Annotated in this window: 60 protein-coding genes, 1 tRNA gene, 1 pseudogene and 1 riboswitch (2 of these 63 running past the window's edge); of the genes and pseudogenes, 19 read left to right on the forward strand and 43 right to left on the reverse strand. The window is 59.4% G+C overall.

Annotated elements, in window-relative coordinates:
- A protein-coding gene (locus OA90_RS19390; protein WP_199823777.1) for a VWA domain-containing protein crosses the window boundary here: on the reverse strand, positions 1-96 show its beginning. 651 nt of this gene lie to the left of the window's left edge; 96 of the gene's 747 nt are visible here — the first part of the coding sequence; its start codon is at positions 94-96; the stop codon falls past the left edge of the window.
- A gap of 92 nt (positions 97-188) precedes the next feature.
- Positions 189-839 (reverse strand): DUF2306 domain-containing protein, encoded by a 651-nt coding sequence (locus OA90_RS19395; RefSeq protein WP_208986202.1) that lies wholly within the window; start codon positions 837-839, stop codon positions 189-191.
- 80 nt (positions 840-919) lie between these two features.
- Between OA90_RS19395 and OA90_RS19400 the strand changes: the two genes are divergently transcribed.
- On the forward strand, positions 920-1,534 hold the full coding sequence (locus OA90_RS19400; protein ID WP_156510569.1) for a TetR/AcrR family transcriptional regulator: 615 nt from the start codon (positions 920-922) through the stop codon (positions 1,532-1,534).
- A gap of 172 nt (positions 1,535-1,706) precedes the next feature.
- Here OA90_RS19400 and OA90_RS19405 read toward each other — a convergent pair whose 3' ends face one another.
- Positions 1,707-2,141 carry a DUF1489 family protein gene (locus OA90_RS19405; RefSeq protein WP_068415980.1) on the reverse strand — a complete coding sequence of 145 codons (435 nt, stop codon included), beginning with the start codon at positions 2,139-2,141 and terminating at the stop codon, positions 1,707-1,709.
- A 121-nt stretch (positions 2,142-2,262) separates the two neighbouring features.
- Here OA90_RS19405 and OA90_RS19410 point away from each other — a divergent pair, with 121 nt between their 5' ends.
- The 3 genes from OA90_RS19410 (at position 2,263) to OA90_RS28100 (ending at position 5,048) form a co-directional block, all read left to right on the forward strand.
- Positions 2,263-3,147, forward strand: a complete 885-nt coding sequence (locus OA90_RS19410; protein ID WP_068415982.1) for an NAD-dependent epimerase/dehydratase family protein — start codon at positions 2,263-2,265, stop codon at positions 3,145-3,147.
- Between the two features lie 109 nt (positions 3,148-3,256).
- Positions 3,257-3,805 (forward strand): hypothetical protein, encoded by a 549-nt coding sequence (locus OA90_RS19415; protein WP_068415985.1) that lies wholly within the window; start codon positions 3,257-3,259, stop codon positions 3,803-3,805.
- Positions 3,806-4,292: 487 nt separating this feature from the next.
- Positions 4,293-5,048: a DUF599 domain-containing protein gene (locus OA90_RS28100; protein WP_082837151.1), complete on the forward strand. Its 756-nt coding sequence runs from the start codon at positions 4,293-4,295 to the stop codon at positions 5,046-5,048.
- On the opposite strand, the gene OA90_RS19425 is transcribed toward OA90_RS28100, so the two are convergent.
- Both OA90_RS19425 and OA90_RS19430 read right to left on the reverse strand, forming a co-directional pair.
- Positions 4,934-6,181 (reverse strand): adenylate/guanylate cyclase domain-containing protein, encoded by a 1,248-nt coding sequence (locus OA90_RS19425; protein ID WP_068415991.1) that lies wholly within the window; start codon positions 6,179-6,181, stop codon positions 4,934-4,936. The genes OA90_RS28100 and OA90_RS19425 overlap by 115 nt on opposite strands.
- Before the next feature lie 266 nt (positions 6,182-6,447).
- Positions 6,448-7,245 (reverse strand): YdcF family protein, encoded by a 798-nt coding sequence (locus OA90_RS19430; protein ID WP_068415993.1) that lies wholly within the window; start codon positions 7,243-7,245, stop codon positions 6,448-6,450.
- 425 nt (positions 7,246-7,670) lie between these two features.
- Between OA90_RS19430 and OA90_RS19435 the strand changes: the two genes are divergently transcribed.
- Entirely contained in the window at positions 7,671-8,072 is a 402-nt protein-coding gene (locus tag OA90_RS19435; RefSeq protein ID WP_068415998.1) for a Clp protease ClpP, read from the forward strand.
- Between the two features lie 161 nt (positions 8,073-8,233).
- Here OA90_RS19435 and OA90_RS19440 read toward each other — a convergent pair whose 3' ends face one another.
- The 13 genes from OA90_RS19440 to OA90_RS19505 all read right to left on the reverse strand — a co-directional run bounded on the left by OA90_RS19440 (position 8,234) and on the right by OA90_RS19505 (position 17,336).
- Positions 8,234-8,848, reverse strand: coding sequence for an ATP-dependent Clp protease proteolytic subunit (locus tag OA90_RS19440; protein ID WP_068416000.1), 615 nt, complete (start codon positions 8,846-8,848; stop codon positions 8,234-8,236).
- Between the two features lie 231 nt (positions 8,849-9,079).
- The gene (locus OA90_RS19450) at positions 9,080-9,949 is read right to left on the reverse strand and encodes an adenylate/guanylate cyclase domain-containing protein (protein ID WP_068416009.1); all 870 of its coding nucleotides are present in this window, start codon (positions 9,947-9,949) and stop codon (positions 9,080-9,082) included.
- A gap of 287 nt (positions 9,950-10,236) precedes the next feature.
- A complete protein-coding gene (locus OA90_RS19455; RefSeq protein ID WP_068416012.1) occupies positions 10,237-10,641 on the reverse strand; it encodes an ACT domain-containing protein in 405 nt (134 codons plus the stop codon).
- A complete protein-coding gene (locus OA90_RS19460) occupies positions 10,642-11,658 on the reverse strand; it encodes an agmatinase (protein WP_068416020.1) in 1,017 nt (338 codons plus the stop codon).
- A gap of 81 nt (positions 11,659-11,739) precedes the next feature.
- A complete protein-coding gene (locus OA90_RS19465; RefSeq protein ID WP_082837152.1) occupies positions 11,740-12,429 on the reverse strand; it encodes an SDR family NAD(P)-dependent oxidoreductase in 690 nt (229 codons plus the stop codon).
- 64 nt (positions 12,430-12,493) lie between these two features.
- Positions 12,494-12,883, reverse strand: coding sequence for a cupin domain-containing protein (locus OA90_RS19470; protein WP_068416023.1), 390 nt, complete (start codon positions 12,881-12,883; stop codon positions 12,494-12,496).
- Between the two features lie 21 nt (positions 12,884-12,904).
- Positions 12,905-14,077, reverse strand: coding sequence for an isovaleryl-CoA dehydrogenase (locus OA90_RS19475; protein WP_068416026.1), 1,173 nt, complete (start codon positions 14,075-14,077; stop codon positions 12,905-12,907).
- 26 nt (positions 14,078-14,103) lie between these two features.
- Positions 14,104-14,550 carry a GNAT family N-acetyltransferase gene (locus OA90_RS19480; RefSeq protein WP_068416029.1) on the reverse strand — a complete coding sequence of 149 codons (447 nt, stop codon included), beginning with the start codon at positions 14,548-14,550 and terminating at the stop codon, positions 14,104-14,106.
- 3 nt (positions 14,551-14,553) lie between these two features.
- Positions 14,554-14,997: a PaaI family thioesterase gene (locus OA90_RS19485; protein WP_068416031.1), complete on the reverse strand. Its 444-nt coding sequence runs from the start codon at positions 14,995-14,997 to the stop codon at positions 14,554-14,556.
- Positions 14,997-15,398: a MerR family DNA-binding transcriptional regulator gene (locus OA90_RS19490; protein WP_068416034.1), complete on the reverse strand. Its 402-nt coding sequence runs from the start codon at positions 15,396-15,398 to the stop codon at positions 14,997-14,999. The genes OA90_RS19485 and OA90_RS19490 overlap by 1 nt, the downstream gene beginning before the upstream one ends.
- Positions 15,399-15,491: 93 nt before the next feature.
- Complete coding sequence (locus OA90_RS19495) at positions 15,492-16,199, reverse strand: GH25 family lysozyme (protein WP_068416037.1); 708 nt, start codon at positions 16,197-16,199, stop codon at positions 15,492-15,494.
- Positions 16,200-16,259: 60 nt separating this feature from the next.
- Positions 16,260-16,685, reverse strand: coding sequence for a VOC family protein (locus OA90_RS19500; protein WP_068416039.1), 426 nt, complete (start codon positions 16,683-16,685; stop codon positions 16,260-16,262).
- 225 nt (positions 16,686-16,910) lie between these two features.
- Complete coding sequence (locus OA90_RS19505) at positions 16,911-17,336, reverse strand: organic hydroperoxide resistance protein (protein ID WP_068416042.1); 426 nt, start codon at positions 17,334-17,336, stop codon at positions 16,911-16,913.
- A 174-nt stretch (positions 17,337-17,510) separates the two neighbouring features.
- Between OA90_RS19505 and OA90_RS29590 the strand changes: the two genes are divergently transcribed.
- Complete coding sequence (locus OA90_RS29590; protein ID WP_082837153.1) at positions 17,511-18,227, forward strand: MarR family transcriptional regulator; 717 nt, start codon at positions 17,511-17,513, stop codon at positions 18,225-18,227.
- 27 nt (positions 18,228-18,254) lie between these two features.
- On the opposite strand, the gene OA90_RS19515 is transcribed toward OA90_RS29590, so the two are convergent.
- Positions 18,255-18,854 (reverse strand): TetR/AcrR family transcriptional regulator, encoded by a 600-nt coding sequence (locus OA90_RS19515; protein WP_199823778.1) that lies wholly within the window; start codon positions 18,852-18,854, stop codon positions 18,255-18,257.
- A gap of 49 nt (positions 18,855-18,903) precedes the next feature.
- Here OA90_RS19515 and OA90_RS19520 point away from each other — a divergent pair, with 49 nt between their 5' ends.
- A complete protein-coding gene (locus OA90_RS19520; protein WP_068416045.1) occupies positions 18,904-19,344 on the forward strand; it encodes a DUF1330 domain-containing protein in 441 nt (146 codons plus the stop codon).
- Positions 19,345-19,350: 6 nt separating this feature from the next.
- Here OA90_RS19520 and mgtE (OA90_RS19525) read toward each other — a convergent pair whose 3' ends face one another.
- From mgtE (OA90_RS19525) to OA90_RS19545, 5 genes are all read right to left on the reverse strand, one after another.
- Complete coding sequence (mgtE, locus tag OA90_RS19525) at positions 19,351-20,766, reverse strand: magnesium transporter (RefSeq protein ID WP_068416048.1); 1,416 nt, start codon at positions 20,764-20,766, stop codon at positions 19,351-19,353.
- Positions 20,767-20,956: 190 nt separating this feature from the next.
- On the reverse strand, positions 20,957-21,289 hold the full coding sequence (locus OA90_RS19530) for a hypothetical protein (RefSeq protein ID WP_068416050.1): 333 nt from the start codon (positions 21,287-21,289) through the stop codon (positions 20,957-20,959).
- A 55-nt stretch (positions 21,290-21,344) separates the two neighbouring features.
- A complete protein-coding gene (locus OA90_RS19535) occupies positions 21,345-21,926 on the reverse strand; it encodes a hypothetical protein (RefSeq protein WP_156510570.1) in 582 nt (193 codons plus the stop codon).
- Between the two features lie 197 nt (positions 21,927-22,123).
- Positions 22,124-22,210 (reverse strand) — tRNA-Leu (locus OA90_RS19540).
- A 121-nt stretch (positions 22,211-22,331) separates the two neighbouring features.
- The gene (locus tag OA90_RS19545) at positions 22,332-22,598 is read right to left on the reverse strand and encodes a FliM/FliN family flagellar motor switch protein (protein WP_068416052.1); all 267 of its coding nucleotides are present in this window, start codon (positions 22,596-22,598) and stop codon (positions 22,332-22,334) included.
- Positions 22,599-22,693: 95 nt separating this feature from the next.
- On the opposite strand from OA90_RS19545, the gene lipB reads away from it, so the two are divergent.
- Positions 22,694-23,410: a lipoyl(octanoyl) transferase LipB gene (gene lipB / locus OA90_RS19550; RefSeq protein WP_068416055.1), complete on the forward strand. Its 717-nt coding sequence runs from the start codon at positions 22,694-22,696 to the stop codon at positions 23,408-23,410.
- On the opposite strand, the gene OA90_RS19555 is transcribed toward lipB, so the two are convergent.
- The 7 genes from OA90_RS19555 to OA90_RS19585 all read right to left on the reverse strand — a co-directional run bounded on the left by OA90_RS19555 (position 23,395) and on the right by OA90_RS19585 (position 31,055).
- Complete coding sequence (locus tag OA90_RS19555) at positions 23,395-24,288, reverse strand: NAD(P)-dependent oxidoreductase (protein WP_068416057.1); 894 nt, start codon at positions 24,286-24,288, stop codon at positions 23,395-23,397. The two genes, lipB and OA90_RS19555, sit on opposite strands and share 16 nt — an antisense overlap.
- Positions 24,289-25,164 carry a glycosyltransferase gene (locus tag OA90_RS19560; protein ID WP_068416060.1) on the reverse strand — a complete coding sequence of 292 codons (876 nt, stop codon included), beginning with the start codon at positions 25,162-25,164 and terminating at the stop codon, positions 24,289-24,291. It abuts the gene before it with no gap.
- The gene (locus tag OA90_RS19565) at positions 25,164-26,384 is read right to left on the reverse strand and encodes an NAD-dependent epimerase/dehydratase family protein (protein ID WP_068416063.1); all 1,221 of its coding nucleotides are present in this window, start codon (positions 26,382-26,384) and stop codon (positions 25,164-25,166) included. The genes OA90_RS19560 and OA90_RS19565 overlap by 1 nt, the downstream gene beginning before the upstream one ends.
- 224 nt (positions 26,385-26,608) lie before the next feature.
- On the reverse strand, positions 26,609-26,896 hold the full coding sequence (locus OA90_RS19570) for an acylphosphatase (protein ID WP_068416065.1): 288 nt from the start codon (positions 26,894-26,896) through the stop codon (positions 26,609-26,611).
- Positions 26,897-26,988: 92 nt separating this feature from the next.
- Positions 26,989-27,903, reverse strand: coding sequence for a DMT family transporter (locus OA90_RS19575; protein WP_068416068.1), 915 nt, complete (start codon positions 27,901-27,903; stop codon positions 26,989-26,991).
- Positions 27,904-27,983: 80 nt separating this feature from the next.
- Positions 27,984-28,169: riboswitch (FMN riboswitch) on the reverse strand.
- An 86-nt stretch (positions 28,170-28,255) separates the two neighbouring features.
- Positions 28,256-28,909 carry an HAD family hydrolase gene (locus OA90_RS19580; protein WP_068416072.1) on the reverse strand — a complete coding sequence of 218 codons (654 nt, stop codon included), beginning with the start codon at positions 28,907-28,909 and terminating at the stop codon, positions 28,256-28,258.
- 133 nt (positions 28,910-29,042) lie between these two features.
- Positions 29,043-31,055, reverse strand: coding sequence for an acetyl/propionyl/methylcrotonyl-CoA carboxylase subunit alpha (locus tag OA90_RS19585; RefSeq protein WP_068416074.1), 2,013 nt, complete (start codon positions 31,053-31,055; stop codon positions 29,043-29,045).
- A gap of 224 nt (positions 31,056-31,279) precedes the next feature.
- Between OA90_RS19585 and OA90_RS19590 the strand changes: the two genes are divergently transcribed.
- From OA90_RS19590 to OA90_RS19600, 3 genes are all read left to right on the forward strand, one after another.
- Positions 31,280-31,756 (forward strand): hypothetical protein, encoded by a 477-nt coding sequence (locus tag OA90_RS19590; protein WP_068416076.1) that lies wholly within the window; start codon positions 31,280-31,282, stop codon positions 31,754-31,756.
- 125 nt (positions 31,757-31,881) lie between these two features.
- Positions 31,882-32,334, forward strand: coding sequence for a hypothetical protein (locus OA90_RS19595; RefSeq protein ID WP_068416079.1), 453 nt, complete (start codon positions 31,882-31,884; stop codon positions 32,332-32,334).
- A gap of 219 nt (positions 32,335-32,553) precedes the next feature.
- Positions 32,554-32,868, forward strand: coding sequence for a hypothetical protein (locus tag OA90_RS19600; RefSeq protein WP_068416265.1), 315 nt, complete (start codon positions 32,554-32,556; stop codon positions 32,866-32,868).
- A 21-nt stretch (positions 32,869-32,889) separates the two neighbouring features.
- Here OA90_RS19600 and OA90_RS19605 read toward each other — a convergent pair whose 3' ends face one another.
- Positions 32,890-34,422 (reverse strand): acyl-CoA carboxylase subunit beta, encoded by a 1,533-nt coding sequence (locus OA90_RS19605; protein ID WP_068416083.1) that lies wholly within the window; start codon positions 34,420-34,422, stop codon positions 32,890-32,892.
- 684 nt (positions 34,423-35,106) lie between these two features.
- On the opposite strand from OA90_RS19605, the gene OA90_RS19610 reads away from it, so the two are divergent.
- From OA90_RS19610 to mgtE (OA90_RS19630), 5 genes are all read left to right on the forward strand, one after another.
- Positions 35,107-36,531, forward strand: coding sequence for a circularly permuted type 2 ATP-grasp protein (locus OA90_RS19610; protein ID WP_068416086.1), 1,425 nt, complete (start codon positions 35,107-35,109; stop codon positions 36,529-36,531).
- Positions 36,532-36,538: 7 nt separating this feature from the next.
- The gene (locus tag OA90_RS19615) at positions 36,539-37,489 is read left to right on the forward strand and encodes an alpha-E domain-containing protein (RefSeq protein WP_068416089.1); all 951 of its coding nucleotides are present in this window, start codon (positions 36,539-36,541) and stop codon (positions 37,487-37,489) included.
- A 30-nt stretch (positions 37,490-37,519) separates the two neighbouring features.
- Entirely contained in the window at positions 37,520-38,338 is an 819-nt protein-coding gene (locus OA90_RS19620) for a transglutaminase family protein (RefSeq protein WP_068416092.1), read from the forward strand.
- A 170-nt stretch (positions 38,339-38,508) separates the two neighbouring features.
- The gene (locus tag OA90_RS19625; RefSeq protein ID WP_068416094.1) at positions 38,509-39,240 is read left to right on the forward strand and encodes a proteasome-type protease; all 732 of its coding nucleotides are present in this window, start codon (positions 38,509-38,511) and stop codon (positions 39,238-39,240) included.
- 91 nt (positions 39,241-39,331) lie between these two features.
- Complete coding sequence (gene mgtE / locus OA90_RS19630) at positions 39,332-40,756, forward strand: magnesium transporter (RefSeq protein ID WP_068416096.1); 1,425 nt, start codon at positions 39,332-39,334, stop codon at positions 40,754-40,756.
- A gap of 81 nt (positions 40,757-40,837) precedes the next feature.
- Here mgtE (OA90_RS19630) and OA90_RS19635 read toward each other — a convergent pair whose 3' ends face one another.
- Positions 40,838-41,611 (reverse strand): ATP12 family protein, encoded by a 774-nt coding sequence (locus OA90_RS19635; protein ID WP_068416101.1) that lies wholly within the window; start codon positions 41,609-41,611, stop codon positions 40,838-40,840.
- Positions 41,611-42,291 (reverse strand): HAD-IA family hydrolase, encoded by a 681-nt coding sequence (locus OA90_RS19640; RefSeq protein WP_068416104.1) that lies wholly within the window; start codon positions 42,289-42,291, stop codon positions 41,611-41,613. The genes OA90_RS19635 and OA90_RS19640 overlap by 1 nt, the downstream gene beginning before the upstream one ends.
- 388 nt (positions 42,292-42,679) lie before the next feature.
- On the opposite strand from OA90_RS19640, the gene OA90_RS19645 reads away from it, so the two are divergent.
- Together OA90_RS19645 and OA90_RS29060 are read left to right on the forward strand one after the other, a co-directional pair.
- Positions 42,680-44,011 (forward strand): DUF2778 domain-containing protein, encoded by a 1,332-nt coding sequence (locus OA90_RS19645; RefSeq protein ID WP_082837156.1) that lies wholly within the window; start codon positions 42,680-42,682, stop codon positions 44,009-44,011.
- A 77-nt stretch (positions 44,012-44,088) separates the two neighbouring features.
- Positions 44,089-44,259 carry a hypothetical protein gene (locus OA90_RS29060; protein WP_199823779.1) on the forward strand — a complete coding sequence of 57 codons (171 nt, stop codon included), beginning with the start codon at positions 44,089-44,091 and terminating at the stop codon, positions 44,257-44,259.
- Positions 44,260-44,400: 141 nt separating this feature from the next.
- On the opposite strand, the gene OA90_RS19650 is transcribed toward OA90_RS29060, so the two are convergent.
- The 6 genes from OA90_RS19650 to OA90_RS19675 form a co-directional block, all read right to left on the reverse strand.
- Positions 44,401-45,420 carry an RluA family pseudouridine synthase gene (locus OA90_RS19650; RefSeq protein ID WP_068416106.1) on the reverse strand — a complete coding sequence of 340 codons (1,020 nt, stop codon included), beginning with the start codon at positions 45,418-45,420 and terminating at the stop codon, positions 44,401-44,403.
- A gap of 130 nt (positions 45,421-45,550) precedes the next feature.
- Entirely contained in the window at positions 45,551-45,934 is a 384-nt protein-coding gene (crcB, locus tag OA90_RS19655) for a fluoride efflux transporter CrcB (protein ID WP_068416269.1), read from the reverse strand.
- Between the two features lie 78 nt (positions 45,935-46,012).
- On the reverse strand, positions 46,013-46,801 hold the full coding sequence (locus OA90_RS19660) for a sterol desaturase family protein (protein WP_068416109.1): 789 nt from the start codon (positions 46,799-46,801) through the stop codon (positions 46,013-46,015).
- Between the two features lie 59 nt (positions 46,802-46,860).
- Entirely contained in the window at positions 46,861-47,640 is a 780-nt protein-coding gene (locus tag OA90_RS19665; RefSeq protein ID WP_068416112.1) for a sterol desaturase family protein, read from the reverse strand.
- Positions 47,640-48,419, reverse strand: a complete 780-nt coding sequence (locus OA90_RS19670) for a sterol desaturase family protein (RefSeq protein ID WP_068416115.1) — start codon at positions 48,417-48,419, stop codon at positions 47,640-47,642. The genes OA90_RS19665 and OA90_RS19670 overlap by 1 nt, the downstream gene beginning before the upstream one ends.
- 110 nt (positions 48,420-48,529) lie before the next feature.
- Positions 48,530-51,025, reverse strand: coding sequence for a patatin-like protein (locus OA90_RS19675; RefSeq protein WP_208986205.1), 2,496 nt, complete (start codon positions 51,023-51,025; stop codon positions 48,530-48,532).
- 360 nt (positions 51,026-51,385) lie between these two features.
- On the opposite strand from OA90_RS19675, the pseudogene OA90_RS19680 reads away from it, so the two are divergent.
- A pseudogene (locus OA90_RS19680) lies at positions 51,386-52,228 on the forward strand (adenylate/guanylate cyclase domain-containing protein); the annotation flags it as partial.
- Between the two features lie 30 nt (positions 52,229-52,258).
- Here the strand turns inward: OA90_RS19680 and OA90_RS19685 are convergent.
- From OA90_RS19685 to OA90_RS19695, 3 genes are all read right to left on the reverse strand, one after another.
- A complete protein-coding gene (locus OA90_RS19685; RefSeq protein ID WP_068416121.1) occupies positions 52,259-53,563 on the reverse strand; it encodes a replication-associated recombination protein A in 1,305 nt (434 codons plus the stop codon).
- A 9-nt stretch (positions 53,564-53,572) separates the two neighbouring features.
- Positions 53,573-55,063, reverse strand: a complete 1,491-nt coding sequence (locus OA90_RS19690; protein WP_244274675.1) for a DegQ family serine endoprotease — start codon at positions 55,061-55,063, stop codon at positions 53,573-53,575.
- Positions 55,064-55,330: 267 nt separating this feature from the next.
- Positions 55,331-55,915, reverse strand: partial view of a methyl-accepting chemotaxis protein gene (locus OA90_RS19695; RefSeq protein ID WP_208986206.1) — the end only. Its footprint extends 1,419 nt past the window's final position; only the last 585 of its 2,004 coding nucleotides appear in the window; the start codon falls outside the window, past its right edge; the stop codon is at positions 55,331-55,333.

Genomic DNA, 55,915 nt, shown 5'->3' on the forward strand with positions numbered 1-55,915 from the left:
AAAAGCGGCAACATCCGAATCGGCAGATGGTTTGTCCGGCCGCTGATCCTGACGAACAAACGGAACCTTTGTACTTTTGCCGGTTGGTGCCACCACGGCCATAATCCTCCTGCTTTCTTCTCCCTTTCAAATTGGGACCGGCAATCGTGTTTGGCAAGCGCGCTTGCGGCTGGACAAGGCCTGTCCCGTCAATTGGCGATGGCAACCCCGGCGCCAAATCGGCCCCTGCCTGGCCGGAAAAACCGCAGATAGACTTCGGCGGCAAGCGCATTGGGAACCCAGCAGGCCCAGGCAATCAGGGAATACGCCGTTTCGAAGTCTGCATCGTATGCCATGGCTATTCCCAAATAAACGCGCAACGTCACCGCCGCGAAGGTCAGCGCGGCCGATCGCAGCATCCAGGCCTTGTGACGCACGAAGTCGCGGCGTATGGCAAGCACGAGGCCTGTCGCCGTCGTCGCCACCCACACGACCGCCAGCAAACCGAAACCGGTGCCGGCAAAACTCCCTGCCGTTGTGTGAAAGGCCAGTTGAAGACCGGCAACGCCGGACACGAAAATGGCGGCGACATAGACCCGCCCGAGCCAACGGTGAACCGCGGGCCGCCGCAGTCTGAACCCCGTCCAGAACTGAAATGGCATGACTGCAAGCGCGAGGGGCGCAACGCCGATGTGGGCGTAGAGCGCCAGGGCGTTGCCATCGAGATGATGTGCCATGTGTTCCATGGCCTGCATCACCCCCTGGGGCACGAACCGATACGAAACGGCTGCGACCGCCACCGACAGCACCGCCATGGTGACATATCCACCCCTGCTGCAAACCCTGAAAAACCGTTCCACTGCACACCTCCAATCAAACTTGACACTGTCAAGATAAGTCACGACTTGACAGTGTCAAGTCAATGCCTGATGAAGTTTTCATGAAAACACCCGCAACGCCCCCACGCCGCCCCCGGGACGGCACTCTCAGAACAGCTCTGGTGGATGCAGGCGTGGCCCTGTTGCGCACACGCGGTCCCGATGGTCTGTCCTTGCGGGAATGCGCGGCGCAGGCAGGCGTGTCTCACGCGGCACCCGCCTATCATTTCAAAAATCTTGCCGGTCTCTCCACCGCCATCGCCGCGCGCGGCTACAGTCTTTTCTGCACGGCCATGACGGCTCGACTGGCACGTGCCGCGAATTCACCCACGGCACGGCTGAACGCGATCTGCCACGGGTATCTCGATTTTGCGAGCGCCCATCCGGAATTGTTTCTGTTTATCTTTTCCGGCCAGCAGCTCGACAAGGAAAACGACGATTTCGCGCAGCACTCCTCGAATGCCTACGGCATCTTGCGCGAGGCCTGCGCTCCGTTCGTGCAGCCCGGCGCGGAACCTGAAGAGGTCGAGATCCTTGTCTGGTCCGTCGTGCACGGCTACGCACACCTCACCATGATCCACAAGGCCGACAATCCCAAATTTCGCGAGAACTGGCCAAAACTGGACCTTCTGCTCGAACACCTCGACAGAGCCTTGGAAACGGCTGTCAAAACCTGATGGCGGAAACTGCAGGACTTAAAAAGCCGCGAACAGGCCAACCCGTCAGGCCTGAACCGGTGCGGCAAGGACTGCTGATCGGAAAACGCCATCCAATAAGGAACCTGCCACCACGACATGTCGCGTTAAACTGATTCCAGGAACCCATGGATCCGCTTAATCGCGATACTCGCTAAAGAAGACAGAGGTCTGTCAGGTCGCGGCGCATGTCGTCGGGCATGGACTGCGCACTGTTGCCGATCCGGAGATCGGAGGGTGCATCTGTCGCTTTCAGATACCGCCAGCCCTGGAATGGCCTTCTGGGCTGATATTGCGTCAGCACCAGCCGCGGCTCCATCACGAGGTCGCACCGCTTGACGCCCGCCTGATCGGTAAACGGCCTGATATCGACAAGATGCTGGCGTGCCTGAATTTTGCCCTTGATCACCCAGTAAAGTGATCCGCCGTCCAGGAGTTCATCCCTTCGCGTCGGCACCATGCGCGTCGTGTGGGTCGTCTCCTCGGCAAGGCCCGCCATGCGGGCCTCCTCCATCCGGAAATCGATCCAGGCTTGCAGCGTCTCGACGCTGTCCGCGCCCACACAGAGTTTCACCAGATGCAAGGTCATATCCCTGACGTAACAGGCCTGCGGGCAAGGTCAAGCAGCCGCCTTGCCGCAGCGGTGGATTTTGCACAGGTGCAAACAGGTTGATCTTGCACCCTACTGCCGAAAAGAGTTCTCTTTGACTATGGATGTTTTTGTAACGGGCGGTACCGGCCAGATCGGTGCGGCCGTGGTGAAACGACTGACCGGCGAAGGCGTCAGGGTCATCGGCCTGGCTCGTTCCGACAATGCCTCGGAAAAGCTGAGAGCATCGGGTGCCAGCGCTTATCCGGGTGACCTGCGCAGCCCTGAAAGCTGGGTCGGCAGGGCAGCCTCCTGCGATGCGGTCATTCATACCGGCGCGACCTTCACGGAAGATATGGGCCGGGTCGATCGTCAATCCATGCTGGCTCTCAAACAGGCTGCCAAACACCGCAAACAGCCTCTGAAGATACTCTACACGGGCGGCATCTGGCTCTTCCCGGCCGTAACAGGCGGCCGGCTGATCACCGAGAAAACACCCTTCTCTCCCCTCCCCGCTTTCCGCTTCATGACGGAGACCATTCGAACTCTCTCCAACGGAACCGACCTGAATCTGGCAGTCATCCATCCGGCACTCGTCTGCAGCCGCACGGCCGGCCCGATCGCGGAAATGACCACTGCGCTCGACGAAAACCATCCGTATGAGACGCGCGCAACACCGGACACCCTGTGGCCTCTGGTGGAAGCGGACGACCTCGCCGCGCTTTACGCGCTGGCACTCCGGCAACCGCGTTTCAGGATGTCGCTCATCGCCAGTGGCATTCAGGGTATTTCGGTCGCACATCTCGCGTCGCACATTTCCGCAAGGCATGGACAGCAACTGGACATCGCCACACTACCGGTGCCGGAAAACGCCAGACCGGATACGGATTGGCAGGCAGGTTACGCATTGTCCCAGTCCGTCGACATCCAGCACGCACGCCGCGCCACCGGCTGGCAACCGGACCATTCCACGATAGAAGATCTGGTCGTGGCGCTCTCCAGATAGGATTGCATCGCGAACCACCCGGCTTACCCCGGACTATCGGACCACGGATCAAAGCTTTTTAAAGTTTTAACCAGCACAATGACGATCATGCCAATTCTGGGACCACTCGATGCCTCGACTCTTTGCCGCATTTCTGGCTGTTGTGCTTCTTGCCGCACCTCTTCAGGCCGGGAACGATCATCCGGTGGGCGAATTCCGCGTGATCAATTCCAGCGGCTTTGTTGAAAAGGACGGTGTCCGCGAGGAACTTCAAACGGATCGAACCGTCGCGATAGCCCGCATTTCCCGCGATACCGATGACAGTATCATTGTGGAAATCAACGGATCGACAATCCGTCTTCACACGCTGAAGGACGGATTGGCCGCCCTTGACTGGAATGCCCGGGGAACGGCCATGTTGCACAAGGCCGATATTCAGGCGCTCATGAACGACCGGGCTCCCGCTGATATCCCCGCCTGGGGCTCCGAGCTTGACTGGCCGGGTCTGGGACCGGTTCAAATGGTCCTGCTGCCCTTCGGCCTCTCCGCCTACACAGGTTTTCTAGTAAGCTACCCCGGTGACAAGACGGTGGTCAGGGAAATGGTATTCCAGCAGGTTTTCGGTCCGGTGGACCGGCCGCGGGTTTCGGCCAATTCCCACACCGGTGATTTTGAGTAGGTTTTTTCCGGTTCCGGCCAGTATGAACACGCTGAAAACGAAAAAGGCGCAGCCTGCCGCTGCGCCCTTGTTCTGAAAACTCTCCGCTCACCTTATCCGGCGGCGGCGATGGCTTGTTGAGCACTCTCCACATCGTTGAACAGGAGAACCATCGTCAATGCGACACCAACAGCAGCGACAGTCCAAAGAGTGACGCTCCAACAGGATTTCTGCACGTTTTCGTCCATTAAAGCCCTACATTTTTTGTCTTGGGCGCCAAGCCCCCTGTGGCCGTAAATGTGGCGCCTTTGAGGCGTCGAGGTAAACGATCCTTTACCATTTCGCAAGTGCAAAAAAAGTGCATCAGCAATGACATTTTTGCGGGTCTCGAATTCCTCATACTATTCATGTGTTTATTGTATCAAACTGTCTTTTGGAGACGCCGGCGTAACTCTGCTATGAGTTCACAACCGGTTTCGCTTCCATCTGAACGACTGAAAGGCTCGCGATGCATCCCCTCACACAATTGGACCTTGCTGCGGTGGCATGGTTCCTCTTCGCATGGCTCGGGTTCAACTTCCTGATCGACATCAGTCCGTTGCGCAGCAAAACCCTGTCTTGCACAATGGACCAGTACCGGATCGACTGGATGAAGGCCATGTGCACGCGCGAGGTGCGCATCATGGACACATCGATCATGGCTGGGCTTCAACAGGGAACAGCGTTTTTCGCCTCGACCGCACTTCTGGCGATTGGCGGTGGATTTGCGCTCCTCGACGCGACCGAACGCATCCTTCAGGTGGCCGGAGATCTTTCAATTCCGGTTGCCGACAGCAGGGCTCTTTGGGAAATCAAGGTTCTGGGCCTGATGACGATATTCGCCTACGGCTTTTTCAAGTTCGGCTGGGCCTACCGGCTCTTCAACTATTCGAGCATCGTCATGGGCGCCGTGCCGGAACGCGGCAGGGCGAGCGAAGAAACAATCCACGCCATGGCAAAACAGGCGGGCGAGCTCAACGTTCTGGCCGGCCGCCACTTCAACCGCGGCCAGCGCTCCCTTTTCTTCGCGATTGCATTTCTGGGCTGGTTCGCCGGTCCCTATGTCTTTGCCGGCGCGACCCTAGCGGTGCTGGTTGTGCTGCTCCGCCGTCAGTTCGCCTCACGGGCCCGCAGCGCGGTGCTGTCCGGACAATACCCGGTCTTTACCCCCGCCGATAAGTCGGGAGAATACACCGCGACAGGTTCGTCGAACCCCTTCACCTGATAACGGCCAAAAAGACCCGAGCGGCAGCCCATGATCTCTGCCAAAGCGTCCGAAACCAGAACCTGTCGTTCCAGGTCCTTGGCAAGTTCCGCGATGCGCGCCGCCAGATTGACCGCCGGCCCGACCACGGTAAAGTCGAGACGCGTCTCGCTGCCCACGTTGCCGTAGAAAACGTCTCCGGCATGCAGCGCGATACCGACGCTCATGTCCGGTGTCGCCGAACAACTGTTGGAATTGTTGATCTCCTCGATCCTCTCCAGGGTCTCCTGGGCTGCGAGCAACGCCTGAACCGCGGCCTCCCTGGCTTCCTCCGCCGTCTCGAACGGGAAAATCGCCATCACTTCGTCGCCGATGAACTTCAGAACCTCGCCGCCATGAGCTTCCACGGCGGCGGTCATCGCGCCGAAATACTTGTTCAGGAAAACAATGATCTTGTCCGCCGGCAGCGTGTTGGACAAACGCGTGAAGCCACGGATATCGGCAAAGCTGACCACAGCCTTGATCCATTCGCCGTCTCCCCGGCGCGTGGTGCCGTCAAGAACCTTCAGCCCGGCGCGGCGCCCGACATAGGTATCAAGAACGGTTTCCGCCGTCCTGCGGAGTGTCTTCAGCTCGCACACAAGCGCCAGTGGCCGGATGAGCGAGTCCAGCACACTCAGATGAGACGCCGTAAAACCGCCAGATGCCTTGGTCGCGAAAGAAACGACTTTGACCGACCCGTCGGAGAAAGGCAGCGGCAGCGCGATGTAATCCGTGTAGCCTTTGTCCCGAAGCTCGCCGGTCACCGGATATTGTTCCGTCGTCGCGCGATCCCTTGCGATTTCAACGCGAACGCCCTTCAGCGTCTCGTGCACGCGCTTGATCGGGCTGACCGCATACCCCTCTTCCTCGTTCTGGTCCGCTTTGTAGAGCAGCAATTCCTTTGTTCCGTCGCTGGTCCACACGGACCCCTCGGCGCGCACATTTGGATGCACCACCCAGATAGCCGTATTCACCCGGTCCACCGGCACCTTACCTGTGCGCAGGCGCTCTCCGAGTTCGCTGACGATCTCCAGCGTGTCGTTCAGGTGAGACGCATCACTGTAAAGCCACTGAACGATGTCCGCCGCCACAATCGGCGCTTCTAGCACCATCCGCCCGTGTCCTTTCAACTACCTTGGCCGCACGGAGAAAATCACTCCGGTCTGACCACATATCGTTTCCGCATTCAGCGAACGCAGCTGGTTCCAACACATTAAAACCGAAAATCTCTCTGCCCGTGACGGCACTCCTCCCGGCCGAAAACCGGTCCTTGTCACGCTGCCTGAATGTTCTCCGGCCATTATATGGTGCGTCTCAGGTCGCAGTAAAAGGGTCTGGCAGTGAATTGCGCGCCTTGAGGCAAAGCCACTTTCCAGATTCAGGGACCGGGAAAGATTGCCGTGCTCCGCCCGCTTATCCAATAGACGGCAAGCCCTATCCATTCCCGGAACGCGATGTCGAAGCGGCGAAGTCCCTTCGATGCACCGGAAAAACCGAGCATCAGATCCTCTTTTCCCCGCGTGCGGTAGTCGACAGGATATGCGGTGACACCGGTCCAGCCGGCCTTCTCGAATACTCCCATAGACCGTGGCATGTGAAAGGCGGAAGTCACAAGAAGCCATCTCTGTCCGGGCCTGGGGTCGACAAGTTCTCTGGTGAGAACCGCATTTTCCCATGTGTTGCGCGCGGCATCTTCCAATACCACTCTGTCGGCTGAAATGCCGAAGTCCTCAAACAGGCGGGCAGCCCCTTCCGCTTCAGTCGCCTGGGAGGCAACAATGACACCTTGTCCACCCGTGTGAATGATCCTTGCGGCGGGCAACTGGCTTGCAAGGCGTGCGGCAATCGTGATGCGTTCCCCGGACGTGGTAAGCGCCGTGTCTCCCCTACCTCCGGTCACGATGGTATCGACAGCGCCACCCAACACAATGATACCGTCATAGTCGGTCAACTCCGCAGGCTTGGGAAAGCGTTCCTCCAAAGGCAGAATCAGCCAGTTCGCAGCCGGAGAAAACCCTCCAGCCAACAAGCCCAAGATACCCGCCCAGGCAAACAGGTAACCGGTCTTTCGCCATCTGGTCCCTGCGCTGACGATCAATCCCGCCAGAACCAGCGCAATCAGAAAATTGGAGGGCTGAATAAAAAAATAGCCGATTTTGGCCACGTAAAAGAACATTACTGGGGCTCCACCGCCGGAAGTCTCGCAAGTCCGAGAGGATCGCGGCAAACCGGCTTTTTTGAGACCCGGGCCCGAGAATGCCCTGCATGAGCGGCAACCCACTGAAAAAGATCACGACAACAGAAACAGCCGGTTCCGTTTTTCCGGTACCCGCCCGGGCCAGAGCAGAACAGGAAGATCAGAAATTCGCGGGTAAGCTCACCGTAATAATTCTGTTATCCCGCCGAAACATTTTACCGGTATCTCGCATCTCGCGTCACTCAGGAACAGCGCACCACAGTTGGAGCATAATCACGATCTAACTTCCTGAAAAACCAACGACTTCATTGCAAACGCAACAATAGTGACGAGCGTCACAGGACCAGTGTCGGAATTACGGCAGTTACAAAGCATCGTTTCGTAGGCAGTCAAGGAAAAGCCAGATGACACTCTATATGAAACTCGGTGGGCGCAGAGCATTCATGCAGGCTATGCCGCGCTTGCAGGCCCGTCTGGAACAGGACTCTTGTTTCGATAGCTCAAAATTCCGACATGAGTTCGAGCAATCGGACGACCTGAGCGAGTTCCTGATTTTCCTGTTCGGCGGCGCACCGTACTACGAGGGAAAACCCGTCACCAAATTGCTGTCGCCGGTCTGCCCCTCCGTGGAAACCTATCAACGCTTTGTCGATCACCTTGTGGCGGCATTTTTCGATGGGCGCGCGTCGGATGAGGAAGCCGATCTGCGCAATCTGATGGAACGCCTGCGACCCCAGGTGCTCAACCCGAAACCCGTGGCTCCCGTCCTGGTCTATTCGGCCAAACGGGAAACCTTGAGCGCCTAGGGCAACGCGCGCCGGCAACGCTTGCGGTCAAACGGAGGCTTTGCATGGCACAAACGAAAAACGCCGGAGGATGATCCTCCGGCGTTTGGTTTTTTGCGGGCATTCCGGTTTCTTCAGGTGAACCAGAAATGCCCCGGCGCTGTGTGAGTTACGCTTGATTGTCAGCCCAGTTCGTCGACGGTGGTGACGACCTTGCCGACCAGACCGTATTCGATCCCTTCGGACGGGCTCATCCAGTAGTCACGATCGGTATCTTTTTCGATCCGTTCGATGGGCTGCCCTGTCGCATCGGAGAAGATCTGGTTCAGACGATCGCGCATCTTGATGATTTCCCTGGCCTGGATTTCGATATCCGTGGCCATGCCTCCGGCACCACCGGACGGCTGGTGCAACAGGAAGCGGGTGTTCGGCGTGCAGAAACGCTTGTCCTTCGGCACAGAGACATAGATCAGCGCACCGGCGCTGGCGACCCAGCCCATACCAAGGATCCGGACTTCCGGTGCGACGAACTTGATGGTGTCATGGATCATGTCACCGGATTCGACATGACCGCCAGGAGACGAGACGATGACTGTGATCGGGTCATTGGAAACCTGCGCCAGCGCAAGAAGGCGGGCACAGACGTCGCGGGCCATTTCCTGGCTCACCTGGCCGGTAATCAGCACTGTCCGCGCTTCGAACAGATGCTTGTCGACCTGAATCGACGGCTGGCTCTTGGCTTTGTCCTCTTCGTCATCGTCGAGGCGTGCAGGCACCGTGGTCGAATAGTTTTTCATGCGCAGGATTAAGCTCCCTTGGCTGCTGTGCCGGTAAAACCGGCGCTTTCTGAGACATCCCGCGTTCCTTTGAACCCGGATTGCCCGTTCATTTTCTGCTTCGCGGGGGCGATTCCACCGCCACGGCATTTATCCATGTGTATGCCAAGTGACGGGCGCTCGCAAATCATGAGACCGTCAATAGCGCGAAAAGAGTTAGCAGATCGGCAACGCACGGAAAGAACCCTTGTCTCAATCGCCATTCTGGAGATCGTCACCCAGCTTCTTTTCCCGCCGCCCCATTAGAAAATGCCAGACCAGAGTCAGCGCGAAAGGCAGCGATGGCCATACGAACCACAAGCTGGAAAGACCCGATGTCAGCAGATTGAGAATGAAAAAGAATCCGATGATGAAAACGCAGCTCCTCACCCGCTTTGGCTGCGCTTTGAGCCACCGGCGAGCCTGTTCAAAACCGTTCGCCACGGCTTGCGTGTCTCGGTTCAGATACGGATTCGATTTCGCGTCGTCGTCTTGGCCGCTCCGAAACTTGCCGCCGTCGTCCCTTGACGGGTCCCTGTCGGGTTCCGCCGGCGCATTGCGCCCGCCCAACCGAACGGAATAGGTATCCACAGGCTCGCTCACGTTCCTGACGTGCTGCGGTCCTAGAGGATCGAATCCCACTGCCATTTTCGTCTTGACCTGATCGTGCACGGACTTGGACAGCATGATGCCGCCGCGCGGCGAAAGCTCTTGCAGCCGGGCCGCGACATTGACGCCGTCGCCATAGATGTCCTCACCTTCCACCATGATATCGCCGAGATTGATACCGATGCGGAATTCCATCCGGTTTATGTCAGGCAGGTCCGCGTTTCGATGAGTCAATTCGTTCTGGATCTCGATCGCGCATTGAACGGCTTCCATCACCGAACCGAATTCGATGATTACCGCATCGCCCCAGGTGTTGACGATGCGCCCGTTGTGACGGTCGGTCAGAGATGACATCACGTCTCGGTAAGTCTTCAGCCGGTCCAGCGTGCCGTCTTCGTCCCGCTCCATGAGCGTTGAATACTGCGCAACGTCCGCGCACATGATAGCCGCAAGACGCCGCTTGACCCGTTGCATACTCTTATCCCTGATTGCTCAAGCTTAGGAATGGGAAGGCAAAGCCCAAATTGCAAGGAAAAAACCTTGGAACTCAGAAGTTACGGCGACGGAAACGGCAAGAAAGTGACCACCTTGCGCTGAAGACGGGCAAGACGTCGACGGGGAAAGCCGTTTGCCGGCCGCCGTGACAATCCCGGAAACGCGGTTCCGCGCCACCTGGATCAAGTTTCTCCCGAGGCCATGAGAACACTGATTGGAAAACCGGGCACGACAGATCCGGAATGTTGCTCGAAGGTGTCCGGTGCTCAGGTGCTATCCGCCAGATGGCGCAGGACGGTCAAAGCGTCGTCAGCATGTTCTTCCGGCACAAAGACGTGATCGTGGAAATAGGCAGCAACGACATTGGCCGGGATGCCCTTGTCGGCAAGCACAGTGGCCACGGCGGCGGTCAAGCCGACGGCCTCAAGCGAGGAATGCACCGTCAGCGTGATCCTGCGGAACCACTCCGCTTCCGCGAACCCAAGCTCCCTTGCACGTTCAGCCGGAAGCAGCGCGGTCAGGCCCTCCGTTTCGGCGAACAGTCCGATCGGCTCGAAACCCGCCAGTTCGGCCATGGATTTCGAAGCGAAGGTACAGAACACATAGGGGACCGGATCCAGCATCGGCCGCATCTGAGCAATCAAGGCGTTCAAATCTGTTTCTCCGGACATTCACCCAGCCGCCTTTTCCGATCGCGCGCCAGTGCCTGCTTCCGGGCTTGCGCCGGATGCGGTTGCCGCAAGCGCCATGTTGCACAAGATCTCGAACATGATCGACACTCCGAGAAACGCCGTGCCGCCACTGGTGTCGAAAGGCGGCGAAACCTCGACCATGTCGGCACCGGCGATCCTGATACCCTCCAGCAGCCGCGCAACCTTGAGGGCTTCAAAGGAATTCGGCCCGCCGACCTCCGGCGTCCCGGTTCCCGGGGCAAAGGCCGGATCGACAAAGTCGATGTCATAGGAGACATAGGTGTCCGCCTCACCGACGATCTCTCTGGCTTCCATCATGACATCCTCCGCCCCCCTGGCGTGAAATTCCTCGATCGGGATCACGCGGATGCCGACGCTGTCGGCGAAGTCCCGGTCCTCGCTGTCGTAGGCGGTGCCTCGAATGCCGATCTGAACCACCCGCGTCGGATCCAGAAGACCTTCCTCCACTGCCCTGCGGAACGGCGTGCCGTGAGTATAGAGCATGCCGCCGAAATAGCTCTTGTAGAGATCCGTGTGACTGTCGAAATGGATCATGGCGAGCGGCCGTTTCCTGGCCAGGGATCTCAGGATCGGCAGCGAGCACAGATGATCCCCCCCGGCCGTCAAGGGCAGAATGCCCGCAGCGATCACGCGGTCGTAGAAATCGGTAATGCGTGTCAGACTGTCCTCGATGCTGGCCGGATTGGGACCGACATCACCAAGATCCGCGCAATTGACCAGTTCGAACGGGCGCACTCCGGTTGCCCCGTTCCCGGCCCGGATCATGGTCGACATGTCGCGCAACTGGCGCGGTCCGTGCCGGGGCCCCGGACGATTGGTTGTGCCGCCGTCCCACGGCGTTCCGATCAGGCCGATGCGGACATCCTTCAGGCGCGGATGATCCAGATCCACATGCGGCAGGCGCATGAAGGTCGACACGCCGGCAAAACGCGGCAGGTCAAACCCCGAAACGGGGTGGAAAAATCTGTCGGTCAAGGGATTCTCCTCGGCGTGGACTGGACTTTGGTACGGATACCCATTCAAACCGCGCGCAGCAAAGATTTCAATCGCCTCGCGTCACCAGGCAATGATGTTTCCATGCTGATCGAAAAAGCCACCGGATTGCTGCGGTTCAAGACCGCGGACGATCTCGAGCAGTTCTTCCGCTGCCTGCTCCGGTTCCCGAACCTCCAGCCCGGCCTTGGCGAAGCCTTCCGTCAAAGACGTTCGCACCGTCCCCGGATGCAGAGCCACGCAGATCGCCTCCGGTCTGCTCCGGACCAATTCAACCGCCGCGGTGCGCACAAGCTGGTTGAGGCCCGCCTTCGATGCCCTGTAGGCGTACCAGCCACCCAGCCGGTTGTCGCCGATCGACCCGACCCGTGCGGACAGCGTCGCAAACACGCTGCGCCCGTTTCGCGGAAGCAGCGGCAGGAAATGTTTCATCAACAATGCCGGTCCGATGGCATTGACGGCGTAGGATCGCGCCAGCGCCGCAGGATCGAGTTCACGCAGGCTCTTTTCCGGCCGTGCGCCGTCCAGCATCAGTGCGCCGGTGGCATCGAAGACCAGCCTGATATCCCCGCCGGCCCCGCGCGCCCGTTCCGCGCAGTTCCTGATGCTGTCTTCGTCGAGGAGATCCAACCCGGGCTCGGACGACCGGCTGAGGCCGATGATGCTGTCAAAGTCACCCGAGCGCTCCAGAACACCGCGCAGCGCGGACCCGATCCCGCCGCTGGCTCCCATGACTATGGCAATTGTCGTCATCGCTTTCCCCTGGCTTTGTCACGCATCTCTACGCACGACCGCTGCCGGAGGATCTAACCGGGTGTCAGATCGTCGGCTGCCAGGGCCCCTCGACCGACTCACCCTCTGCGTCCGCCGACCAGGGCGGTATCGAGATGCAGACGAACATCAGCGGCCCGGAGCCGTCAGCGCTGCTGCGGTACTGGAAAGCGGTGCCAGCCGGAATGTCGATGGACACCCCGCTTTCAAGCTCCACCACGCTTTCTTCCGCGCCGTCGCTGCGCCAGATCTGCCCCTTGCCTTCAAGCACGTGCCAGAACTCGTGGACGGTCCTGTGCCGGGTGGCCCGGTTGATCTGGCCGCAGGGAACCGTGGAATGGATCATATTGCCTGTCGGGCCATCCATGATGAAACGAATCTGCGCACCTGCCGGCGAGTGCGCGTCGGGATGTTCCGGCAGTCCGGTCTGTTTCATGCGATCCTCGCCTGCTTCAGCTTACGCCGTCTTGTTGAAGATCTCGCGACCGATCAGCATGCGGCGGATTTCAGAGGTGCCTGCGCCGATCTCGTATAGCTTGGCGTCGCGCAAAAGGCGGCCGGTCGGATATTCGTTGATGTAGCCGTTGCCACCGAGAAGCTGAATTGCATCAAGGGCGATCTTCGTCGCGTTTTCCGCCGCATAGAGTATCGCGCCCGCCGCATCCTCGCGGGTGGTCTCGCCCCGGTCACAGGCTTTGGCGACCGCGTAGACATAGGACTTGGTGGCGTTCATGCTGACATACATGTCCGCGACCTTGCCCTGCACCAGTTGAAAGGTACCGATCGCCTGGCCGAACTGTTCGCGCTCATGGACATACGGAATGACAACATCCATTGCCGCCTGCATGATGCCCACGGCCCCGGCCGCCAGAACGGCCCGCTCATAGTCAAGACCCGACATCAGCACATTGACGCCCTTGCCGAGCGCACCCAGCACGTTTTCCTCCGGCACCTCGCAGTCCTGAAACACCAGCTCGCCGGTTTCCGACCCGCGCATGCCGAGTTTGTCGAGCTTCTGGGCCACCGAGAAACCGGAAAAGCCCCTTTCCACCAGAAAAGCGGTAATGCCCTTCGCACCGGCGTCCGGATCGGTCTTGGCGTAGATGATCATCGTGTCGGCCGACGGGCCGTTGGTGATCCACATCTTGGACCCGTTGAGGATGTAGCGATCACCCTTTTTCTCCGCCCGCAGTTTCATGGAGACGACGTCGGAACCGGCGCCCGTCTCGGACATGGCCAGCGCGCCGAGATGTTCGCCCGTTACCAGCTTTTCCAGATAGCGCGTCTTCTGATCGTCATTTCCCCAGCGGCGGAGCTGGTTGACGCAAAGGTTGGAATGCGCGCCGTAGCTAAGGCCGATGGAAGCGGAAGCCCTGCTGACTTCCTCCATGGCAATGCAGTGTTCCAGATACCCCAGGCCGGAGCCGCCCCAGTCCTCCTCCACCGTGATGCCATGCAGGCCGAGGGCGCCCATCTCCGGCCAGAGCTCACGCGGGAACCAGTCCTCGCGGTCAATCTTTTCCGCCAGTGGCGCAATACGGTCCTGGCTGTAGGAACGGACGCTGTCGCGCAGCATGTCGGCGGTTTCACCGAGATCGAAATTGAAACCCGGAAAATCATTGCGGATCATTTTGGTTTCCTCCCAGGGCCCCGAGATTAAGGGCGCTCATATCGGACAAAGTCACTTAAAACGCCGATCCGGTCATAGAGTTTCCGGGCACGTTCGTTGTGGTGATGCGTGTGCCAGTAGACGTTACCCTCGGCATCGGGATCTGCGTCGGCGGCCGCATAAACGGCTTCCACCAGAGCGCGCCCCGCGCCGGTGCCCCTGCCGGTCTCGCTGACGAAGAGATCCTCCAGATAACAGGTCGAGTTCTTTGACCATGTGCTGGAATGGAACAGATAATGGACAAAGCCGACGAGGCTCCCCTCCCGGTCGGCTACGAAGGCGTCATGACCTTCCGCCGAGAGCAGGCGTTCGAATAGTGTGTCGGTGACATCCACCGGCAGATCCTGCCGGTAAAACGCAAGGTAGGCGTTCCACAGGACCTGCCAGGCCGGCCGGTCTTCCCGCCGAAGCGCCCGTATGAGGGTATCAGCCATGGCTCAGTCCTTTGCTCCGGCTACACTCACAAGCGTAAACAGGCCGGTGGCGACATGTACCTGAACACCCTCGTCAAGACCGTAGACATCGGCTTTCGCGATCGTCAGCGTGCGGCCGGGTTTCACCACCCTGCCACGCGCCAGCAGAACCGGCTGCTTCGCCGGATTGAGCAGATTGACCTTGTATTCGCTGGTCAGAACGCCGAACCCGACCGCAAACAGGCTCAGGCTGGCATAGCCGGCGGCTGAATCCGCAATCGAGGACGTCGCGCCGGCATGAAAGAAACCGTGCTGCTGAGTCAGCTCGGGCCGCATGGTCAGCTCCAGATCGACAGCCCCCGGCGACACATGAACGAGCTTCGCGCCCAGATGCGTCATGAATTTCTGGGCTGCGAAACTGGTCCTGACCCGGTTTTCCCAATCGGGATCCCTCGGAGTGAACTCCATCAGACTGTCTCCGGGGACAGTCTGGTCGCAAGTTCGCAGATACGCTCACGCGCACCGCTCTCGACCTCGTCAAGCTCCAGAAGAGTCAGTTCGATGTCTCGCTGCTTTTCCAGAAGCTCTTCACGACGGGCGGCGATCCTGTCGAGCAACAGACGCAACTGGCCGGTTTCTCCCGGGTCGCTCGCATACATCTCGATTATTTCCCTGATGTCATTCAGGGTAAAACCGAGGCGTTTGCCGCGCAGGATCAGTTTGATCCGCGTTCGGTCACCAGGTGTATAAAGGCGCTGACGCCCGCGGCGGCTCGGAGACACCAACCCTTGCGCCTCATAGAAACGCAAAGTGCGGGTGGTGATGTCGAATTCCTGCGTGAGCTGTGTGATCGTGAAATAGCGCTGCATGCCCGATCCTTTTTGGATGAGGCACAATTCCGGCTTTTTACCTTAAAGTCAACACGTTCATTTTACGCATTTAAATACAATTGCTTACATTAACTATTTGAGATCATCCAACTTCATATCCCTGTTCAGGACATTCAGGTCGACATTGCCCGAAATCCCTTTAACCGTGCCTCGGTCATGATACTGCCAGCCGGTCCACTCATTTGCATAGTCGGGAGAATGCCAGACTGAACGGGCCCAGAGCCTGCGGTTCAGGCCGCTGTCCTTCAGATAGGCGAAGTAGAAATCCTGCGGCGAATAGAAGATGATCCGCTTGCCGCCTGCCTGCTCCACCAGCGCCGTAAAGTCGCTGATTTCCCGCAGCACTTCCTCGACGGGCGGACGGCGCGCGCAGTTGCCGGTGAACTCGAGGTCCACCATCGGCGCCATCATGTCACGGTCGTCGGGAAGGACGGAGAGGAAATTTTCCGCCTGCTTTCTGCCTGGCTGGCACAGACTGAAATAATGGTAGGCGCCACGGGCAAGTCCGGCCGCGCCCGCACCGGCCCAGTTCTTTTGGAAAGCGCCATCCTTGAAGTCGCCGCCTTCACTAGCCTTCATATAGACAAAGGCCACATCGTCCGCCGCGACCATGCTCCAGTCGATGTCCCCCTGATGATGAGAAACATCAATGCCGCGAAGCGTATAGTCGCCCCGGTCAGGTTCCCAGTTCATGAAGAAAAACGCTGCGCCGGCAACCGAAATCACACCGCCGACCGCTATGTAAAACAGCACCCGCAATGCTGCCTGCAAGAAACTCATATCGCCGCACCCGTATTGACCTCCACCTCATATCAAACCTGCCTCACAAGGCGTTAAAATTCAGGATAGAAAATTCGGCCAGAGCGGAGCCGCGGCCAGTTCCAGGACGTTTCCGTCCGGATCGTTGAAATAAAGGCTTGTCCCGCCCGCCGGCCAGGTCACCTCGCTGATCGTGACAATCCCCTGACCCTTCAGATAATCGCGCCAGGGCTGCAGCTGTTCGACGGAGATCCGGAATGCGAAATGACTGTGACCGGTGGTATCGTGGCCCGGCACGATGCCACCGGGCGTCTCTACGTCCTCGCCCGTATGACCTCGGTGAAAAACCAGCAGCGTCTGCGCGGGCCCGGCATCGTAGGCGTAGAGACGCTCACCCGCGACCATGCGTTCAAGCCCAAGAACAGTGGAATAAAAGACATGCGCGGCCTCCATGTCATCGACATAGACGGCCGTCTCCAGAATGCCGTCGATCTGTGGCGCGTGCATTTTTTAAAGCTCCTCAGGACGATGCGTGTCAGCTCGGGTCACTTTACCCGATAGGGTGGAAAAGACGAACCACAGAGCGCTCACAGCCCGCATCCTTGGCGCTCCTGTATCTTTCCGCCCCCCTCAAAACCGAAATCGCCCCGCAGTCTGCGGAGCGATTTCAAAAGTCGTCAGATCCAGGCGATTGTCTGCACAGTCTTCAAGCCTGACAACGTCAGACCACCGTCAGACCACCGTCAGCTTGACGTCGATATTGTTGCGGGTGGCGTTGGAATACGGGCAGACCTGATGCGCCTTTGCAACGAGATCCTCGGCGACCGCCCTCTCGAGTCCGGGCAGGGAAATCTCCAAAGCGACCGCCAGACCGAAACCACCTTCCGACCGCGGCCCGATACCCACCGTGGAGGTGATCGAGGCATCCGCCGGAATGGCGATTTTTTCCTGCCCCCCGACGAATTTCATGGCGCCGATGAAGCACGCTGCATAGCCGGCGGCGAACAATTCTTCCGGGTTGTTGCCCTCCCCGCCGGAACCGCCCAGTTCCTTCGGTGTCGCCAGCTTGACGTTGAAGGAACCACTCAGGGTTTCCGCCGTGCCGTCGCGCCCGCCGGTCGCCCGTGCCTTTGTCTCGTATTTTACATCTACAGCCATCTGGATTCTCCTTCATTTCATTCCGGCCAAGAGGCCACTGCAAAACGATTGCAGAAGCCTCATTATTATATCGTACAAGTTTTTATCGCGCACGATATAAATGCTCACATACGGTGCGCTCGCAAAAACGTCAAGAACTTGCGATCATATCGTGCACGATTTATAAGGAGACGCATGACCCAGACGACAGAACAGATGTCTCTTCTGGACGCGATCGGAATAACCGCGCCCGAGGAGCAGAAAACACCTAAAAAAGACAAGCCTGCCAAGGCTGGCACGTCCGAGAAAAAGCCGCGTAAAAAGACCTCTGCCAAAAGCGGAGCCAGGTCGGCAGCGAAGGCGAAGAGGACGGCCGGGACGGAGACGCCCCCTGCCGTGACAGACGCCAGCACCGCTGATTTGGCGAGACCTGCCGCGGACAAGCCGGTACCCGGCCCTTCCGAAGTCGCGAACGATCCTCTGCCGCTCGACAAATACCTGTGTTTCGCGCTCTATTCCGCCAACCATGCCATGCATGGCGTTTACAAGGATCTCCTGAAGGAGATTGGTCTCACTTACCCGCAATTCCTGGCCATGACCGTTCTATGGGAGACCAGCAATGTGCCGGTGGGCACGATCACCGCAAAGCTGCAGCTCGACACAAACACGCTGACCCCGCTTCTGAAGCGGCTGGAAGCCATGGGCCTGATCACGCGCACCCGCAACATCAAGGACGAGCGCCAGGTGATTCTCAAGCTGACCCGCAAGGGACGCGCACTGCAGAGGAAGACACAGCATTTCAGCAACTGCATCCTGTCCTCCGCCGGCCTCGAGCTTGAAGAGGTCATGGAGCTGCAGTCAAAAATCATGCTATTGCGCGACAATTTGCGCGACGCAGGCGTGGACACCTGATCCAGGTCCTGTCCTACTTTTCAGCTTTCAGCGATCCGCCTGCTTCAAAAGCGCCTGGCAGATCGTCCGCTTCAAGACCTCCAGCGCCCTCTCCTCGGACCAACCGCAATCGCGTGTCAGCAGACCCCATGCCTGAACACTGAAGGACGCCCACAAGTAGTCTGCTGCCATTTTGGCGGACCAGTCCACCTGCAGCGCACCGTCCCGCTCCAGCGACCCTGTCAGATTTGCCAGCCACTGCCGCAGTTCGCTCATCCTGTCTTCCCACGCCGCCGAGGCATCCGCGTCCGTCGTTCTCAGCCGGATCAGGTCTGAAGCAACGGGATAGATCTCCTGCACGAACCGGATCCAGACCTCGATGACCGCTTCGAGCCTTTGCGCCGGATCGTACTTCTCAATGGCCTCGTCAAATCGGGCCTTGATATCGAGCCGCTCGTCCGTCCGCCGCACAAGCGCCAGTATCAACCCACCCCTGGAACCGAAATGATCATAGACCGACTGACGGCTGACCCCCACCGCCTTCGCGATTTCGGCAAGCGACACCTCTGCCCCGCGCTCCGAAATCAGTTCCCAGGCACTGTCCAGTATTTCCGCGCGAGTCCGCGCTATCCTGCCTGCACTTGACACGTGTAAAGTGATTCCATATTTGACATGTGTAAAGTTATGGAGGTCACACATGAACGTCAACCAGCAGGTTTCCCAATTCACCGCGTGGTACGGCTCCGGCACCGACGGCAGTTGCCCAACGGAAGCCCAGTGGGCGCAGATTCTTGGCAGGCCAGCGGACAAACCGGTCACATTGATCAATTTCTTCAAGCTGCGGGACAAGGCAGAGTATTCGGAAGGTTCCGGGGACGCCTCCGGCCAGGACGCGTTTGCGAGCTATGCCGCCGTCAGCATTCCGGCGATGAAACACGCCGGCGGGCGCTTTCTCCATGTCGGCCCGTTTCAGGGCATGTTCCTGGGTGAAAACGAGGACTGGGATGTCGTCGCCATCGGCGCCTATCCAAACCTTGACGCTCTGAAGACACTTTATTCCGATGAAAGCTACCGCAACGCCTTTCATCACCGCACGGCGGCTTGTGAACGGCAAAAAGTGCTGGTCTCGGGCGACTGAGACTGGTTACAGCGGCAGGCCGAACCAGAGCGCGGCAATGCCGAGAAAGGCAAAAAAGCCGACGACGTCGGTGACCGTTGTCACGAAAACGCTGGAGGCGATTGCCGGATCGACATTGAGCCGATCGAGCGCGATCGGGATCAGCAGGCCGGAAAGGCCGGCAAACAGCATATTGATGATGATTGCCCCGCCGATCACAACACCGAGGCCCGGACTGGCGAACCACAGCCAGGCGGTCAAGCCGATCAAAATGGCGAGCGCGACGCCGTTGAGCGCGCTCACAAGGATTTCCCGGTTCAGAACCCGCATCATGTTGCGGGTCCCCAGTTCATGTGTCGCGATCCCGCGCACGGCGACGGTCATTGTCTGCGTACCCGCATTCCCTCCCATCGACGCTACAATCGGCATCAGGACGGCGAGAGCGACCATCGCCTCGATAGTCTCCTCGAAGAGAGCAATCACCACGGAGGCAAGGATCGCTGTTCCGAGATTGACCACCAGCCAGGCAAACCGCGAACGTGCGATGGTCATCACCGTGTCGGAGATTTCCTCGTCGCCGACCCCGGCCAGTGCACGCAGATCTTCTTCCGCTTCCTCCTGGATGACATCGACGATGTCATCGACGGTCAGAACACCCACAAGGCGCTCATTCTCGTCCACCACGGCGGAGGAGACGAGATTGTAGCGCTCGAACCGGCGGGCCACCTCCTCCTGGTCTTCGGTCGCCAGAACTGCCTGCCGGGTTTCCTCCATGATGGAGGTGACCTTTTCCTCCCGTTTGGTGCGCAGGATCTTGTTCAAATGCACCGATCCGAGCAGTTTGAAGGCCGGGTCGACGACATAGATCTCGTAAAAGCTGTCGGGAAGATCACGCGCTTCGCGCATGTAGTCGATTGTCTGTCCGACCGTCCAGAACTGCGCAACCGCGATAAACTCGCTCTGCATGCGCCGGCCGGCGCTTTCTTCCGGATAATCCAGCGCTTTCTGGAGCTGCGCCCTGTCCGCATAGGGCAGCTCATCCAGGATCGCGGCCTGATCCTCCTCGTCCATATCCTCCAGGATGTAGACGGCATCGTCGGAATCGAGTTCGCCAAGACCTTCGGCGATGGCCTCCGTCGGCAGATCCTCCAGAACCTGCAGGCGGGTCGCCTCGTCCATCTCGGTCAGGGCCGTATAGTCGAATTCCTCGCCCAGAAGCCGGATGAAGGCGGCGCGCTCATCCGGATTGATGGTCTCAAGCAGATCTCCGGTGTCAGCCTCGTGCAGGTCGCCGGCAAGCGCCCTCAGACCGAATTGGTCATTCGCCTTGATCGCCGCTTCGACGGCGGCAATGAATTCCGGATTGAGATGATCCTCTTCGTCGCGCACCGGAATGACCGGTTCGGGAGAGGCTGCAACATCAAGCTCGGCTGCATCGCTCATACAGTGCTCCCCCTTCTGCGCGCGTTGGTCTTCACCGGCGAAACGGGAGCCGGCAACTCGCGACCAGAACTAGCCTCTGGCAGGAAAAAGCGCCACAGGAAAAGCAGATCCGATCCACAGGACTCGCCTTCGAAATGCGAATTTCACGCGGCGCACCCGCCATTTGCCGGCAGGCCCTTACATCAACTCCCTAGAACCCGGCGCAGCCCTTGTTCCGGGCCGCGTTTCTGAGCTGCTCCAGATAGTCGAGTGCCTTTTTGGGCAGAATGGCCTCATCGGAAGAAATGCAGCGTTCCGCCCGCCGGAAAGCGCGCCGTGCCCGCTCGCTTTGAAGGCACACCCTGCTCTCGGCCAGAAGCTGCTGCTCGATATACCAGAGCTGCTGGCAGGTCATTCCTGGAAAATTGGCCGGATTCGTTGACAACGATTGGGCAGCAACAGGAAAAGCCGTCAACGCGACTGCCAGCAAGGCACCCACATGGCGAACGACCTCGCGCCTGTATCTCCGTGGGATCTGTTTCATGGACCTGTCTTATCGAAATGACTGGATTTCAGGATACGCGCTGCGGGCCGCCCGGCTATTCAAGCGCGCACTCAGGCGGCCGTGTATCCATGGTCCAGTCCGCGACCGCCACGGTTTTCAGGGCGGTCCTGAAGGTCTTGCCGTCCTGAATGCCCTTGCCGGTCAGAAGATTGACATCGCACTGGCCCGAGGCATCCGGGTCAAGGGTGTCGTAGTGGGAATAGGTATATCCGGCGATAACGAACACACCACCGCGATAGGCGATGGTCAACACCTGCTCCCAGCGGTTCCGGCCGATGGCGGAGTTTTCGGAATAGATCTTGAGAGACCCGTGCTCGCTCACTTCCATCCACGGCTCCTGTCCGTACATGCCGCCCCGCCAGACGATATCCCGGGCATGGACAGCCTGCTCCCAGCCGCTGCCGGCATCCGTGTAAATGTAGAAATCCGCGCCTTCCTGCGTTTCAACCAGAACCGCCCGGTAGCGGTTGATATCCCCGTCGACCGGCACCGTCGCCACACCGGCCACGGCTTTGGGCGGGATCATGGCGTCCTGGGCCAGCGCACTCCCGGGGGTCAGGGCAGGTACCAGGGTGAAGAAAAGGCAACCGACAAGAACTGACTGAGGATTGAACACCTGACACTTCCCCTGCACTGTGCGCCACCGGAACAGGTCCGGCGCCCACTTGATGAAACTCACGTAACCACAGACCGGCTGATCAGAAAAGCGCCTTCCTCACGAGCGGCAATGGCGAGCATAGCGCACATGCTATCCGTTGAATCAAAAAGGCCACCCGAAGGCGGCCTTTTGAAGCAACTGAGTTGCCGTTCGAATGGTGCGGTCGAGAAGACTCGAACTTCCACGGGTTTTACCCCACAGCGACCTCAACGCTGCGCGTCTACCAATTCCGCCACGACCGCATATTCGATTGTTCCCGGCGCCTGTCAGCGTCGAGGCGCTCCGTGTAGCAAAAGGATTTTGGGGGCGCAAGAGCCGAACTTGCAATAATGCACAAGCACATGCTTTTTATTCGGCCGGGGCTTACAGTGGGCCTTCCGTGCGCATCGGGCGGATTTCCGGCGGGCGCAGCAGAACCTCGGTGACGGAGATACCGATCCGCTCGCCCAGCAGCACCACCTGCCCCCTGGCGACAAGCGTGTTATTGGCGTAGATCTTCACATCGTCGTCTTCCGATACGTCTAGATCGATCACCGCACCGCGGCCCATGCGCAACAACTGATGAACCGGCATTTCGGATTCGCCGAGCACCACGGATATGTCGACATTGATATCATCAAAGGTGGTCATTACAGGCCAGAATCCTTAAATATGGCGGAACACGCCGAGGCCGACCATACCACGGCATGGCAAGCCAACTCAAAAAACAAAGAAGTGTCATCCACATGTCACCTGCCGATCGGGACGCCCTGAACGTGAGTTTTCTGCCGAATTCAGGTTCACAGCCGGTCGAATGGCGTATTTCCGACGCGCCCGTCGACTACCGGCAAGCGCTCGCGGAAATGGATGAGCGGGTCGAAAGAATCATCAAGGGCGAGGCCAGCGAACAGATCTGGCTGCTCGAGCACCCGCCGCTCTATACCGCTGGAACCAGTGCCAGGGACGCCGATCTCGTCGCCCCGGACAGGTTTCCGGTCTACCGCACCGGCCGGGGTGGCCAGCACACCTACCACGGTCCCGGCCAGCGGGTTGCCTATGTCATGCTGGATCTGAAGCGCCGCCGGCAGGACATACGCGCCTTCGTCTCCGCCCTGGAGGCCTGGCTCATCAATTCGCTGTGGGCCTATCACATCAGGGGCGAGCGCCGGGAGGACCGGGTCGGCGTCTGGGTCCGGCGTCCGGACCGCGGGACGAACGTGGAAGACAAGATCGCGGCAATCGGCATCCGCCTGCGCAAATGGGTCACCTTCCACGGCATCAGCTTCAACGTGGAACCGGATCTGGAGCATTTTTCCGGCATCGTACCCTGCGGCGTGAACGACCACGGCGTCACCAGCCTCGTGGATCTCGGCATTCCGGTGACACTTGCCGAGAACGACAGCGTCCTGCGCACGGAGTTTGAAAAGATCTTCGGTCCGGTCGCGACCTACTCAGGGACCTGAAGGTCCGCGCAGCAGGTTTTGAGAAAGGCCCGCAAGCCACGCTCCCCCCCCGGCCTCCAACCAAGCGCCTGCAGCTTTTCCGTCTCCATGATCCCGGGCATGCGATCTGCAAACCGGGGCAGCATTCCGGCACACCCGCACAGGGTCTTGAGCTCTCCCAGCAAATCCCGGCGGTCGACGACCAGATCCGATACGTTCAGGACGTCGAATTGCGCCAGGCGGCACGTCCGCCGTGTGCCCTCTGCCAGCACGATGGAAACCGCTTCAGCAAGATCCTGTCCGTGGACTTCCGTTGCCCTGCGCGGTTCAACCGTTTCTCCGCCTGCAAATGCCTTGAAGAGACTGCTCCATTTGTGGTCAGCCCGATCAGCCACCCGCCCGTAGACGCCGGTTGCCCGCAGCGCAACTCCCCTGAATTCCGGCCCTGCAAGTCCTTCCAGGGCCGCCTCCCCGGCCAGCTTCGCCTCTCCGTACAGCGTGTCGGGCGCAGCCAGATCGGTCTCCCGCAGCAATTCACCCGCGCGGTGATCGCCGTAAACCGCCCGGCTCGACAGGAAAACGGCCTGTCCGCACCCCGCCTGCAGGGCCGCCTTGAACAGGATCTCCGTTCCTTCGATGTTGAGACACCGGAACCGCTCGGGATCGTTGCCCTCTCCCCCTCGGAATTTCCCGGGCTCGTGAGAAAGCGCGCAGTGGATCAGTGCATCCGCCTGCGGCAATTCCGGATCCGTATCGGCGAGATCGTACCGGCTGAACGCTGTCGGCAGATCCTCCGGCAACCGGCGTCCCAGAACAGTGACATGATGGCCGTCAACCAGCATCTTCCGGGTGATGAAGCGGCCGACGGTGCCGCCGGCCCCTGTTATCAGGACTTTCATTCACGAGGCCCGCTTTTCCGCCGGGGCCCCGGGACCGGGAAGCTGCGACAGATCGTCGGGAATACCCTCGCCGGAGGCATAGGCCTGCCAAAGGTCAATCAGCGGCCCCAGGCGGTCCGCTTTCTCATGTCCCGCCTGCCAGGGCTTCTCGTACTGGTAATGCAGTATGTGGATCTGGCTCCAGTCCCACAGGTCCGGCAGGTTGAACCAGACATATTGCAGCATGTTACAAAAGACAGGCAGGCCGTGCCAGTCGGGGAAATAGCTTTCCAGAAAACTCTGGTCCGTGCGCCGCCAGAAGACATCCGGCTGATCGAGGCGCGACAGCATCTCGTCAAAGGTGACCCCGTCCGGCCGAGCCGTGAAGACGCCGCTGTTCATGCGATGAAAATCGGCCAGGCTTTCATAAACATTCGGGGCCGCGCAGAATTCCGGGTAGCCGAAAAGCTTGTCGCAAGTCTTCAGCACCAGTGCATCCGCATCGATGAACACGACTTTCTCGTATTCAACGAGTTGCCAGAGGCGCAGTTTCACGAAATTGTCGAGCGGCGTATGAAACACCGGTTTGCCACCCTTGGTGAACGGAGCTGCCGCATGGAGGCGGCCGCGTTCATGGCGCTGGTTGAATTCGGCGGACGTCGGCAGCCGTTCACAGCGGCCGAGCCGTGGCCTGAACGGCTGCAGAGCGGCAAGGTCCCGCGCGTCTACGCCGGGCGTGAACAGAACAACCAGATCCGCACGGGTACCTGTCCGCCTGAGCGACCGCAAAAGAGCGGTGGCCCCCAGCACATAGTCCCGGTTGGTCACCAGGGTCACATAGGCGAAAGGGCTTTCAGCGCCCCTGTCAAACTCGGGAGTGTCGCCGACGAAATCCATCAGGAGACCGATTTGAGCCTTGGATGTTCAGGGTCGCGTTCGATTTCCTCCGCGATATCCTTTGTCCAGGCGGAAACCGCCGGTACACGGCTGCGATCGACCCGATAGGCGAATGTCTTCGCCACGTCCACAACCTCGCTGAGAAGGCCGTCCGCCAGCGTTGTCGGGTCCAGACCGAGTTCAAGGAACTGTCTGTTTTCGACCACAAGATCGTTTTCGGGCGCTTCCTTGCGCGGGTTGGGCAGGTAGGCGATCTTCGCGCCGGTCAGACGAGAGATCATTTCGGCCAGGTCCCGCACCCTGTGGGTTTCCGTCATCTGGTTGAAAACCTTCACCCGGTCGCCCTTTTTCGGCGGGTTGGCGAGCGCAAGCTCGATGCAGCGCACCGAATCCTGAATGTGGATGAAGGCCCGTGTCTGACCGCCTGTTCCATGCACCGTCAGCGGGTAGCCGATCGCCGCCTGAATGAGGAAGCGGTTAAGCACCGTTCCATAATCGCCATCGTAGTCGAAGCGGTTGATCAGCTGCTCGTGGCGCCTTGTCTGCTGCGTATGGGTTCCCCAAACGATCCCCTGGTGCAGATCTGTAACCCTCAGACCGTCATTCTTTGCATAGAACTGGAACAGCAACTGATCCAGGCATTTGGTCATGTGATAGATCGATCCGGGATTTGCCGGATAAAGGATCTCCTGAGCCGCCTTGTCGCCGTTCAGTGTCTCCACATCGACACTCAGATAACCTTCCGGGATGGCTGCGCCGACGCTGGAATAGCCATAAACCCCCATTGTGCCCAAATGGACCAGATGCGCATCCAGATCGAGCTCCACCATGGCGTTCAAAAGGTGATGGGTGGCGCTGACGTTGTTGTTGACGGTGTAGTTCTTGTGCTGATCCGATTTCATCGAATACGGCGCGGCGCGCTGCTCGGCGAAATGAATGATCGCATCCGGCCGGGTTTCTGCAAGCCATGCCTTGAACACCTCGTAGTCCCTGGCGATGTCGATCAGATGGAACCGGATGGTGTTGCCGGTCTCCTGCTTCCAGATCCGCGTACGTTCCTGAATGGAATCCATTGGCGTCAGGGACTGCACTCCAAGCTCGGCGTCGATCCAGCGGCGGCTGAGGTTGTCGACGATATGAACTTCATGGCCTTGATCGGACAGGTGCAGGGACGTTGGCCAACCGACAAAGCCGTCACCACCTAGAATCGCAATCTTCACCAGAATTCTCCTTGAATTACGCTGCAGATACCAAATGGAACAGCTGGGATTGTTCCACATGATTGAACAGAATATTGCGATAATTCAATGACAATACAACAGCCGAACAAGGCAATTGTTACACAAAATACGGTTGAGGGCCGCGTTTTGCCCGCAGTGGAAAAGCCGTACATATTCCGGGATGTAGCGCTCCCCGAAAGCCGGATGTCAGGCGATGTCCCGGGTCAGACCGTCTCTCGCACGGCAAATGCGCCGCTTTCCGGCTCGGCCGGTTCAAGATCCCTGACCAGGCTCACCCGGGCAAAGGACGGGCCTTGCCAGAGCACGTCGAGCATATCCACCACGGTATCCGACGGACCGCTGAAGACAGCTTCCACCGCCCCGCTCTGCAGGTTCCGGACCCAGCCGGAAAGACCGCGCGACTGCGCCTCCTCCGTGCACCAGGCGCGATAGCCTACGCCCTGCACACGGCCTTCGATCAGCACATGAACGGTCAAAGGATCTGTTGTCATCGCAGTCTCCTGTCCGACTCGCCGTTGCGAAGCTCAGAGCATAGACTCATAAATCATGTTGCCACGAACGGGAATGTGTTGCCGCACGACTGTCAGGCCTTGGCAGCGTCCGCGGACTGCCGGGATGCCCGTTTCTGTTCGTCCAGCATCACCAGGAGAGACGCTCCGACGATGACAAGCGCTCCGGGCCAGAAGGCTCCGGTGGGGGCAAATCCGAAGGCGAAGAAACCGACGGCGATGTTCAGCGGCAGCTTCAGATGGTCGAAAGGCTGAACGAAGGCCGCATCCGCCTGCTGGTAGGCAACAGTCAGAAGATAGTTCGCCAGCACGGTCAGCACACCTGCGCCGACAAGAAGCCAGAATGCATTGCCTGACGGCAGGATCCCGCCCTCGCCCAGCGCCAGAACCGCGTTTACGGGTGTCAGCAGCAAAAGCAGGTAGAGCGTGATGGAATCGGCGTTTTCGGTTTGTGTGAGCTTCTTGGTCACCAGCGAAGTGCCCGCCCAGAACGCCGCCGCCCCGACCGGCAGAAGTGCTGCCAGGCTGAAACTGTCCGTCCAGGGTTCCAGAATGACCATTCCGCCCGAAAAGCCGGCGATTGTGGCAAGCCAGCGCACGGCGCCGACCCGCTCGCCGAAGAAGAGTTTCGCCCCGAGGATGACGAAGAACGGCGACGTCATCACCAGTGCAATGGCCTGCCAGATCTCGACCTTGGCAAGCCCAGCGACCCAGAGCTGAATTCCGATTACCGCGAACCCGGCGCGCAAGAGATGCCATCCCGGTTGCCGCGTCTTCAGCGCACGCGGCCCGCGCCGCAGCACAAACGGCAAGGCCACCAGAAGGCCCAGCGCATACTGCCAGAAGGCAGCGGAGGTGGACGGGACACCAAGCTGCATGGTCGAGGCTTGCAGAGCACCGTTGACCAGAGCAAAGGAGGCTCCTGCCCCGACCATTGCCAGGGCCGCAAGCAGCGGTTTTTGAAAGGATTTCGATAAAGTGGCGGGCATGTCCGAGTTCCGTTCCAGTTACGTATCCAGAACAGTCTCAAAAGACACTGCGCCTGCCGGTCCCTTTGCGGGATCCGCAGCCAAGTTCTCTCTCATCCGGACTTTCAGGTGTGATCCTGCCAACGAAGATCGCACCTCAACCGTCGGCTCCGGCATCTCACCGGATCTGCTGACCCATGAAACCGGTTTCGGTTACATGGCGCTCGCGGGCTCCAGGTCTCCCTGATACCGCCGGTGGGGAATTTCACCCCGCCCCGAGAACTGTTCTCATGGCAGTTTCAGTATCGCTGAAATCCGTAAAAAGCAATGCCAAACTCGGCCCCGAGATTCCCTGGAAGGCCTGCCGCACTGCTCAGCCGGCCGACAGGTGCCGGGAAATCTCCGCCGGAGTTGCGGCGATCAGGGCCGGGTTTTCCTGTTCGAGTTCCTCACGGCTGCCGTAGCCCCACAGAACGCCGATACCGGCAACCTTGTTCGCATTGGCGCCGATAAGGTCATGCTTGCGATCGCCGATCATGACCGTTTCCGACGCTCCGATCCCCTCTTCCCGCAGAATATGGGCAATCAGCTCCGACTTGGCCGACCGCGTGCCGTCCAGTTCCGAGCCGTACACCTTGCCAAAATATGGCATCAATCCAAAATGCTCCACAATCCGGACTGCATAGACATGGGGCTTGGACGTACACACATGCAGGCGATGACCCGAGGCCGTCAAACGGTCGAGCGTCTCCGGAATGCCGTCAATCAGCGTGTTCTCGAAAAGCCCCGTATCCGTATAGCGCTCCCGGTAGAAGCCGATGGCCTCATCCAGCCGGGACCGATCGTCCGTTCCCAGCAATACCCGGAAGCTCTCCCACAGCGACGGACCGATGCACCAGCGCAGTTCGTCAGCCTCCGGCAAAGGTTTCGACATCTTCTCCAGCGCGTAAAGCAGCGAACTGGTGATGCCGGCGAATGGATCGGTCAGGGTGCCGTCCAGATCGAACAGCAAGGTCGTGAAAGGCATCGTGCCTCCGGGAGAATGAGGAAACCGAAAACGGCTCGCAGCATCAAGCCACGAGCCGATGGAATATCGCTGCCCTCATCTGCCTGTCAATCAGACCACAGGCTCACAAGTTGTTCCCTGACAAGGACAGGCGTCAGGAGAACTCCATGATTACCGCGTCTACAGCCAGGCTGTCTCCGGCCGAGGCCTTGATGGCGGTAACGGTGCAGTCCCTCTCTGCCCGCAGCACATTTTCCATCTTCATGGCTTCCACCACGGCAAGCTGTTCACCCGCCTTGACTTCCTGCCCTTCGGAAACGGCGATGGAAACCACCAGACCAGGCATCGGACAAAGCAGCAGTTTGGACGTGTCCGGCGGAAGTTTCTCCGGCATCAGAGCATCCAGTTCCGCAGCGCGCTGCGTCATCACCTTGGCGACGACCGAGCTTCCCTGCCAGTCGAGACGGTATCCGCCTGTTACCGTGCGCACCTGAACAGTCACCGGCCGCGAGCCCACCGTGCCCGACCAGAGCGGGTCTCCCGGTGCCCAATCGGATTCGACGGTCATCAAGGGCCCATCGCCGATTGCCACATCCAGTTCTATCGGAGTTCCCGGATAGCCGGCGGCCAGCCGGATAGGCACATAGGTCTTGTCCACCTTGACGACCCAGTCCTCGCGGAGCGCACCGGAATGCGGACGCAGGCGTCCGGGCAGATGGTCCAGCCGTTCCCTTTCAAGAGCCCCCATGGACAATGCGACGGCAGCAAGCACCGAAACGGCGGCTTCATCCGGAAGGGCCGGAAAAAAACCGTCCGGATACTCATCGGCGATGAAGCTTGTCGAAAGCATTCCCGAACGCCAGCGCGGATGGTTCATCAACGCCGTGAGAAACGGCACATTGTGCTGGATGCCGTCAACGTAAAACGCATCCAGTGCCGAACTCATGGCATCGATAGCCTCTTCGCGGGTCGGTGCATGGGTGACCAGCTTGGCGATCATCGGATCGTAGAACATGGAGATTTCTGACCCTTCGACGACGCCGGTGTCGTTGCGGATCGTCACGCCGTCGACGCACATTTCCTCCGGCGGCCGGTAGCGTACAAGACGTCCGATAGACGGCAGAAAGTTGCGGTAAGGGTCTTCGGCATAAATGCGGCTTTCCACCGACCAGCCGCTCAGTTTCACCTCGTCCTGCGCAAGGGCCAGCTTCTCGCCGGCGGCCACGCGGATCATCTGCTCCACGAGATCGACGCCGGTGATCAGTTCCGTCACCGGGTGCTCAACCTGAAGACGGGTGTTCATTTCCAGGAAAAAGAAGCTCTTGTCCTGTCCGGCGACAAATTCGACTGTTCCGGCGCTGTCATAGTCCACGGCTTTTGCCAGAGCGACCGCCTGTTCACCCATCTTCCGGCGGGTTTCCTCATCCAGCAGCGGTGACGGGGCCTCTTCGATGACCTTCTGGTTGCGCCGCTGGATCGAGCATTCCCGCTCGCCCAGATAAATCGCGTTGCCGTGTTTGTCGCCGAGCACCTGAATTTCGATATGCCGCGGGTTCTCGATGAATTTCTCGATGAACACCCTGTCGTCGCCGAATGATGACGCCGCCTCGGATTTCGATCGCACATAGCCGTCGCGCGTTTCTTCAGCGTTCCAGGCTATCCGCATGCCCTTCCCGCCGCCGCCTGCGGAAGCCTTGATCATTACCGGATAGCCTATGCCTTCGGCAATTTCGACGGCATGATCGGGCGTATCGATTTCACCGAGATACCCCGGAACCGTGCTGACGTTTGCGGCGTTGGCGAATTTCTTGGATTCGATCTTGTCGCCCATGGCCTTGATGGCGCGCGGATGCGGGCCGATCCAGACAATTCCCGCCTTTGCAAGTTCTTCCGGGAAGCTGGCCCGTTCGGACAGAAAGCCGTAGCCCGGGTGCACGGCCTCCGCGCTCGTCTCCTTGCAGGCCGCAATGATCTTGTCGGCCACGAGATAGGACTCCGATGCCGCCGCAGGGCCGATATGCACAGCCTCGTCAGCCATCTCGACATGAAGAGCCTCGCGATCGGCATCTGAATAGACAGCCACCGTCCTGATGCCCATACGCCGTGCGGTCTTGATGACCCGGCACGCGATCTCGCCACGGTTGGCGATAAGAATTTTCGAGAACATGCGTTTCCACCCAGCTGGAGCGTTTCCAAGGTTGTAGGCCGGGCCTTCGTGCCACGCAACTTATCCAAAGGGCGAGACGTGATTATGCGGATAAGGCAGTTTAAACCCAGCTCAACAAATAGGAAGCGCATGCCGCGCGGTGTCATTGCCGGGGACATCCCCACGGCTTTTATACTATTATTAATAAATATATAGTTATAAATACTGAAGAGGATTATCAAAAAATGAAGACAATCACTACAATTTCTTTTCTGGTTGCTGCCTTACTTTCCGTCTCGGCCTGGGCTGAAACCTTCGAAAAGTGGAGCAGCGGTGACGTAAACGGATTTACGCGTTATTGGACGACGAACAAACAGGGGGCGAATTTCGTCGTCTGGTGCCATCCTGAACGCAAAGTCAACGGAACGCTTCTGCACATCGTGGTTGAGGGCAGAACGCCGCCTCCCGATACAAGGGCCAAACTGATCCTGGATCAGGAGGTCCTGGATTTGCCGGTCAACAAGCAGGGTTACATCGACAGCGAGTGCGCGACTTGCGCCGACAGCTTCGGTTATGTCTGGCACAAGCTCAGATCGGCACGCTCGCTTGCCGTCAAGTTTCAGGACGAGCGCTATGCCGTGTTTTCGCTCAAAGGCGCACGTCAGATTCTTCCGGGCCCCGTCTGCCCGACCGACTGGGAAAAACGGAATGCCGGATCCTGAACTCACGCCAGGCGATCTTCCGAAGATAGGCAAAAAAACTATTGATAAAATAACCTATTTTTTTTAAGCACGTATTAAGAGTAGAACTTTAGTTTTCCACCTCCGAGTTATCGGAGGAACTCTCGATGATTACCAAATTGATGCTTACCGCTCTCATAGGCTTGTCCATACCGTGTCAGGCATCCTCGGAAGCACACGGGCAATGGAACCACGATGTAGCTCATGGATACGAACGATACTGGACTGTAAATTCCCAGGGCTCCTATTTTACCATCTGGTGTCCCATCAATAAGAATATGCGCGGGGCTCTGATCAGCATCAACGTCATGGGCAACCTGCCTCCGCCGAGATCCCTTGTCCGGATTCAACTGGACCGCGATCTGATCAAGTTCACCGCCGGTCCCGACGGGTATATCCTCAACGACTGTCCTGCCTGCGCGGATAAATTTACCTATTTCTGGCATCGGCTGCGCTCGGCTGGAAAACTGGTCGTCCGGTTTGAAGACAGGCGTCTGGCGGGGTTTTCTCTCAACGGCGCCAGGGACGCAACTCCTCATCCTGTGTGCGCCACCCAATAAGGCTGAAAAGCGGGTTAGGCAGACAGGTGATGCTCACGGCAACATCTGCTTCTCATCGTCCAAAACGACGGAATGTGGTTCTGATCACATTTTTGCCGTACAACCTGCCGCACACTCCCGATACGACCAGTTCAAGTAAGAGGACCGATGGTCCTTCCTTACAACTGGACTTGGCCGGAAATTGTTTTCCGGCCTGAAACAGGATCCGTGGAGGCCAATATGCGCAAACGCCATCTTTTCATCGCCGCGCTCGCACTGGCAAGTACCTGCCAGCCTCTTGCCGCGCAGCAGCGCCCCGATCTTCGGACAATGACATGCGGTCAGGCTCAGTCATTGGTACGCCAGCATGGAGCGGTCGTTTTCACCACCGGTCAGCACACCTATTCGATGTTTGTCTCCAACATCAGTTATTGCGACCGGAACCAGCAGCTCTTCGTCCAGTACGGCCCGACGCGCGATCACCGCAAATGCCCGGTTGCCTATGAATGCAAGGAACCGCTGTTTCCGCGCGGCGGCTTCAACCGCTGGGATTAATCGCGGCCGACCGCTGATCGCCTAGAGAGGAATGTTGTCGTGTTTCTTCCACGGCATTTCCACCTTCTTCGAGCGCAGCAAAGCCAGCGCCCTTGCAACCCGGCGGCGGGTCGAGTGCGGGCGGATAACGTCGTCGATATAACCACGCTCGGCAGCCACGAACGGATTGGCGAACCGGTCCTCGTAGTCCTTCGTGCGCCCGGCGATCTTCTCCTGGTCACCGAGCTCTGACCGGTACAGGATTTCAACGGCCCCCTTTGCACCCATCACCGCGATTTCGGCAGTCGGCCAGGCGTAGTTGATATCACCGCGAATATGCTTGGAGCTCATCACGTCGTATGCGCCGCCATAGGCCTTGCGGGTGATGATCGTGATTTTCGGCACGGTCGCTTCCGCATAGGCGAACAGCAGCTTCGCTCCATGCTTGATCAGCCCGCCATATTCCTGCGACGTACCGGGCAGGAACCCGGGCACATCGACAAAGGTCAGCACCGGAATACCGAAACAGTCGCAGAACCGCACGAAACGGGCAGCCTTGCGGCTTGCGTCGGAATCCAGCACACCCGCGAGCACCATCGGCTGGTTTGCGATGATACCGACGGTGCGGCCCTCCACCCTTCCGAAACCGGTGAGGATATTTTTAGCGAAACTGCCCTGAATTTCGAAGAAGTCACCTTCATCGACCGTCTTAAGGACAAGTTCCTTCATGTCGTAGGGCTTGTTCGGATTGTCCGGTATGAGTGTATCCAGGCTCATGTCGAGCCGTTCCGGGTCGTCATAGTGTGTGAGTTCCGGCAAGTCCGCCAGATTGTTCATCGGCAGGAAGTCAATGAGCCGGCGCATCTCCTGCAGCGCTTCCACGTCATTGTCGAAGGCGCCATCCGCTATGGAGGACTTGGTCGTATGAACCGACGCACCGCCCAGTTCCTCCGCCGTGACGGTCTCGTTTGTGACGGTTTTCACCACATCCGGCCCCGTCACGAACATATAGGACGTGTCCCGCACCATGAAGATGAAGTCCGTCATGGCCGGAGAATACACATCGCCACCCGCGCACGGACCCATGATCAGGGAAATCTGCGGAATGACGCCGGAGGCCAGCACATTGCGCTGAAACACTTCTCCGTAGCCGCCCAGAGCCGCGACGCCTTCCTGGATGCGGGCCCCACCCGCGTCGAACAGGCCGATGATGGGAGCGCGGTTCTGCAAGGCCATGTCCTGCAGCTTGATGATCTTTTCCGCGTGGGTTTCCGACAGCGAGCCTCCGAAGACCGTAAAATCCTTTGAGAACACATAGACGGTGCGGCCATTGACGGTTCCCCAGCCGGTCACCACCCCGTCGCCGGGGATATGCTGTTCTTCCATGCCGAAGTCGGTACAGCGGTGCTGCTTGAACATGTCGAACTCTTCGAAAGAGCCTTCATCCAGCAGGATTTCAATGCGTTCGCGCGCCGTCAGCTTTCCCTTGGAATGCTGCGCGTCGATCCGTCTTTGCCCGCCGCCCAGGCGCGCTGTTTCCCGGCGTTGTTCCAATTCGGCCAGAACTTCTTTCATCCGGTCCTCCCGATTCTGCATCGTCCCGCTCGCAATCCGGTTCCCCGTAGAAGCTGACAGGTTGATCGATCTTGTGATGCTCCAGGGTCAGGCCGTAGCACGATCCCCGGTAAGCTCATAGTCAGCACATGGGCTTATGGGAGAACTACCTTACGGTTTTTCTGCTCTGTCATCACTGTACCGGCAGCGGAAAATCGCTCTTCGCGCACCGCTATTCCAACCGCCGAATGCAAGTTCTGACCTGGGCCCTTGATCCCGCTTCAGGAAAATCGGTTTTGCTCCCAGTGCGGTGCCTAATTCATGAGCACCTGGACAATAGGCGAATTTTGCTCGTCCACCTCTCCTCAGCCCGCTCGGACAGGATCATTCCTGCTACCCGAATGCCTCAACGGCATCCGGCCCGGGCGGAAGAACCGGCTGATTAAGGGAAAGAGACGGTCAACTGCACTGCGCAACCTCGAGTTTCGAATTCGGATTTTCGCATGCAGGACCGCCCCTGACACAAATAAGATGTCGCCCCGGAGCATCCAGGGTTTCAAAAGGCGAGTTAAGTCAGAAGGTTATCGTGTCGGCCAGTCGCAACATGCCTAAACACCGGGCACATGCGCTATCATATTGCTCTTTGACACGCCTTGGATTTTTGCAATGATTGCTCAACAGGCATGCACCTGCGAAGGGGAGGCAATGGCGGACGAACGTACTTTCTTCAATGAAATGCTCGAAGAAACTGGCGAGCCGCGACAGGCCTATGCCAGACTTGCCCAATGGCTGGAAGACAAGCCCGCTAATTTCCTGACAAAAAAAAGCCGCGATGCCGAAATGATTTTTCGCAGGCTCGGCATCACCTTCGCTGTCTATGGCGCGCAAGAAGCCACCGAACGGCTCATTCCCTTCGACCCGATACCGCGCATAATTTCCGCCTCGGAATGGCGGCGTCTGTCCGCCGGCATTGACCAGCGCGTCAGGGCGCTGAACGCCTTCCTGCATGACATCTATCATCGCCAGGAAATTCTACGTGCCGGCAGAATTCCGGCCGATCTCATACTGCAGAACGAGGCTTTCCTGCCGGAAATGGCCGGCTTCACCCCGGCCCGCAAGGTCTATGCACATATCATCGGCACCGATCTGGTCCGTGTCTCCGAGAACGAGTTCTATGTTCTGGAAGACAACACCCGCACCCCTTCCGGGGTTTCCTACATGATGGAGAACCGGGAAACGATGATGCGGCTGTTTCCCGAGCTCTTCCAGTCACACCGGGTCGCGCCGGTGGAACAATACCCGGAGAACCTCCGCCAGACCCTGGAAAGCGTCGCACCGGACCCGGCCAAATCGAACCAGACCATCGTCGTGCTCACGCCCGGCATTTACAATTCAGCCTATTTCGAACATGCCTTCCTGGCAGACTCCATGGGTGTCGAGCTGGTCGAGGGCCGGGATCTTTTCGTCGACAGCGGCAAAGTGTTCATGCGCACAACGCGCGCGCCCAAGCAGGTGGACGTGATCTACCGGCGCATTGACGATGCCTTCCTGGATCCCCTCACCTTCAATGCGGACAGCATGCTCGGCGTGCCGGGCCTGTTCGACGCCTACCGGGCCGGCAGTGTCACCATCTGCAACGCGCCCGGTACGGGGATCGCCGATGACAAGGCCATCTATGCCTACGTTCCTGACATTATAGAGTTCTATACGGGCCAGAAGCCGATCCTGAACAATGTTCCAACCTGGAACTGTTCCCGGCCGGACGACCTGGCCTATGTGCTCGACAACCTGGAAGACATCGTCGTTAAGGAAGTGCACGGCTCCGGCGGCTACGGCATGCTGATCGGCCCGACCACCTCCAGGCGCGAAATCGCCGAGTTCCGCCGTGTTCTGCAGAACAACCCCTCCAACTACATCGCCCAGCCGACCCTGGCGCTTTCGGCCTGCCCGACCCATGTCGCTTCCGGCGTCGCACCGCGCCACGTGGATCTGCGTCCGTATGTCCTGATCGGCGATCAGGTGCGGATCACCCCGGGCGGGCTGACCCGCGTGGCCCTGAAAAAAGGCTCCCTTGTCGTCAACTCCAGCCAGGGCGGCGGCACCAAGGACACCTGGGTACTTGAGGACTGAGAAATAAATGCTCGGAAGAACCGCCTCTTCGCTGTTTTGGATGTCTCGTTACCACGAGCGCGCCCAGAACGTGACCCGCCTTCTGGAAGTGGGCTTTCGCGGCGCCATCATTTCCCATTCCGGCCAGGAAGATGGCACCCACTGGACCTTTGCGCTCTCCTGTTCAGGCAGCGAGAAAGGCTTCGCGCAAAGATACGACGAATTGAACTTGCGAAATGTCGCGGCGTTCATGATCTTTTCCAAGGAAAACTCCGACAGTGTTCGCCATTGCCTGGAGTTGGCGCGCAACAACGCAAGGGCTGTGCGCACCAGTATCACGGCAGAACTCTGGGAAGCGGTCAACACCACCTGGATCGAGTTCAACGAGGTCAATCCGCAGACCATCACCCAGGAAAGGCTGCCCGATTTCCTCGCCTGGGTGAACCAGCGCTCGCATTTGTTCCGCGGCGCGCTGCTGAACACGGTCCTGCGCGATGACGGCTATTTTTTCAGCCAGATGGGAAACTTTGTCGAACGGGCGGACAACACGGCCAGGATCCTAAATACCCAGTACTGGACGCTGCTGCCGGACAGCGACATTATCGACGACGGCTCCGTGGAACGCTATCAGTGGTCGGCGATCCTCAGAGCCCTGGCGGGACGCAGAAGCTACCGCTTCGCCTATCCCAATGCCCGCCTCAAGGCCTTCAATATCGCGGAATTCCTGATCCTGAGAACGGAAATGCCCCGCTCGCTTGCCCATTGCTACGACTGGATCGCCGACACGGCGGAGGACCTGGCCCAGTTCTACGGTTCGCGGGAACCGAGCCTGGACCTGGCTGCCGAGATTTCACGCCAACTGTCCGAAACACAGATGCGCGAAATCTATCAACAGGGACTGCACGAGTTTCTGACGGAGTTCGTCGGGAAAAATAATCAGTTCGCACAGCAACTGAGTGAAGATTACAATTTCGCCTGACCTTCGAACCAAGCAGATCCCCGGTGCCGCATGCGACTGACCGTCAGACACACCACCAGCTATCGATACGACACGCCGCTGGCCAATGCCATGCAGCAGCTGAGGCTGACGCCGGAGGACGGTTTGTCACAGAAAATCGTAGACTGGTCCATCGAGACGCCGGGCATAGAGCGGGCGACAACCTACAAGGATGCCTTCGGCAACCAGGTTCACATGGTGTCCGGAGACGGCCCGGTTCAGGAAGTGGAAATCACGGCCTGCGGCACCGTCGATACGATCGATACCAGCGGCATTCTCGGCCATGAACTGGATGCCGGCATCCCGCCGCGCCTCTACACCAGGATCACTCCGCTGACCCAGTCCAATCAGGCGATCCGGAAACTGGCAGCCCTCGCGGAAGGCCCGGACCCGATCGCCGGTTTCCACGCACTCATGCACGCAATTCGCGACAAGGTCGACTACAAGGTCGGCGTGACCGAAACCAGCACCACCGCGACAGCCGCCCTGGCCGCCGGCGAAGGCGTCTGTCAGGACCACGCGCACATCTTTATCGCGGCGGCACGCTCCATCGGCATCCCCGCCCGCTATGTGTCCGGCTACCTTCTTCTGGAGGAGGAACAGTCCTCCGAAGCCCATCACGCCTGGGCGGAAGTTCTGGTCCAGGGCCTCGGTTGGACCGGTTTCGACATATCCAACGCTATGTGCCCGACAGATCGTTATATTCGCTTGACGGTCGGCCTGGATTCCCGTTCTGCTGCTCCCATCAGGGGCATCCGTTTCGGCGGACTGGAGGAGAACCTGCGGGTTGAGGTTGACGTTGCTCAAGCCGCCTTGCAGCAGCAGCAATAGCTGTCATCTTCCTTCACCATACGGAGCCACTGGCAAGCCGGAGCTATCCGCGCTCACCCCGGGCGGGACGCTTTGAGGCTTTACGCAAGATCAGCAGCCGCTCTTTCTCGTGATCCCACCTGAAGACGGGTTGACCCTGCGTTTCGAACTTACGTCAGAAGGGCGATGGAATGACATATTGTGTCGGTTTGAAACTGGATCGTGGCCTGGTCTTTGCTGCGGACACGCGAACCAATGCCGGTGTCGACAACATCTCCACTTTCAAGAAATTGCATGTCTGGGAGGAACCTGGCGAAAGGGTGATCACACTCGCCTCCGCCGGCAACCTGGCAGTTACCCAGGCAGTCATTTCCCTGTTGAGCGAACACATAACTTCGGCGGAGAGTGACCGGACGACGCTGATGAGCGCCAGAACCATGTTCCAGGTCGCGCGCCTGATCGGCAGCGCGGTTCGGGAAGTCAAGGCAATCGACGGAGAAGCGCTCGCAGCCAGCGCCGACAACTTCTTCGTGACCTTCATCCTGGGAGGCCAGATCAAGGGTGAACAGCCCCGCATGTTCCAGGTCTATGCGGCCGGTAATTTTATCGAGGTGGGCGAAGACACACCCTACCTGCAGATCGGCGAGCACAAATACGGCAAACCGATCCTGGACCGGGTGACCCGGGCCGACATGCGTCTGGGGGAAGCCGCCAAGCTGGTTCTTCTGTCCTTCGACAGCACCTTGCGCTCCAACCTGTCCGTCGGCATGCCCATCGACATGCTGCTCTACAACACGGATTCCTTTTCCACCGAGCGTCAGGTCCGGATCGAGCAGGAAGATCCCTATTTCCAGAAACTGTCGCACGGATGGTCGGACAAGTTGCGCACGGCCTTCGCCGAGCTTGAGGAATTCGAAGTTTAGCGTACCGACCCAATAGCCGGCTCACCTGTCCGTCAGGACGGCGTCACAAAAGCGCTTTAAAAGCAGACCGGTCAATTCCGGAGGTTTCCCCATGAGCAATTCCAGTGTCGAGCCAGATCCGGACACCATTGTGTGGACACGGGAGCCGGCCCATAAACCTCTGGACGCCAATGACGCGCCACTCAGGGCGGTGCGCGACATGATCAAGGCCGGCAAGCGCCAGCAGCTCGTGGATCTGCTCAAGCGCTGGGACCCGGCGGACGTCATGCAGCTTCTCACCCGGCTGCGTCTCAAGCATGCCCGCAAGCTGTTCCAGTGGTTGCCGGCCAATCCGTCTATCAAGGTTGTCGCCGAACTGAGCCCGGAATTTCGCTCCATTCTGATGGAGGACTCAACACTCGAGCAGTTCCGCCATATTCTCGCCGGGCTCGACCCGGAGGACGCCACCGAAATCCTCAACGAGTTCCCCGATGACGTCGCCGACGAACTGATCGCCCGTCTTCCGGATGTCGAAGACATCGCAACGCTGGCAAGCTACGCCGATGACACCGCCGGGCGGGTTATGGCGCGAAAGTTCGTAGCCCTGCCGGAGGACTGCACCGCCGGCAAAGCCGTATCGCAGATGCGTGAGCAGGCCGACCGTATCCGCAAGATCTTCACGGTCTATGTCACCGATGCACATGGCAAGCTGACAGGGACGGTGGAGGTCGGAAAGCTGCTTCTGGCCCAGGGCGATACGCCGCTCAGCGAGATCATGAACCGCGATGTGCTGGCCGTTTCCGCCGACACGGACCAGGAACAGGTCCTGCGCCTTGCCCGCAAACGCGACATGCGCACGGTGCCGGTCGTCTCCGGCGAAGGCCATCTGATCGGCCGGATCACCCCCAAGCAACTCACCCGGATCGCTTCCGACGAAGCCAATGAGGACATGCTGCTGATGAGCGGTGTCTCGGGTGAGGCGCGTTCGGACGACACAATCTTCAGGATCGTCAAGGGCCGCCTGCCCTGGCTTCTCGCCGGCCTCGTCGGCGCGAGCGTAGCCGCGACAGTCGTCGGATCCTATGAGGACCAGCTTGCGGAAGCCGCCATTCTCGCCGCCTTCATTCCGGTCACCATGTCGATGGCGGGAAATGCGGGACTGCAGGCCTCCGCGGTCGCCGTTCAGGGCATCGCGACCGGCGCCCTCTGGTCGGGCGATATTTTCTATCGCCTGATGAAGGAGTTTTTCGCTGCGCTGTTCAACGGCGTGATCGCAGGGACCGTCCTTGGCTGCCTGGTCCTGATCGCTTCTCTGGTCGTGCCGCTGGAGGCACCGCTTCACCTGGCTCTGGCGACATCCCTGTCCCTGGTGTGCGTCACCACCCTCGCCGCCACGGTCGGCGCGAGCATCCCCATCATTCTCGACAAGATCGGCATCGATCCTGCCATGGCCATCGGCGTGTTCATTACATCGTCAAACGACGTGCTCGGCGTGCTGATCTTCTTCCTGATGGCGACGACATTTTATCTGGGCTGACGGTCAACCCGTTCCGGAAACCTGAATTGAAGTGCGAGGCCGACCCTCTCCGGTCTGCGAAGCCAGACCTCGGGAAGAGCCTCACCCCGCTTGCAGGATCAGGACCGCCGCATCGAATTCCTTGCGCTTGTAGGCCCGCAGGCGGGCCGCGTCCTCGTCCTCGCCCCAGCGCTCGATGTTGAAGTCCTCTTCCACATGAGCAGCGCTCCAGACGCTGTCGGCATCCAGATGGCCTTCCTTCAGACAGAGCGCCAGAAGCGCAGAGCCGGTCAGGCTGGTGGCCGTATGCAACGCGGCAAGGCGCAGCGGTGTTTCCGTACCGATCCGCTGCCGGTAGGCCTTGAGCAGTTCTTCAGGCTGGGGTGCATGGACAATGCCCTCGATCAGCACGAAGCGTCCGCCAAGCAGACTTCCCGCCCAGTCGACGACCGGATCCCACAGGCGGCGCTGCGTATCGACCAGACTTTGCGGGTCGTCGGCGCGGTAACACAACGCGTCGGTGCCGGCGAAGCGGGTGATGTCGTCGGCGACGTCGTCATGGCGAACCGAAACCGCATCCTGTGCCGAGTTGGCGATGCGGGTCAGTGGCATGTTCGCCGGGTTGATCACCTTTTCCTGTGCCATCCATTCGGCCGCGACCGCCACGCCCAACGCCTCATTCGGCAGGAGCAGTGTTGTCTTGCCCGGCGTTTTGACCGGCCGGCCGTCGAGGTGAATGGCAAAGCCACCCTCAGCGGGTTCATGGGTCGCTTCCTTGTAGAAACGCTTGGGCAATTCGCGCCGGGAAAATTCCCGCGCGCGCTGTTCCGGGTCCCGCGCGGCGTCTTCCTGCAGAACTTCAAAAAAATCGCTCATCAGACTGATACCTTGGAGAATTGAAGAATATCGTTCAAGGCAGAATCGAGATCCTCGAACCCTTGAATGATGCGGTTCGCCCCGCCTTCCGTCAGTTGCGTATGGTCGTGATATCCCCAGGTGACACCGATGGCATGCGCCCCGGCGGCCCGGGCCATCGCCATGTCGAAGCCCGTATCCCCGATCATCAGTGTGCGATGGGGTTCCACACCCGTCTCCGCCATCGCCTTGAAGATCATGTCGGGGTGAGGCTTCGACGGCGAGGTATCGGCCGTCTGGATCGTCACGAAACGGTCGTGCAGGTCATGGGTGTCCTGCATGTGCCTGACGCCGCGCATCGCCTTGCCCGTTGCAATGCCGAGCAGGATGTCGTCCTGTCCATGCAGTCTTTCCACGGCTTGCCTGGCGCCCGGATATAGCGGGTCGATATCGAGCCCCAGTCCACGCCGGGAGATCTTGGACGCCCTGTAGGCATCCGCCATCTCCGGAGCCTTGTCCGCATGCGCTTCCCCGACCAGATCCGCAAAAGCTTCCTCCAGCGACCGCCCGACAATCGACAGGGCGGTTTTCCGGTCGGGCATAGGCAGACCGACCGCCTCGAACCCCACCTGCAGACCGTGCAGAATGGTGTTCTGGCTGTCCACCAGCGTTCCGTCGACGTCGAATATGATCAGATACATGGGAGCTCAACCTGTGCTTAGAGCCCGCATGTGCCGGTTTTTGGCGCTTTGGTCAAGGCTTTGCCGCACCAGGGACCAGTAGCAACGAAAACCATTTTCTCGGCAAAAAAATCCCCTCGTCCGCTCACTGCCAGGTGAAATCCACAGCTTGCGGCATAAGGACCGGTTATTTCTGGATATCGCCGATATGACCGGTGCGCCCGAAAATCGCCTCTTTAAGGTGCTTTTCGACCACAGGCTGGTGTCGTACCGGTTCGTAAACACGTTGGTTACCATGTTTTGCGATATTGGTGACTTCGGGTGGGCATGATCGTTTGGGGCAAGCTGGCTCCCGCAGAAATACGGACCGCGGCCGCAAGGCTGCAGGCGCAAGATTGGTTTTGCCTGAATGCAGCAGAAAAACAAACGGATAGGCAACGACAGCCGTATGGCAGCCCCGAAGAAACAGCGAACATTCTACGCGCTCCTTGCCGGATCGACGCTGCTGATTGCCGGCTTCGCCGCGTCCGCGGTCTTTATCAGCCCTGCCCTGACACCCGAGCATTTATCGCCATTGGCGTCAAAATCCGAAACGCTGACACTAGCCCATGTCACCACCGAATTGCCCACCGCCGCCCCTGTCCCGGTGAATATGGCAACGGCGGTCAAGACGGCGAAACTCGCTAAGCCGCCTGCTGCGGTTGCACGCCCCCTCCTCCCGGCAAAGCCAGCGCCAACAGCAAATTCCGTTGAGACAGAAGCAACGGCAGCCGGACAAAAGGCAGAGGGCGCACTGGCAGAGGCCCGGCGCAAGGCCAAAAGCGCACTCGCAGGAAAACTTGCGAAGCTACAGCTCACCCGCACACTTCTTGCCGCGAAAGCCGGAAGGACACCCGCAGCGGACAAACCGGTCGCCGTGCAACGCGCCTTCGCCGAAGCGCCTGCGGAGGCCCTGCCGCAAGCGCTGCCGAAGAGCCTGGCCGCCAAGCCAGCCGGAACCTTGCCGGAGACAAATTCTGAAATCGAGATGGCCTCGCTCGATCCGCGAGCTTCCGGAGCCTTGGCCGAGCGTGCAAGTCCGGTCAAACCGGGAGCCATACCGACCCGCCTCCCCGGCACCAAACCCAGGATTGCTCGCAGCACGAAGCCATCTGCCTCGAAGCCTGTTGCAACAAAACCCAGACGAGAAAAGCCCTCCGAAACCACTCCGGTTCTGGCCTACGCGACGCCCGGAAATCCGGAAGAGGATGAAAACGGCGTCTTCAGCGGCCTCGGCAAGCTGTTCGGAGGCGGCAAAGGCGGATTGCCGGGTGCGAACAGCAAGGTTGCGGTCTATGACATCAGCGCGGCGACGGTTCACATGCCGGACGGCACCAAACTCGAAGCCCATTCGGGCATCGGGGAAAAGATGGACAATCCGAAATACGCCCATGTGAAGAACTACGGGCCTACACCCCCGAATATTTACAAGCTGCGCATGCGTGAGCGGCGTTTCCATGGCGTCGAGGCCATCCGCATGCTGCCGCACGACCGGGCTGCCATGAAAGGCCGCGACGGCATGCTGACGCACACCCGGCTGTTGCGCCGGTCCATCGGTTCCCACGGCTGCGTCGCCTTCAAGGACTACAACAAGTTTTTGAAGGCCTTCAAGGCCGGCAAGGTCAAGACCATGATCGTTGTCCCTTCCATGGAAAAGCTTCCGACGTACATGGCCAAATTTCAGCGGAGCACCGGCGCCTGACCTGATCCGGCTTGCAGTGGAGCGAAGGATTGGCTAAGCCGCATGGGACAGCCTTCCCCCCGCAGCCGGAGCTTTCCTTGACCAAGATTCTGATGGTGCTTCTTTTTCTGATTGCCGCCGTCCAGGTCATCAAGCCGCTCGGCTGGCCCGGTCTGAAAAAACGCTCCGACGCCTGGAAGCTGGTCGCAGGTGTCGTGGCCGTCACCTTCGCATCGGTGATTCTGAGCGCCGCGTTTCAGGGGTTTTAGAGCGTCGCGTTCAACCGGATTCATGCATTCGGAAAAACGCACGAGACGGCGCTTTTATTGCATATGCGTTCCGGCGGTTTCTTGAATACAAGTCAACATGACAGGTTCTGGGCTGCAGGGCCCTGTTCTGAATGGAAAAACCTATCGCTTGATCAGCGTTTCATCCGGGTCATCCGCTTCCGGATCGTAATCCTTGGCATCGAACCCCAACAGGTTCCAGGTCTGCTGCATATGTGGCGGCAGCGGCGCGGAAACGTCGATTGTACCACGGCCTGAAGGGTGCGGAATGACGATCCGCCGTGCGAGCAGATGCAGCCGGTTCTGGATGCCCCCCGGAAGCTCCCAGTTCTCGATATTGAAGTATTTGTCGTCGCCGATGATCGGATGACCGATATGGGCCGCGTGGGCGCGCAACTGGTGCGTCCGTCCCGTGATCGGCTTCATGGTCACCCAGGACAGTTTCTGGGCGGATTTCTCGAAGACCGAATAGAGTGAGACGGCGTGCTGGGCTTCATCGTCGCCCTGCCGGACCACCTGCATCCGTTCTTCGTCGTCATTGCGGGCGAGAAAGGTTGAAATCCGGCCCTGAAAGGGCTTGGGAACGCCTGCCAGCATCGCCCAATAGATCTTGCGGGTGTTGCGGTGGCGGAAAGCCTTGGTGAGCTCCTGCGCCGCCTGACGGGTTCGGGCGACCAGGATGATGCCTGAGGTCTCGCGATCGAGCCGGTGAACGAGGCGCGGCTTGTTGCCCTTGGCGTCGGTGAAGGCGTCGAGCATGCCATCCAGATGGCGGCTGAGACCGGACCCGCCCTGCACGGCAAGACCTGCCGGCTTGTTCAGGACCATCACGTGGCTGTCCTCGAAGAGGAGCATGTCCTCGACAGCCTTGCGGTCGTCGGACGTCAGTTTGGTGGACTTCGGCCTGGCATTCTTCTTGTCGTCCGCGCGCAGCTCCACCCCGAGCGGCGGGATGCGGATCATCTGCCCCTTGGCGATACGCGTATTGGATTCGGCGCGCTTGCCATCGACACGCACCTGTCCGGTCCGCAGCAGCTTCTGCAGGTGACCGAAGCCGAGCCCCGGATAATGGCTTTTGAACCAACGGTCCAAGCGCATGCCCGCCTCATCGGCGGTCACGTGTTTCTGTTCAATCGCTGACATGTTGTTCTCAAATTCGGCAGCTGGACACTTATTCAGGTCCGGCGCATCCCACAGCCCCGCGCCTGAAGGCGCCGGGCGAAAAATCGTTCCGGAGCGTATAGGCGGAATTGCCGTCAAATGGAAGGAAAAGTTAGGATCCGGCCTGACGCATGATCATCAGGCCGGCAAATACGGCGAGGATCGACACAAGCACCGAGGCCACCACGTAGATCAACGCCAGATGCGTATCGCCGCGTTCCCACAGAACGGCGGTGTCGAGGGAAAAGGCCGAGAAAGTGGTGAAGCCGCCGAGGATACCGGTCGCGAAGAAATAACGCAGCGACTGCAAGCCACCGGTCTCATGGCTGACCAGCCAGCCGATGAAGAGCCCCATCACCAGCGATCCGATGATATTGACGCTGAGCGTGCCGACAGGAAATCCCGTTCCGAACAGTCTGAGCGTCGCGAGCGACACCAGATGGCGCCCGCCAGCCCCCAGCCCGCCGCCGAGCATCACAAGAAGAAGATGATACAAACCGCAGCCCGCCCCTGAACCTTTAACGGTATCCCGGTTTTGCTTCCAGGCGTCGAGCCGGGATGACAAATCAAGCCCCTATTCCCCCGGTGCCACGGATTTCCCGTTGTCGCCTTGCCCCATCTCCTCGAACACCTTGACCTGTTCGTCATATTTCGGATCGATGGTGCCGCAGACACGGTCCCAGAAGGAAAAGAAATTGGCGTAGTTGTAGCGAAAACGGGAATGGTGCTGATCGTGAAAAGTCACGCATACCATTGGCGACGGCATGCGCGACATCGGCGAAGCCCAGAACTCGAAACCGGAATGGCCGATGGTGCCGTTGAAATGGTCCCACAGGCGATGAGCGATCAGAACCGGAATCGGGATCGGCAGGATGATCACCGCCCACAGATAGTAGCTTTGCATGACGAAGGCGTCGACCAGGTCGTCCGAATAAGTGCTCCAGACCGTCGGGGCGACGGAGCGGTGGTGCTCGGCATGAAACCGGTACATTGCCTTGGTGTGCATGAAACGGTGCCCCCAGTAGAACCAGGTGTCGAATGCGACAATGGAGACCACGAACATAAGGATGGCGGACCACCAGGAAAGCTCCAGGGCGGACACCAGCGTCCAGCCCTTCAGCGACAGGAAGATCCCGCCGGCGAGACATCCTGCCGTCACCGTCAGGGACAGGACGCTCGCGCGGATTTCCTTCCACATGCGTTTTTCGCCGCGCCGGTTCTGCTGGATCCGCCGCTCCGGATGCCGGTTCTGTATCTGGATCAGCACCCAACCGGTCGCGAAATACAGAAAAACATTGATTGCGTAGACGGCCGCGTAAATCGGCAGAAATTCGAGCAGAACGGAGAGCGCCTGATCCAGCATGATTTTCCTTCAAGTCCGTTTTGCAGGTTGGCTGACACAGCGAGTGAACGCGTGCGGGCTTACCCGGTTGCCTTGACCTTGGTTTCTTCCGTCTCCGGAATTTCCCCGGTCTCTTCCATCGACCGCACCAGCACATCGTATTTCGGATGCACAGTACCGCATACACGATCCCAGAACGAAAAGAAGTTTCCGTAATTATAGTGGAACTGGGAATGATGCAGATCATGGAAGGTCGTGCAAATCAGCGGCGATGGGAACCGCGAGGATCTGGACGCGAAATATTCAAAGCCCGAATGGCCGACCATACCGGAGATCTGGTCGAACAGGCGCAGCGCGAAAACGCTGAGCGCCGGAACCGGCAGGACGAACCAGACCAGGAAATAGAAGAAATGCTCGATCAACGTATCGACCGTGGTCGAGCTGTCATTGCTCCAGACCGTCGGCGCGATGGATCGGTGATGGGGCACGTGAAACCTGTAGAGCGCCGGCAGATGCAGAATGCGGTGGCCCCAGTAGAACCAGGCATCGAAGAGCACGAAACACACGGCGAACAGCAGCGCGAACGACCACCAGGACAACGCCAGCGGTTCAAACAGCGTCCAGCCCTGCGTCTGGGCGAAATACCCGCTGGACAACAGCACGGAAGACGTCGCGAGCGCCTTCATCGAAGCGCGGATTTCCTCCGCCTGGCGCTTCAGCCCGTCGCGATGTTTCTGGATGCGGCGTTCCGGATGACGCGCGTTGATCGCCATCACGGTAAAGCCGGTCGCGAAATACACAGCCACCATGGCTACGTAGACCAGCGCGACAATCACGAGATAATCGACGAGAAGCTCCATCACGCCTGATCCTGCTTGCCGGAATAAAGCGCCTCGAAACCTTCCACCTTGTCGTCATAGGTCGGATGGATCGTGCCGCAGAACCGGTCCCAGAACGAAAAGTAGTTGGCGTAATTATAGACGAAATACTGGTGATGCTGGTCATGGTATAGGGTGCACAGAAGCGGCCAGGGCTTGCGGGCGCTCGGGCTTGCGAAATGCTCATAGCCGCAATGGCCGATGGCAGCCGAAACCTGATCGAACAGGCGGTGGCCCAGAAACACCAGCGGCGGGATCGGCACCACGAAGAGCACCAGAGCATAGTAGGAATGGGCGAACAGCGTGTCCACGCTGGACCCTGCATCGTTCGACCAGACGGTCGGTGTGATCGTCATGTGGTGCGGCTTGTGAAACCGGTAGAACAGTTTTGTGTGCAGTATCCTGTGACCCCAGTAGAACCAGGTATCATGCAGCGCCAGGGAGACTATGAAAAAGACCGGTACGGACCACCAGGAAAGCGCCACGGGTGCAAAAAGCGTCCAGCCGCGCATCTGCGCGTAAAGACCGATCGACAGGCAGCAACTGGTGATGGCGAGCTGTTTCATCGACGAGCGGATATCGCGGAGCGCATCGTGAGTCGGCTGCCGCTTCTGGATCTTCCGGTCCGGATGGCGCTCGTTCAGCGCGGTCATTGCCAGGCCCGTCGTGAACAGCACGACGAGGCTTGCAGCATAAAGACCGGCGAACAACGCCAGAAAGGCGCCCGGCCCGATACCTGTGTAGTCAGTCAGAAATTCCATGAACACTTACATTCCGCTCGCGGGACAAAACCCATGCCTTATAAGAGTGCGTAGCGAACCAGCCGCCGCGGCGTCAAGGATACACTTGCCGGTTTTCGGCACATGACAGACTATACGTCTTCCGCCACATGGGCAAAGTCCGGATAAACCGAGCGGACGAGATCGTCCACTCTTGCAATTTCCTCGGGTATTTCAATGAGTTTGTCCCGTTCTTCCTCCAGGATCGCCAGAAAAATCCTGGCGCGGGCCTGATTGACCTGGATCTGCGGCAAAGTGCCCTTGCCTGCCGCCGACAGGATGATGCTGACCAGCCTGTCGGCGGCATTGAGCCTCCCCCACAGGTAATCATGCTCCCGCCAGCCGCGATTGAAGAACGCGCCGAAGGAATTCAGCGACTTGCCTTTCAGGTCGAAATTGTCCGTGTGCAGGCTGTCGGCATCCCTCGGACTGATCCTGTCGACGAGGATCTCCGTCACCTCCGAAAAATCGTTCCGCTGCAGCACCGGAAATGTGATCAGGTCATAAAACCCGAACCCGATATAGGACCGCATCAGAGACGCATGACGGTCCTTGTCCAGAAAGCCTCGCGCGGTTTTCGCGAATAGCTCGTCCTGCAGCCTGTCGAGATCAGCCAGCCCCATCATCGCCGATATGTTCTTGAGCAAAGGCACAACCTGGTCGCCTGCGGTCATCGACCCTGCCTCGAGATCCTTCACAAATTGTTTTGAGAGATCCCTGCACCGGCCGCCGAAAAACCGTTCCGTCCAGCGCCAGCTCAAGTGATCGATCTGATCGTAGAGCAGACCCTTCATCTGGTCGAGCGCATCGGTGTCCGGCGGCGGAAGTTCCGAGTCGCGTTCGAAATGGTAAAATCCGTTGAGCTTGCGGATCGCGAAGCGCAGGCGCCGGATGCGATAGTCAACATCCAGTCCGCGCAACATAGCGATGACATGCGGGTCGTTGCGCCCCAACAGATCCTTGCTTTCCACAGTCAGCGTGGAGAAATGGCGCGCCAGATGCGCCAGAATGGGCTCTTCCTGCTTACGGGCGTCCGTAATGCCGCTCAACCGGGTCATCAGCCCGGCGAGACGCTCACCGAGGGCGTGCAGCTTGAGCGACTGATAGTTGAGAAAGGCGAAACCGGCCTGCCGGAAGGCCGCATCGGTTGCCTCATTGCGGCACTTGGCCAGGATTTCCGGCGTGACGGTCCTGCGTTTCGGCAGCAAGCCCGTCACCGCCTGTTCGACCATCGGCCCCGCCGCATCGATCAGCTGCGCCAGCCAGCGGCTGCGCCGGTTGTTCTGCTCCAGTTCCTTCAGATCGTCGCCGATAGGCTCGTTGCGCGGGATATGCGCCAGAGACGCGAGTATCACCCTGAAGAAACCGGGCAATTCTGCATGCCGCCCTTCGGCCTCCACCGTTTCGACCGGCGCAGGGTCGATATAAATCAGCCGCCGGGCGACCTCCTTCGTCGCCGGCCGGTCCTGAATGACCTTGATGACAGGAGCGAAAGGCTTGTTCATCACCACACTGCCATCGACAAAGCAATGTCTCCCGGTGGTGTTCGGTGACAGGTTCAGTCCATGCCTCAGAAATGTATCGCGATGCGGCCAGGCCAGATCCTGTCGTGCGAGGGCGCGCTCCATCTCGGCAATCGTCGCTGGCGGAAACGCGCCGGGAAAAGACGACGTCGCCCGGGCGGCAAACACCAGCTCCGGAATGTTATCGGCGGCAAACTGGCTGTCGACGACCCCGGGAGCACGGTGGACCGCGTGAAAGTTCAGGATGCGGCGGTGATCCCATTCCTCGACATAATCCGGATCGTCGAGGTGAATACGCCGCTTGATGCCGTTGTAGTCCGTGATGGTCACGAACAGATCCAGCGTCTGGCCGCGGGGAATGAGCGTCCGGCCCGTTTCCGCGGCTTCTTCCATCTGCTTGCAGGCATCCAGCATCCAGCCGATGAACCTTTCGCCGGAAAACGGCGGCGAGAACCACCTTGCCTGCATGAAACGGCGCAGCTTGTCGCGGGTTTCCGTGCTTTCGATCTGCTTCTTCAATCGCGAAGAGACCAACCGGTCCAGCATCGGCGAAACCGAAATCTTGAGATAGCGCGAAAGCCCCGACTGCGGCCGTGCCAGACGGGTGACATCGGCGTTTTCCAGCCACAGCCGGCTGTGGCTGTCGAGAGGGAGATCGTGGGCCAGAGCCCTGGCCAGCATGATGCCGTTCACCCCGCCGGCGGAGGCACCCGCGATCGCATCGACCACAACCCGGATATCCGCAACCGGCGAAAGGACATCGAGCAACTCCTTGTAGGCGCTCTGGACAGGGGGCAGGTCCTGCTCGGCCGCCACGCCCCCCGCTCCACCGGTCTTGCGGTCAAGACGGATCCCGGAGGCGCGAACCAGGTTCAACATTTCGCGGCTTACGCCATGCATATAGATGGCGAGCGAAACCCCTCCGTAAAAGACAAGGCCAAGCCTGAGTTCGATTTCCTTCATGAAGCCGCCGAAATGATCATTGCCCTCCATATTGCCCAATGCAGCATAAGAAATAGTTACAAGGGCCAGGCTGCCGGGAATGGCATCCCAATAGCCTGCCACCCGATTTCGGCACTGAAATGACGCCCGGCATTTGCCACACGATACAGCCTTGCAAGGATCGCTTGAGGATGCATTTTTCCCTCATGACCTGAGAATATTCCGGTAAGATACCATCCACAACCAAGGGCGATTCCTGAGACATATCCGCATACGGAACGCGCCGCGACTTCGGTACTGCGAATTGAAATGGCAAAGAACTTGAAAAACGAAACGAAAGTGCCTCCTTCAGACGGCGCCGCTGACCCGGAGCAGACGTTGCGCGCGCTGCAGGAAGAAAACAAATATCTGCATTCCGAGCTGGAAGACCTGCGCCTTCTGTATGAAGCGACCATTGAACACGGCGAAGCCGTTGAAGACCAGTTGGCCGACCAGTCGACCCGCATGGAAGACCTGTCAAAGCAGCTGGCAAAATACCTGTCGCCACAGGTCTACAAGTCGATTTTCGAGGGCCGTCAGGAAGTCAAGATCACCTCGGCTCGCAAGAAGCTGACGGTCTTCTTTTCCGATATCGCCGGGTTCACGGAAACCGCGGAACGGCTTGAGTCGGAAGAACTGACGTTCATACTCAACCAGTATCTCACCGAAATGTCGAAAATCGCCCTCAAATATGGCGCCACTATCGACAAATATGTCGGCGACGCCATCCTGATCTTCTTCGGCGATCCGGAAACCCAGGGCGTCATGGAGGATGCCATGGCCTGCGTCCGGATGGCGATTGAAATGCAGGACCGGATGGCGGAGTTGCAGGATGTCTGGCGCGAAGCCGGCATTTCCAAGCCGCTGAAATGCCGCATGGGCATTCACACCGACTATTGCACTGTCGGCAATTTCGGCAGCAACGACCGGCTGGACTACACGATCATCGGACGCGGCGTGAACACGGCATCCCGCTTGGAGAGCCTGGCAGCACCCGGATCGATCCTGATTTCCTTCGAAACCTTTTCCCAGGTGAAGGACGAGATACAGTGCATCGACACCGGCGAAGTAACCGTGAAGGGCATCGCATATCCGGTCGCGACCTATGAAGTCATCGGCTTGCGGACGGATACCGCTGAAGGTCCGGATCTGGACCTGGCGGTGGTTTCGCGGCAGCTGAACCAGCTTGCTCTCCACCTTCCCGGCACCGTGACTTCACAGGAACGCGAACAGCTCGCCGTATCGCTCAGGAACGCGCTGGACCGTCTGGACAGCACCCGGACCTGACGCATGCCTCAGACTGCTTGATGCCGAACGTCAGCCGCGGTCCTTGCGCAACTTGTCCCAATAGTCCAACCGCTTGCGCAATTCCCGCTCGAAACCGCGTTGCGGGGGATCGTAATAGGTCTGGCGCCCCAGTTTCTCGGGAAAATAATCCTGCCCGGAGAAGCCTTCCGGCGCGTCGTGGTCGTATTGATAGCCATCGCCATACCCTTCCTGCTTCATGAGCTTTGTGGGGGCGTTGAGGATATGCTTTGGCGGCAGCAGAGAGCCGCTGGTCTTCGCATCGCGCATGGCCGCCTTGTAGGCCACATAAGCGCCATTGGATTTGGGCGCGGTCGCGAGGTAGACTACCGATTGCGCAAGAGCCAGCTCGCCCTCCGGCGACCCCAGCATCTGATAGGCGTCCCGGGCGGCGTTCGCCTGAACAAGCGCGTTCGGATCCGCCAGGCCGATATCCTCCACAGCCATGCGGATAAGACGGCGGGCCAGATACATCGGGTCCTCGCCCCCGTCCAGCATGCGGCAGAACCAGTAAAGGGCTGCATCCGGGTCCGAGCCACGCACGGACTTGTGCAGGGCGGAAATGAGATTGTAGTGCCCGTCCGCGCTCTTGTCGTAAATCGGCGCCCGCCGCTGCACGATCTCCTGCAGGCGGTCCGCATCGAAGACCTCGTCTTCCGCCGCCGCCCGCCAGACATCTTCCACCAGTGTCAGTGCGGAGCGGCCGTCACCGTCCGCCATGCGGATCAGCACTTGCCTGGCATCCCCATCCAGCGGCAATTGTTTTTCCTCGGTCTCTTCCGCCCGGTTCAGCAGACTGTCGATTGCCTCCAGGGAAAGCGAATGGAAGGTCATCACATGGGAACGCGAGAGCAGAGCGGCGTTCAGTTCAAAGGACGGATTTTCCGTCGTCGCGCCGACAAGAGTGATCGTGCCGTCTTCCATCACCGGCAGGAAACTGTCCTGCTGGGCACGGTTGAACCTATGAATCTCGTCGACGAACAGCAGCGTGGCCCGTCCGCCCATACGCCGCACACGGGCTGCCTCGAAGACCTTCTTCAGATCGGCCACACCGGAAAAGATCGCCGAGGTCTGCTCGAAGGCCAGATCGGTCTCGTTCGCGAGCAGCCGGGCGATGGTGGTCTTTCCCGTCCCCGGCGGCCCCCAGAAGATCAACGACCCCAGCGTCCGGGTCTTCAGCATCCGCGAGAGCGTTCCCTCCGGACCGAGGAGATGATCCTGGCCGACCACATCGGCAAGTCTCGTTGGACGCATCCTGTCTGCGAGCGGTCTCGGACCCGTCTGCTGAAGACCGGAGGCTTCGAAAAGATCGCTCAACCTGCTCTCCTATCCGCGCAAGGTGAGCTGCGAAACCTTGCCGTCGCGCTCGATGTCAAGCTGCCACACGCGCGGCGGGGCTTTCGTGATGGCTTCAAGCATACGCGTCGTTTCAATTTCCTGCCGGTTCACACCGCGGACAATATCGCCGGGCCGCAGTCCGACCCGATCGGCGGTGCTGCCCCGGTTGACCTCCGCGATGACCACCCCTTCGAAGGTGGCGCCCTGCAGTCCGATTTCCTCGGCGACCGCCGGCGACAGGTTCATCACCGTCGTTCCCTCGAACGGGGAATATTCGATCAATTCGCGGGTATCGCGCGCGGGTTCCTCCGGTGCGGGCCGCAGGGAAATGGAGAGTGTAACCTCCCTGTTGTCGCGCAAAATCAGGAAGTCCGACGTTTCGCCGATCATCTTGGTTGCGAAGCGATAGCCGAAGGAATTCGGATCGACCACTTCCTTGCCGTCGACCGCAATCACCAGATCGCTGACCTTGAGGCCGGCCGCTCGCGCCGGTGAGCCCGGAAAGACCGCCGTCACCAGAACGCCTCTGGGCCTGTCCAGCGAAAGGGCCTCGGCGATCTCCGCATTGACGATCTGGACGGTCGCCCCGAGCCAGGGCCGCAGAACCTTTCCGCCCTGATCCGCCGCGCGTGCCACAAACCGCGCCATATGCGCCGGAATGGCGAAGCCGATGCCGTTTGAGCCGCCCGAGCGCGAGAAAATCGCGGTATTGATGCCCACAAGCCGGCCGGTCATGTCCACCAGCGCACCACCGGAATTGCCGGGATTGATCGCGGCATCCGTCTGAATGAAGAACTGGAAATCCGTCACACCTACCTGGGTGCGCGCCGTTGCGGAGACGATGCCCTGCGTCACGGTTTGCCCGACACCGAAGGGATTGCCGATGGCCAGAACGATATCGCCGACCTCCAGACTGTCGGAATCGGCGAACGCCACATGTTCGAAAGGACCTTCCTCGCGGATTTTCAGCACCGCCAGATCGGTGCGTTCGTCCATCAATACGATATCGGCATCGAACTCACGCCGGTCGCTCAGCGCCACCCGCACTTCATCCGCATCCTTGATGACATGATGGTTGGTGATCACCGTTCCATCGGCGGAAATGATCACCCCCGATCCGAGGGAGGATTCCACCCTCTCGCGCGGCCGGTCGAAGCCGCCGCCCGGTTGGCCGAAAAACCGTCGAAAAAAGGGATCGTCGAAGAAAGGCGAGACCTGCCTGCGCTGCACGACCTTGCGGCTGGCATAGACATTGACGACTGCCGGGGCGACCTCTTTGACGATCGGCGCGAACGACAGTTTGATCTGCGCGCCGTTTTGCGGGACGAGCCGCAGATCGGCCGGTGACGGTTGCGCGGTCTGCGTGATTGCAGCAGCTGGCCAGAGAGCGAGCCCCCCCGCCAGAACCACCCTGAGCATACGCCGGGTGTAACCAGATTTCGTCAAGCGCATTGCCGAGCCCTCAATACCAATGAGCATTTATTGTGACCAACCGGAGGCCGTTCTTGGAGGGTTTTGGGACGGCGTCCCACGTCTTGTCCGATACCCTGCATCGCGCCGCGACGTGCTCCTTGCCGGCCCCCCTCCAAAACGGTCAGATGGATCATAATCAATGCTCCTCGGTATTACCTTCGAATCTATCAAGTCTCTTGCGATACATGGCAGATAGGGAGGAAAAGAGGCAAATACAAAAGCAAAGAGCCGCCGGAAATCCGGCGGCTCTTTTCATTCGGCATCTGTTCGGTGTCAGGCGGAGCGAACCTGATCCAGGAAGCTGCGCACTTCCTTGTCAAGCTGTTCGGCCTCCATCGCCATATCCGCGGCTTCCTCGGAGAAGTTCTGCGCGGCCATGTTGGTGTCATTGGAAAGCGCGGACACATTGCGGATATCCTCGGTGACCTTGGAGGTTCCGCCGGCAGCCCGCTGGGTGTTCTCCGCGATACCTTGCGTCGCGTAGCTCTGTTCGGTGACAGCCGCTGCAACTTCGCTCACCGACTTGGTGATCTCGTCGATGGTCTTCTGGATATCGCCGATCGCATCGACGGCATCGTCGGTTGCACCGCGGATCGCGTCGATCTGCTGCTGGATCTCTCCGGTCGCCTTGCCGGTCTGGGATGCAAGATCCTTGACCTCGGACGCCACAACCGCAAAGCCCCGGCCCGCCTCGCCCGCACGCGCCGCCTCGATGGTGGCGTTCAGGGCAAGAAGGTTGGTCTGGTCGGCAATGTCGCTGATCAGGGTGATGACCTCGCCAATCCGGTTCGCGGCTTCCGCAAGCGACTTCACCGTATCGTTGGTTGTCTCCGCCCGCTTGGTCGCTGCGGCGGCGAC

This window comes from Labrenzia sp. OB1, from assembly GCF_001624695.1.
Classification (GTDB): Bacteria; Pseudomonadota; Alphaproteobacteria; order Rhizobiales; family Stappiaceae; genus Roseibium.

Bases quoted from the DNA above. Each gene is read 5' to 3' on its own strand.
- OA90_RS19400 (WP_156510569.1), top strand. From the start codon at position 920: ATGAAAACACCCGCAACGCCCCCACGCCGCCCCCGGGACGGCACTCTC.
- OA90_RS19405 (WP_068415980.1), bottom strand. From the start codon at position 2,141: ATGACCTTGCATCTGGTGAAACTCTGTGTGGGCGCGGACAGCGTCGAG.
- OA90_RS19410 (WP_068415982.1), top strand. From the start codon at position 2,263: ATGGATGTTTTTGTAACGGGCGGTACCGGCCAGATCGGTGCGGCCGTG.
- OA90_RS19415 (WP_068415985.1), top strand. From the start codon at position 3,257: ATGCCTCGACTCTTTGCCGCATTTCTGGCTGTTGTGCTTCTTGCCGCA.
- OA90_RS28100 (WP_082837151.1), top strand. From the start codon at position 4,293: ATGCATCCCCTCACACAATTGGACCTTGCTGCGGTGGCATGGTTCCTC.
- OA90_RS19425 (WP_068415991.1), bottom strand. From the start codon at position 6,181: ATGGTGCTAGAAGCGCCGATTGTGGCGGCGGACATCGTTCAGTGGCTT.
- OA90_RS19430 (WP_068415993.1), bottom strand. From the start codon at position 7,245: ATGTTCTTTTACGTGGCCAAAATCGGCTATTTTTTTATTCAGCCCTCC.
- OA90_RS19435 (WP_068415998.1), top strand. From the start codon at position 7,671: ATGACACTCTATATGAAACTCGGTGGGCGCAGAGCATTCATGCAGGCT.
- OA90_RS19440 (WP_068416000.1), bottom strand. From the start codon at position 8,848: ATGAAAAACTATTCGACCACGGTGCCTGCACGCCTCGACGATGACGAA.
- OA90_RS19450 (WP_068416009.1), bottom strand. From the start codon at position 9,949: ATGCAACGGGTCAAGCGGCGTCTTGCGGCTATCATGTGCGCGGACGTT.
- OA90_RS19455 (WP_068416012.1), bottom strand. From the start codon at position 10,641: ATGTCCGGAGAAACAGATTTGAACGCCTTGATTGCTCAGATGCGGCCG.
- OA90_RS19465 (WP_082837152.1), bottom strand. From the start codon at position 12,429: ATGACGACAATTGCCATAGTCATGGGAGCCAGCGGCGGGATCGGGTCC.
- OA90_RS19470 (WP_068416023.1), bottom strand. From the start codon at position 12,883: ATGAAACAGACCGGACTGCCGGAACATCCCGACGCGCACTCGCCGGCA.
- OA90_RS19475 (WP_068416026.1), bottom strand. From the start codon at position 14,077: ATGATCCGCAATGATTTTCCGGGTTTCAATTTCGATCTCGGTGAAACC.
- OA90_RS19480 (WP_068416029.1), bottom strand. From the start codon at position 14,550: ATGGCTGATACCCTCATACGGGCGCTTCGGCGGGAAGACCGGCCGGCC.
- OA90_RS19485 (WP_068416031.1), bottom strand. From the start codon at position 14,997: ATGGAGTTCACTCCGAGGGATCCCGATTGGGAAAACCGGGTCAGGACC.
- OA90_RS19490 (WP_068416034.1), bottom strand. From the start codon at position 15,398: ATGCAGCGCTATTTCACGATCACACAGCTCACGCAGGAATTCGACATC.
- OA90_RS19495 (WP_068416037.1), bottom strand. From the start codon at position 16,199: ATGAGTTTCTTGCAGGCAGCATTGCGGGTGCTGTTTTACATAGCGGTC.
- OA90_RS19500 (WP_068416039.1), bottom strand. From the start codon at position 16,685: ATGCACGCGCCACAGATCGACGGCATTCTGGAGACGGCCGTCTATGTC.
- OA90_RS19505 (WP_068416042.1), bottom strand. From the start codon at position 17,336: ATGGCTGTAGATGTAAAATACGAGACAAAGGCACGGGCGACCGGCGGG.
- OA90_RS29590 (WP_082837153.1), top strand. From the start codon at position 17,511: ATGACCCAGACGACAGAACAGATGTCTCTTCTGGACGCGATCGGAATA.
- OA90_RS19520 (WP_068416045.1), top strand. From the start codon at position 18,904: ATGAACGTCAACCAGCAGGTTTCCCAATTCACCGCGTGGTACGGCTCC.
- mgtE (WP_068416048.1), bottom strand. From the start codon at position 20,766: ATGAGCGATGCAGCCGAGCTTGATGTTGCAGCCTCTCCCGAACCGGTC.
- OA90_RS19530 (WP_068416050.1), bottom strand. From the start codon at position 21,289: ATGAAACAGATCCCACGGAGATACAGGCGCGAGGTCGTTCGCCATGTG.
- OA90_RS19545 (WP_068416052.1), bottom strand. From the start codon at position 22,598: ATGACCACCTTTGATGATATCAATGTCGACATATCCGTGGTGCTCGGC.
- lipB (WP_068416055.1), top strand. From the start codon at position 22,694: ATGTCACCTGCCGATCGGGACGCCCTGAACGTGAGTTTTCTGCCGAAT.
- OA90_RS19555 (WP_068416057.1), bottom strand. From the start codon at position 24,288: ATGAAAGTCCTGATAACAGGGGCCGGCGGCACCGTCGGCCGCTTCATC.
- OA90_RS19560 (WP_068416060.1), bottom strand. From the start codon at position 25,164: ATGGATTTCGTCGGCGACACTCCCGAGTTTGACAGGGGCGCTGAAAGC.
- OA90_RS19570 (WP_068416065.1), bottom strand. From the start codon at position 26,896: ATGACAACAGATCCTTTGACCGTTCATGTGCTGATCGAAGGCCGTGTG.
- OA90_RS19575 (WP_068416068.1), bottom strand. From the start codon at position 27,903: ATGCCCGCCACTTTATCGAAATCCTTTCAAAAACCGCTGCTTGCGGCC.
- OA90_RS19580 (WP_068416072.1), bottom strand. From the start codon at position 28,909: ATGCCTTTCACGACCTTGCTGTTCGATCTGGACGGCACCCTGACCGAT.
- OA90_RS19585 (WP_068416074.1), bottom strand. From the start codon at position 31,055: ATGTTCTCGAAAATTCTTATCGCCAACCGTGGCGAGATCGCGTGCCGG.
- OA90_RS19590 (WP_068416076.1), top strand. From the start codon at position 31,280: ATGAAGACAATCACTACAATTTCTTTTCTGGTTGCTGCCTTACTTTCC.
- OA90_RS19595 (WP_068416079.1), top strand. From the start codon at position 31,882: ATGATTACCAAATTGATGCTTACCGCTCTCATAGGCTTGTCCATACCG.
- OA90_RS19600 (WP_068416265.1), top strand. From the start codon at position 32,554: ATGCGCAAACGCCATCTTTTCATCGCCGCGCTCGCACTGGCAAGTACC.
- OA90_RS19605 (WP_068416083.1), bottom strand. From the start codon at position 34,422: ATGAAAGAAGTTCTGGCCGAATTGGAACAACGCCGGGAAACAGCGCGC.
- OA90_RS19610 (WP_068416086.1), top strand. From the start codon at position 35,107: ATGGCGGACGAACGTACTTTCTTCAATGAAATGCTCGAAGAAACTGGC.
- OA90_RS19615 (WP_068416089.1), top strand. From the start codon at position 36,539: ATGCTCGGAAGAACCGCCTCTTCGCTGTTTTGGATGTCTCGTTACCAC.
- OA90_RS19620 (WP_068416092.1), top strand. From the start codon at position 37,520: ATGCGACTGACCGTCAGACACACCACCAGCTATCGATACGACACGCCG.
- OA90_RS19625 (WP_068416094.1), top strand. From the start codon at position 38,509: ATGACATATTGTGTCGGTTTGAAACTGGATCGTGGCCTGGTCTTTGCT.
- mgtE (WP_068416096.1), top strand. From the start codon at position 39,332: ATGAGCAATTCCAGTGTCGAGCCAGATCCGGACACCATTGTGTGGACA.
- OA90_RS19635 (WP_068416101.1), bottom strand. From the start codon at position 41,611: ATGAGCGATTTTTTTGAAGTTCTGCAGGAAGACGCCGCGCGGGACCCG.
- OA90_RS19640 (WP_068416104.1), bottom strand. From the start codon at position 42,291: ATGTATCTGATCATATTCGACGTCGACGGAACGCTGGTGGACAGCCAG.
- OA90_RS19645 (WP_082837156.1), top strand. From the start codon at position 42,680: ATGCAGCAGAAAAACAAACGGATAGGCAACGACAGCCGTATGGCAGCC.
- OA90_RS19650 (WP_068416106.1), bottom strand. From the start codon at position 45,420: ATGTCAGCGATTGAACAGAAACACGTGACCGCCGATGAGGCGGGCATG.
- OA90_RS19660 (WP_068416109.1), bottom strand. From the start codon at position 46,801: ATGCTGGATCAGGCGCTCTCCGTTCTGCTCGAATTTCTGCCGATTTAC.
- OA90_RS19665 (WP_068416112.1), bottom strand. From the start codon at position 47,640: ATGGAGCTTCTCGTCGATTATCTCGTGATTGTCGCGCTGGTCTACGTA.
- OA90_RS19670 (WP_068416115.1), bottom strand. From the start codon at position 48,419: ATGGAATTTCTGACTGACTACACAGGTATCGGGCCGGGCGCCTTTCTG.
- OA90_RS19690 (WP_244274675.1), bottom strand. From the start codon at position 55,063: ATGCTCATTGGTATTGAGGGCTCGGCAATGCGCTTGACGAAATCTGGT.